Source organism: Dehalogenimonas sp. NIT-SK1 (assembly GCF_055384165.1).
Window position 1 is genome coordinate 1,023,252 of sequence record NZ_AP042352.1, and the last position, 57,671, is coordinate 1,080,922.

The 57,671-nt window shown below is 45.1% G+C and carries 57 protein-coding genes, 1 tRNA gene and 1 riboswitch (2 of these 59 cut by a window edge); of the genes, 12 read left to right on the forward strand and 46 right to left on the reverse strand.

Features of this window, described 5'->3' with window-relative positions:
• From trpD to ACZ48S_RS05380, 11 genes are all read right to left on the reverse strand, one after another.
• Positions 1-913: the 5' portion of an anthranilate phosphoribosyltransferase gene (trpD, locus tag ACZ48S_RS05330; protein ID WP_464211593.1), read on the reverse strand. Its footprint begins 191 nt before the window's first position; the window shows 913 of its 1,104 coding nt (coding positions 1-913); its start codon is at positions 911-913; its stop codon lies beyond the left edge, outside the window.
• Between the two features lie 26 nt (positions 914-939).
• Positions 940-1,980, reverse strand: coding sequence for an alcohol dehydrogenase catalytic domain-containing protein (locus tag ACZ48S_RS05335; protein WP_464211594.1), 1,041 nt, complete (start codon positions 1,978-1,980; stop codon positions 940-942).
• Positions 1,981-2,086: 106 nt separating this feature from the next.
• Positions 2,087-2,277: riboswitch (cobalamin riboswitch) on the reverse strand.
• A 33-nt stretch (positions 2,278-2,310) separates the two neighbouring features.
• Positions 2,311-3,384, reverse strand: a complete 1,074-nt coding sequence (locus ACZ48S_RS05340; protein WP_464211595.1) for a pyridoxal phosphate-dependent aminotransferase — start codon at positions 3,382-3,384, stop codon at positions 2,311-2,313.
• Complete coding sequence (locus tag ACZ48S_RS05345) at positions 3,371-4,303, reverse strand: cobalamin biosynthesis protein (RefSeq protein WP_464211596.1); 933 nt, start codon at positions 4,301-4,303, stop codon at positions 3,371-3,373. The genes ACZ48S_RS05340 and ACZ48S_RS05345 overlap by 14 nt, the downstream gene beginning before the upstream one ends.
• Positions 4,304-4,311: 8 nt before the next feature.
• Positions 4,312-5,085 carry an adenosylcobinamide amidohydrolase gene (locus ACZ48S_RS05350; RefSeq protein ID WP_464211597.1) on the reverse strand — a complete coding sequence of 258 codons (774 nt, stop codon included), beginning with the start codon at positions 5,083-5,085 and terminating at the stop codon, positions 4,312-4,314.
• The gene (locus tag ACZ48S_RS05355) at positions 5,066-5,872 is read right to left on the reverse strand and encodes an ABC transporter ATP-binding protein (RefSeq protein WP_464211598.1); all 807 of its coding nucleotides are present in this window, start codon (positions 5,870-5,872) and stop codon (positions 5,066-5,068) included. Before ACZ48S_RS05355 ends, ACZ48S_RS05350 begins: the two co-directional genes overlap by 20 nt.
• A gap of 2 nt (positions 5,873-5,874) precedes the next feature.
• The gene (locus ACZ48S_RS05360) at positions 5,875-6,948 is read right to left on the reverse strand and encodes a FecCD family ABC transporter permease (protein WP_464211599.1); all 1,074 of its coding nucleotides are present in this window, start codon (positions 6,946-6,948) and stop codon (positions 5,875-5,877) included.
• A 76-nt stretch (positions 6,949-7,024) separates the two neighbouring features.
• Positions 7,025-7,966 carry an ABC transporter substrate-binding protein gene (locus ACZ48S_RS05365; RefSeq protein ID WP_464211600.1) on the reverse strand — a complete coding sequence of 314 codons (942 nt, stop codon included), beginning with the start codon at positions 7,964-7,966 and terminating at the stop codon, positions 7,025-7,027.
• A gap of 281 nt (positions 7,967-8,247) precedes the next feature.
• Complete coding sequence (locus ACZ48S_RS05370; protein WP_464211601.1) at positions 8,248-9,237, reverse strand: ABC transporter substrate-binding protein; 990 nt, start codon at positions 9,235-9,237, stop codon at positions 8,248-8,250.
• Between the two features lie 116 nt (positions 9,238-9,353).
• Positions 9,354-11,135, reverse strand: a complete 1,782-nt coding sequence (locus ACZ48S_RS05375) for an adenosylcobalamin-dependent ribonucleoside-diphosphate reductase (protein ID WP_464211602.1) — start codon at positions 11,133-11,135, stop codon at positions 9,354-9,356.
• Entirely contained in the window at positions 11,135-11,878 is a 744-nt protein-coding gene (locus tag ACZ48S_RS05380; RefSeq protein ID WP_464211603.1) for a radical SAM protein, read from the reverse strand. The genes ACZ48S_RS05375 and ACZ48S_RS05380 overlap by 1 nt, the downstream gene beginning before the upstream one ends.
• 190 nt (positions 11,879-12,068) lie before the next feature.
• Here ACZ48S_RS05380 and ACZ48S_RS05385 point away from each other — a divergent pair, with 190 nt between their 5' ends.
• The 3 genes from ACZ48S_RS05385 (at position 12,069) to ACZ48S_RS05395 (ending at position 13,685) form a co-directional block, all read left to right on the forward strand.
• Positions 12,069-12,758, forward strand: coding sequence for a cytochrome c biogenesis CcdA family protein (locus tag ACZ48S_RS05385; protein WP_464211604.1), 690 nt, complete (start codon positions 12,069-12,071; stop codon positions 12,756-12,758).
• A 21-nt stretch (positions 12,759-12,779) separates the two neighbouring features.
• Complete coding sequence (locus tag ACZ48S_RS05390; protein WP_464211605.1) at positions 12,780-13,259, forward strand: TlpA family protein disulfide reductase; 480 nt, start codon at positions 12,780-12,782, stop codon at positions 13,257-13,259.
• 114 nt (positions 13,260-13,373) lie between these two features.
• Positions 13,374-13,685, forward strand: a complete 312-nt coding sequence (locus ACZ48S_RS05395) for a hypothetical protein (protein ID WP_464211606.1) — start codon at positions 13,374-13,376, stop codon at positions 13,683-13,685.
• Here the strand turns inward: ACZ48S_RS05395 and ACZ48S_RS05400 are convergent.
• The 9 genes from ACZ48S_RS05400 to ACZ48S_RS05440 form a co-directional block, all read right to left on the reverse strand.
• Positions 13,682-14,182 (reverse strand): hydrogenase maturation protease, encoded by a 501-nt coding sequence (locus ACZ48S_RS05400; RefSeq protein WP_464211607.1) that lies wholly within the window; start codon positions 14,180-14,182, stop codon positions 13,682-13,684. The two genes, ACZ48S_RS05395 and ACZ48S_RS05400, sit on opposite strands and share 4 nt — an antisense overlap.
• The gene (locus tag ACZ48S_RS05405) at positions 14,182-15,624 is read right to left on the reverse strand and encodes a Ni/Fe hydrogenase subunit alpha (RefSeq protein ID WP_464211608.1); all 1,443 of its coding nucleotides are present in this window, start codon (positions 15,622-15,624) and stop codon (positions 14,182-14,184) included. The genes ACZ48S_RS05400 and ACZ48S_RS05405 overlap by 1 nt, the downstream gene beginning before the upstream one ends.
• A 15-nt stretch (positions 15,625-15,639) precedes the next feature.
• Positions 15,640-16,560 (reverse strand): NADH-quinone oxidoreductase subunit B family protein, encoded by a 921-nt coding sequence (locus tag ACZ48S_RS05410; protein WP_464211609.1) that lies wholly within the window; start codon positions 16,558-16,560, stop codon positions 15,640-15,642.
• Between the two features lie 69 nt (positions 16,561-16,629).
• Positions 16,630-16,815 (reverse strand): hypothetical protein, encoded by a 186-nt coding sequence (locus ACZ48S_RS05415; RefSeq protein ID WP_464211610.1) that lies wholly within the window; start codon positions 16,813-16,815, stop codon positions 16,630-16,632.
• A gap of 8 nt (positions 16,816-16,823) precedes the next feature.
• The gene (locus ACZ48S_RS05420; RefSeq protein WP_464211611.1) at positions 16,824-17,273 is read right to left on the reverse strand and encodes a hydrogenase iron-sulfur subunit; all 450 of its coding nucleotides are present in this window, start codon (positions 17,271-17,273) and stop codon (positions 16,824-16,826) included.
• A 15-nt stretch (positions 17,274-17,288) separates the two neighbouring features.
• On the reverse strand, positions 17,289-20,321 hold the full coding sequence (locus ACZ48S_RS05425) for an FAD-dependent oxidoreductase (RefSeq protein WP_464211612.1): 3,033 nt from the start codon (positions 20,319-20,321) through the stop codon (positions 17,289-17,291).
• 3 nt (positions 20,322-20,324) lie between these two features.
• Positions 20,325-21,191 carry a CoB--CoM heterodisulfide reductase iron-sulfur subunit B family protein gene (locus tag ACZ48S_RS05430; RefSeq protein WP_464211613.1) on the reverse strand — a complete coding sequence of 289 codons (867 nt, stop codon included), beginning with the start codon at positions 21,189-21,191 and terminating at the stop codon, positions 20,325-20,327.
• Entirely contained in the window at positions 21,188-21,778 is a 591-nt protein-coding gene (locus ACZ48S_RS05435; RefSeq protein WP_464211614.1) for a 4Fe-4S dicluster domain-containing protein, read from the reverse strand. The genes ACZ48S_RS05430 and ACZ48S_RS05435 overlap by 4 nt, the downstream gene beginning before the upstream one ends.
• A 179-nt stretch (positions 21,779-21,957) precedes the next feature.
• Positions 21,958-23,352 (reverse strand): elongator complex protein 3, encoded by a 1,395-nt coding sequence (locus tag ACZ48S_RS05440; protein WP_464211615.1) that lies wholly within the window; start codon positions 23,350-23,352, stop codon positions 21,958-21,960.
• Positions 23,353-23,385: 33 nt separating this feature from the next.
• On the opposite strand from ACZ48S_RS05440, the gene ACZ48S_RS05445 reads away from it, so the two are divergent.
• The 3 genes from ACZ48S_RS05445 to ACZ48S_RS05455 all read left to right on the forward strand — a co-directional run bounded on the left by ACZ48S_RS05445 (position 23,386) and on the right by ACZ48S_RS05455 (position 24,611).
• Entirely contained in the window at positions 23,386-24,057 is a 672-nt protein-coding gene (locus ACZ48S_RS05445) for a class I SAM-dependent methyltransferase (protein WP_464211616.1), read from the forward strand.
• A 72-nt stretch (positions 24,058-24,129) separates the two neighbouring features.
• Entirely contained in the window at positions 24,130-24,351 is a 222-nt protein-coding gene (locus tag ACZ48S_RS05450; RefSeq protein ID WP_464211617.1) for a hypothetical protein, read from the forward strand.
• A gap of 62 nt (positions 24,352-24,413) precedes the next feature.
• Positions 24,414-24,611, forward strand: coding sequence for a tautomerase family protein (locus ACZ48S_RS05455; RefSeq protein WP_464211618.1), 198 nt, complete (start codon positions 24,414-24,416; stop codon positions 24,609-24,611).
• 1 nt (position 24,612) lies between these two features.
• On the opposite strand, the gene rimI is transcribed toward ACZ48S_RS05455, so the two are convergent.
• From rimI to rpoB, 5 genes are all read right to left on the reverse strand, one after another.
• A complete protein-coding gene (gene rimI, locus ACZ48S_RS05460) occupies positions 24,613-25,209 on the reverse strand; it encodes a ribosomal protein S18-alanine N-acetyltransferase (RefSeq protein WP_464211619.1) in 597 nt (198 codons plus the stop codon).
• Between the two features lie 52 nt (positions 25,210-25,261).
• Complete coding sequence (locus ACZ48S_RS05465; RefSeq protein ID WP_464211620.1) at positions 25,262-25,810, reverse strand: epoxyqueuosine reductase QueH; 549 nt, start codon at positions 25,808-25,810, stop codon at positions 25,262-25,264.
• A 33-nt stretch (positions 25,811-25,843) separates the two neighbouring features.
• Positions 25,844-26,887: a Holliday junction branch migration DNA helicase RuvB gene (gene ruvB, locus ACZ48S_RS05470; protein WP_464211621.1), complete on the reverse strand. Its 1,044-nt coding sequence runs from the start codon at positions 26,885-26,887 to the stop codon at positions 25,844-25,846.
• 80 nt (positions 26,888-26,967) lie between these two features.
• The gene (rpoC, locus tag ACZ48S_RS05475; protein ID WP_464211622.1) at positions 26,968-30,876 is read right to left on the reverse strand and encodes a DNA-directed RNA polymerase subunit beta'; all 3,909 of its coding nucleotides are present in this window, start codon (positions 30,874-30,876) and stop codon (positions 26,968-26,970) included.
• Positions 30,869-34,627 carry a DNA-directed RNA polymerase subunit beta gene (gene rpoB / locus ACZ48S_RS05480; RefSeq protein WP_464211623.1) on the reverse strand — a complete coding sequence of 1,253 codons (3,759 nt, stop codon included), beginning with the start codon at positions 34,625-34,627 and terminating at the stop codon, positions 30,869-30,871. The genes rpoC and rpoB overlap by 8 nt, the downstream gene beginning before the upstream one ends.
• Positions 34,628-34,972: 345 nt before the next feature.
• On the opposite strand from rpoB, the gene ACZ48S_RS05485 reads away from it, so the two are divergent.
• Positions 34,973-35,059 (forward strand) — tRNA-Ser (locus tag ACZ48S_RS05485).
• Positions 35,060-35,125: 66 nt separating this feature from the next.
• Here the strand turns inward: ACZ48S_RS05485 and ACZ48S_RS05490 are convergent.
• From ACZ48S_RS05490 to nfi, 4 genes are all read right to left on the reverse strand, one after another.
• Positions 35,126-36,751, reverse strand: coding sequence for a peptide ABC transporter substrate-binding protein (locus ACZ48S_RS05490; protein ID WP_464211624.1), 1,626 nt, complete (start codon positions 36,749-36,751; stop codon positions 35,126-35,128).
• A complete protein-coding gene (locus ACZ48S_RS05495) occupies positions 36,751-37,989 on the reverse strand; it encodes a peptidase MA family metallohydrolase (RefSeq protein ID WP_464211625.1) in 1,239 nt (412 codons plus the stop codon). Before ACZ48S_RS05495 ends, ACZ48S_RS05490 begins: the two co-directional genes overlap by 1 nt.
• Positions 37,982-39,080, reverse strand: a protein-coding gene (gene prfB, locus ACZ48S_RS05500; RefSeq protein ID WP_464211626.1) for a peptide chain release factor 2 whose coding sequence is annotated in 2 segments (ribosomal slippage) — positions 37,982-39,013 and positions 39,015-39,080 — 1,098 coding nt in all. Because the reading frame shifts where the segments join, the coding sequence is not laid out codon by codon here. The genes ACZ48S_RS05495 and prfB overlap by 8 nt, the downstream gene beginning before the upstream one ends.
• 18 nt (positions 39,081-39,098) lie before the next feature.
• Complete coding sequence (nfi, locus tag ACZ48S_RS05505) at positions 39,099-39,803, reverse strand: deoxyribonuclease V (RefSeq protein ID WP_464211627.1); 705 nt, start codon at positions 39,801-39,803, stop codon at positions 39,099-39,101.
• Between the two features lie 135 nt (positions 39,804-39,938).
• Between nfi and rpsP the strand changes: the two genes are divergently transcribed.
• Positions 39,939-40,178: a 30S ribosomal protein S16 gene (rpsP, locus tag ACZ48S_RS05510; RefSeq protein ID WP_464211628.1), complete on the forward strand. Its 240-nt coding sequence runs from the start codon at positions 39,939-39,941 to the stop codon at positions 40,176-40,178.
• Between the two features lie 26 nt (positions 40,179-40,204).
• The gene (locus ACZ48S_RS05515; protein WP_464211629.1) at positions 40,205-40,432 is read left to right on the forward strand and encodes a KH domain-containing protein; all 228 of its coding nucleotides are present in this window, start codon (positions 40,205-40,207) and stop codon (positions 40,430-40,432) included.
• Between the two features lie 152 nt (positions 40,433-40,584).
• Here the strand turns inward: ACZ48S_RS05515 and ACZ48S_RS05520 are convergent, their stop codons facing one another.
• The 9 genes from ACZ48S_RS05520 to ACZ48S_RS05560 are packed head-to-tail and all read right to left on the reverse strand — an operon-like array spanning position 40,585 to position 47,455.
• Entirely contained in the window at positions 40,585-41,034 is a 450-nt protein-coding gene (locus ACZ48S_RS05520; RefSeq protein WP_464211630.1) for a F0F1 ATP synthase subunit epsilon, read from the reverse strand.
• 42 nt (positions 41,035-41,076) lie between these two features.
• Positions 41,077-42,477: a F0F1 ATP synthase subunit beta gene (gene atpD / locus ACZ48S_RS05525; RefSeq protein ID WP_464211631.1), complete on the reverse strand. Its 1,401-nt coding sequence runs from the start codon at positions 42,475-42,477 to the stop codon at positions 41,077-41,079.
• A 17-nt stretch (positions 42,478-42,494) separates the two neighbouring features.
• Positions 42,495-43,352 carry an ATP synthase F1 subunit gamma gene (gene atpG, locus ACZ48S_RS05530; RefSeq protein ID WP_464211632.1) on the reverse strand — a complete coding sequence of 286 codons (858 nt, stop codon included), beginning with the start codon at positions 43,350-43,352 and terminating at the stop codon, positions 42,495-42,497.
• Positions 43,353-43,373: 21 nt separating this feature from the next.
• Positions 43,374-44,885: a F0F1 ATP synthase subunit alpha gene (gene atpA, locus ACZ48S_RS05535; RefSeq protein WP_464211633.1), complete on the reverse strand. Its 1,512-nt coding sequence runs from the start codon at positions 44,883-44,885 to the stop codon at positions 43,374-43,376.
• 33 nt (positions 44,886-44,918) lie between these two features.
• On the reverse strand, positions 44,919-45,464 hold the full coding sequence (locus tag ACZ48S_RS05540) for a F0F1 ATP synthase subunit delta (protein WP_464211634.1): 546 nt from the start codon (positions 45,462-45,464) through the stop codon (positions 44,919-44,921).
• Between the two features lie 9 nt (positions 45,465-45,473).
• The gene (gene atpF / locus ACZ48S_RS05545; protein WP_464211635.1) at positions 45,474-45,974 is read right to left on the reverse strand and encodes a F0F1 ATP synthase subunit B; all 501 of its coding nucleotides are present in this window, start codon (positions 45,972-45,974) and stop codon (positions 45,474-45,476) included.
• A gap of 24 nt (positions 45,975-45,998) precedes the next feature.
• Positions 45,999-46,229: an ATP synthase F0 subunit C gene (gene atpE, locus ACZ48S_RS05550; RefSeq protein WP_013218006.1), complete on the reverse strand. Its 231-nt coding sequence runs from the start codon at positions 46,227-46,229 to the stop codon at positions 45,999-46,001.
• 43 nt (positions 46,230-46,272) lie between these two features.
• Positions 46,273-47,229 carry a F0F1 ATP synthase subunit A gene (locus tag ACZ48S_RS05555; protein WP_464211636.1) on the reverse strand — a complete coding sequence of 319 codons (957 nt, stop codon included), beginning with the start codon at positions 47,227-47,229 and terminating at the stop codon, positions 46,273-46,275.
• A gap of 19 nt (positions 47,230-47,248) precedes the next feature.
• The gene (locus tag ACZ48S_RS05560) at positions 47,249-47,455 is read right to left on the reverse strand and encodes an AtpZ/AtpI family protein (RefSeq protein ID WP_464214568.1); all 207 of its coding nucleotides are present in this window, start codon (positions 47,453-47,455) and stop codon (positions 47,249-47,251) included.
• A gap of 219 nt (positions 47,456-47,674) precedes the next feature.
• On the opposite strand from ACZ48S_RS05560, the gene ACZ48S_RS05565 reads away from it, so the two are divergent.
• Both ACZ48S_RS05565 and ACZ48S_RS05570 read left to right on the forward strand, forming a co-directional pair.
• Entirely contained in the window at positions 47,675-48,376 is a 702-nt protein-coding gene (locus ACZ48S_RS05565) for an HAD family hydrolase (protein WP_464211637.1), read from the forward strand.
• A 17-nt stretch (positions 48,377-48,393) separates the two neighbouring features.
• Positions 48,394-48,849 carry a YbhB/YbcL family Raf kinase inhibitor-like protein gene (locus tag ACZ48S_RS05570; protein WP_464211638.1) on the forward strand — a complete coding sequence of 152 codons (456 nt, stop codon included), beginning with the start codon at positions 48,394-48,396 and terminating at the stop codon, positions 48,847-48,849.
• On the opposite strand, the gene ACZ48S_RS05575 is transcribed toward ACZ48S_RS05570, so the two are convergent.
• From ACZ48S_RS05575 to glmU (ACZ48S_RS05590), 4 genes are read right to left on the reverse strand one after another with little or no spacing between them, the layout of a single operon-like run.
• Positions 48,846-49,298 carry a universal stress protein gene (locus ACZ48S_RS05575; protein WP_464211639.1) on the reverse strand — a complete coding sequence of 151 codons (453 nt, stop codon included), beginning with the start codon at positions 49,296-49,298 and terminating at the stop codon, positions 48,846-48,848. The genes ACZ48S_RS05570 and ACZ48S_RS05575 overlap by 4 nt on opposite strands.
• A gap of 22 nt (positions 49,299-49,320) precedes the next feature.
• Positions 49,321-51,111, reverse strand: coding sequence for a glutamine--fructose-6-phosphate transaminase (isomerizing) (glmS, locus tag ACZ48S_RS05580; RefSeq protein WP_464211641.1), 1,791 nt, complete (start codon positions 51,109-51,111; stop codon positions 49,321-49,323).
• Complete coding sequence (gene glmU, locus ACZ48S_RS05585) at positions 51,112-52,293, reverse strand: bifunctional sugar-1-phosphate nucleotidylyltransferase/acetyltransferase (RefSeq protein ID WP_464211642.1); 1,182 nt, start codon at positions 52,291-52,293, stop codon at positions 51,112-51,114.
• 33 nt (positions 52,294-52,326) lie between these two features.
• Entirely contained in the window at positions 52,327-53,541 is a 1,215-nt protein-coding gene (gene glmU, locus ACZ48S_RS05590) for a bifunctional sugar-1-phosphate nucleotidylyltransferase/acetyltransferase (protein ID WP_464211643.1), read from the reverse strand.
• Between the two features lie 153 nt (positions 53,542-53,694).
• Between glmU (ACZ48S_RS05590) and ACZ48S_RS05595 the strand changes: the two genes are divergently transcribed.
• Positions 53,695-54,273: a glycosyltransferase gene (locus ACZ48S_RS05595; RefSeq protein ID WP_464211644.1), complete on the forward strand. Its 579-nt coding sequence runs from the start codon at positions 53,695-53,697 to the stop codon at positions 54,271-54,273.
• A gap of 20 nt (positions 54,274-54,293) precedes the next feature.
• Here ACZ48S_RS05595 and ACZ48S_RS05600 read toward each other — a convergent pair whose 3' ends face one another.
• From ACZ48S_RS05600 to lepA, 4 genes are all read right to left on the reverse strand, one after another.
• Positions 54,294-54,920, reverse strand: coding sequence for an inorganic diphosphatase (locus ACZ48S_RS05600; RefSeq protein WP_464211645.1), 627 nt, complete (start codon positions 54,918-54,920; stop codon positions 54,294-54,296).
• Between the two features lie 133 nt (positions 54,921-55,053).
• Positions 55,054-55,575 (reverse strand): cob(I)yrinic acid a,c-diamide adenosyltransferase, encoded by a 522-nt coding sequence (locus ACZ48S_RS05605; RefSeq protein ID WP_464211646.1) that lies wholly within the window; start codon positions 55,573-55,575, stop codon positions 55,054-55,056.
• Between the two features lie 68 nt (positions 55,576-55,643).
• Positions 55,644-56,345: a precorrin-6y C5,15-methyltransferase (decarboxylating) subunit CbiE gene (gene cbiE / locus ACZ48S_RS05610; RefSeq protein WP_464211647.1), complete on the reverse strand. Its 702-nt coding sequence runs from the start codon at positions 56,343-56,345 to the stop codon at positions 55,644-55,646.
• Between the two features lie 87 nt (positions 56,346-56,432).
• Positions 56,433-57,671, reverse strand: partial view of a translation elongation factor 4 gene (gene lepA / locus ACZ48S_RS05615; RefSeq protein WP_464211648.1) — the 3' portion only. 585 nt of this gene lie beyond the right edge of the window; 1,239 of the gene's 1,824 nt are visible here — the last part of the coding sequence; the start codon falls outside the window, past its right edge; the stop codon is at positions 56,433-56,435.

Here is a 57,671-nt window from a genome sequence, read left to right on the forward strand (position 1 = left end):
ATACCATTTGATAATCCGCCCCGTCACGACGACCGGATAATATTTCTAGCAAACGGACAGCCTCAGCACGAGAGGTACCAAAAGGATGGATTTTCGTCTCGTCAGCATCCAGTACCCCGAAATTGTCCGGCATAATACTGTATGTGCGAATTTCTGAAGAGTCTAACTCAGCGAAATATGTTTCACCAAATATGGATATCTCATCCATCCCTTTGCCGCAACCATTTGAACCATGAAATACCAGTGCTCTACCGTAGCCGATTTCCCGCATAACTTCAGCAACCGGCAATACCAGTTCACGCGCATAAACGCCCCTGACTCCAAGGCACGGCAATGCCGGATTAGCCAATGAAGCGGAAATGTTCAGTGTTGTGCCGAAACGAATCTGAGATAAAATGCGGAATAAAGCCTGCGGATGTGTTTTCGCACTCATACCATTGAAAATCCCTATTCCGGCTCGCTCAATTGATCGGTTTACGATTTCAACATCACATTCAACGTCAACACCCAGAGCTTCAATAACATCAATAGTGCCACAGCTGGAAGTCAGTGCGCGGGCGCCATGCCGCGCCATAAAATTACCTCCGGCAGCCCCTATAACAGCCGCAGCGGTACTGACATTGAATGTGTTCAAGCTGTCCATACCGGTACCGCAATTATCAATAAGAGGTCTGGGCGTTTTAGGAGTTACCTTTACCGTGTCACCTTCGTAAATAGCTTCCCATGCGCCGGCTATTTCTGCTGCCGTTTCACCCTTGGCAGTCAACGCAGCCAAAAAGGCACCCTGTTGCAGTTCCGGCTGGGCATTTTTCATAAGCTGATCAAACATTCCCTTGGTTTCTTCTCGGCTGAGGTTCTTCTTACTTAGCAATCTAGCAATACCAGTCCCGAATTCTTTCAAATCATTGTCCAAATGGTCCTCCTTTATTTTTTAATCAATTAATAACAGATTAACGCTTTTAAACCCAGGCAGTCCGCTGTATATTTGAGACTATTATCAATAGATTCTAAGGGAAAGCGCTTCGTAATCAAGTCATTTACCGGAAAACCGACTGCAATTAAATTTAATGCTTCGCTATTTTGCGCCGGAGTGGAGCCATAGGCACCGCACACGGTTAATTCTCGATAATGAATCTCATTTATATCTTTTAAAGCTAAACCGGTGTTGTTCCTACACCCAGAAAAAAGCGATAAGCGCCCTCCATGATTCAGCAGTGGCAATAATAATGCGGTAGGATAATGACTGGTGGCCATAATTATTATATCTGCTCCATATGCGTAGGTATCTGCCATCATTGTCTGATAAATATCGTTATCAGCAGTATTAATAACCATATTTGCTATACCAGACCTCAGCGCCCAACTTAGTCTGAATTCGGAGCAATCAGCTATAATAATTTTTCCGGCCCCACGGTGGCGCCCCAGCCGGGCATGAAGCAAACCTAATGGACCAGCACCGATGATAAGTAGCGTTTCACCTTGATTCAACCCGACTTTTTCCTGAGCATTAATACAACTGGCCAGCGGTTCGGTCAGCACGGCTTCAGTATCGCCTACAAAGTCAGGGATACTATTTATACCACCAGCTGTAATCGCTGGGTAAGGAACAGAAAGATACTCGGCAAAACCGCCGTCTATACTAAAACCGACAATCCTTAGTGAATTGCAGCGGCGGCTTTCACCACTGATACAAAAATCACATCCACCGCATCCCAGGCCAGGATATACTTGAACACGTTGACCGGTTTTGAAATGTTCATTTTGACTTTGAACGATAATTCCAACAATTTCATGACCCAAAATTCGCGGATACACAAGATCTCGATGACCGGACTCAAACACCTTAACATCAGTGGAACAAACGCCGCAGGCGATCACCCTAAGTAGCAACCCCCCAGCTGGACAAGATGGCTTCTCAACCCTCTTGAAAACTATCTTGCCGGCAGATTCAAGTACCGCGGCCTGCATTGTTTCTTTCAATACAAAAATCCCCAAACCGTTATTTCGGTCCAGGGACTATTATTAAACGCAATAATCCCCGAACCTTTTTTGGTTCAGGGATTTACCATTTCCCGAACCCTTCCTCGAGGGCTATAACACTACGGCAGGTCTTCTGGCTTCTGGTTCAAACCTAATTTCAGCGCCTTCCCGTTTTATCATTAAAACAAAACAGTGGCTCAATGCTGATTTCGTACCATCTACAGCGGCGGGACCGCATCCGATTTACACGGATTTCCCAATTAAGCTCCTATGAGCGCCGTAAGCCCGATATTAAATTGTTTTTTATTCTAATCCGTACACAATTAGCTGTCAATTATTTTTTATCGCCTGTACCAATTTTCGGCATTCCGGTAAAGTACGAGGGGCTATACGTACATATTCGGGAAGGCCAAAGGATGCACAGTCACGGACAATAATGCCGTGGCTCATTAAAGCTTCCCGAAAACTATGTGCGTCACCTACTTTCAACAGGAAAAAATTAGTTCTTGTGTTTATCGGATGATAGCCAATACTATTTAGTTCGAACAACAAATAATCTCGGTTGTGTCGTATCTGCGCTTCGCTTCGCCTGATATAAACCCGATCTTCTAGCGCCTGTTTGCCGGCACTCTGAGCTACCACATTAACATTCCACGGAGGCTTAACCTTCATTAGCTGGCTAATAATTCCTGCGCATCCAATCCCATATCCCAACCGCAGTCCGGCGAGAGCGAAATCCTTTGTCATGCTGCGAATGATAATCAGATTCCCTTGTGACACCAAATCAGTAGCTGCCCAATGCATTTCAGTGAATGCTATATAAGCCTCATCAAGAACAACCAACGTTTCATCACCGGCAGTATCTAATATCAGCTCTATATCTGACTTTGACAGGTATTGTCCAGTCGGATTATTAGGATTACATACAAATACCAATTTGGGTTTTAGTTGGGATATTAAATCAGCACATCTTTTTACATCGAAACAAAAATCATTCTTTTCTTCCGCCCAGAGTTCAACAACCTCTGCCCCTGCTATACGACAACCGAGTTCATATTCTCCAAAAGTCGGCTTTAATACAAGGGTCTTGTCCCCTTCCCCTAAATAGGACTGTGTTATCAACCGGATGATTTCCATACTACCGGCACCGACAATTACTTCATCTACCGCAATACGATTTTGACCCGCGATAAGCCGGCGTAATTCAGTCGAATCTGAATCCGGGTAGTGATCGATAACAACATCATCGAGGGTAAAACTCAGTTTAAATGGATATGGGTTGGAGTTCGAGCTAAAGTCCAAGACATCATCAGGTCGCAGACCCAGCTTGTCTAATTCAGCATAGTCAGGTCCGCCATGATAACAGCGATTTATTCTAACAATATTTCGTTTAGGTGACGGCAAATACAATACCTCCAGCCGTGAAACAAATAACGAACCAAACCAGTGTAGCCTTGTTAATGAGTCGAAGGGAATCATCAATTATACCCGGCGTCATCGGTCGGTCAGGTCTGCCTAGTCGATAACAACCGATTTTTTCGAGCTCAACACCAAGCGCACCCGCCGCTGCCGCCATAGGCCATCCGGCATTGGGGCTTTCAGTTTTATTGTGGTCTTCCCTCGCAATTCTCCAAGCCCGATTCGCTTTCCTTCCATTAAAATAAGCTGCAATCACTATAACTAAAGCTGATATTCTGGCTGGGATATAGTTCAATACGTCATCCAAGTAGGCTGAAAATTTTCCAAAATATTCATATTTACCCCTGTAACCGATCATGCTGTCAAAGGTACTTATAACTCGAAAGAATAAAGCTCCCGGCAAACCAAATAATAAAAAATAAAATATCGGAGATACCAGGCTGTCACACAGGCTTTCAGAAACCGATTCTACCGTGGCTGATACTAGATACGGCTTGGGAAGCTTGGAGGTATCACGGCTGACCAGCGATCTCAATTCAAAACGGCCCTGATCAATTGTCCTTTCGCTTTCAATCAAATTCTTGATATGCAGAGCTGTCTTCCGAAGGTACACAAAGCTAAAACTTGCTTTTAGTAATACGCCGGCAAAAACAATATATAATGCGTAATTATAATCCCTCAGCCATACAACAATAACCCATGTGATTGCCGCTACCCCCAGTGCCAGAACGAGGGTTAACAAAAGGCCATATATAAATTGAAAATATTTACCGCCTTTCAATCCTAAGCGCTGAAAAAATGAAATCACCCGGCCAAGCCAGGCTACCGGATGAACAATATTAGGCGGATCACCGATAGTAAATTCTATCAGTAGCGCAACCATTAAAATAAGGATAATATCCAATACTGCTCCTAAGAATAAAGCGCCTTGCGTCTTTTGATAATCGCTTCTTTAGTAGCCGCTGTTATCGCCTTTGCTATTAATTCCCCTATTTTAGTATGCCCGCTTACATAAGCGCATCTTTCTTGTTTGCCGGAGACTATTACGATTTGATCGGTACCAGTACCAGTAGCCTGATACGCTGGAGTATAACTGCTTTTAACGCCCAAGTCCTCCAAAGCAATTACTTTGGCCTCAGTCGCTGTAATAAAAGAGGACGCCATAGCCGCTTGGGTCAGTTCAGTCGAAGTAACAACAATTGTATTTATTGTGCCGATAGGATAATGATGTTGTCCGACGTCTACCCCTATGCGTAGGGCATTACTTTCAACCCCGGCTGTCACTAAAGCTAAAGCCCACAAATTACCGTGTTTCATCTCCTTTATCGCCAGATGTTCCATAGTAACGCCTGTTGTAAGTACAGTAGCATTATCCAACGATAAATGGGGTTCAAATTCGCTGGATCTTATTACATTTCGGTAATATGCCCGCCAATCAGATTTCGGGTCAAGGAGTTTCTTCCACAATGCCTGGGGAATGTAACAGTTAACTACTACCTTTACATTCCGATATCCCTGCATCCCGGAAAGGGTTCGACTTTTATCAGGAAGATGCACCAGAAGTGCATTAGCCGGTTCATTCCATATCCGGTGATGTATCACTTCTATAATAATGCCATTAATAGTGGCGATAATTTCCGAACAGCACCCCATTAAATTTTTTCCTTTAGCAATATGAATCTCCATTTTTTGTGTTACCTACACGTGGCAACACCGCCGGAAGCCCTGTTAAAGGATGTGAATGAACGTAACTGCCCGGACCATACACCTCGCAGATATTTTCGGTGGTTATAACTTCATCGGGCATACCGAAAGCATAAAGCTCCCCATTCTTTATAAGAACTAATTTTTCACAATAATGGGCTGCTAAATTAAGGTCATGAATTGCAGCAATAACCGTTAAGTTTCGTCTGTGGCATTCTTCTTTTATTAAATCCAGGACTTCAATCTGTCTGCCTATGTCAAGATTGGCGGTGGGCTCATCCAGTAGTACACCTTCAGTTTCCTGGGCTAAAGACCGTGCAATTAAAACGCTCTGAATTTCACCACCTGATAATTCAGAAATTCTTCGTTCGGCAAACTGTTGCACTCCGGCTCGCTCCATCGCGTCCCAAGCAACAGCAAGGTCCTTCTCACTTTCATATTGAAATGTTCCCAGGTGAGGATTTCTACCCATGAGCACAATTTCAAAAGCGGTATATGCGCTGGGCAGCCATGGAGTTTGCGGTACAACACTGATAAGACAGGCTAGCTCTCGTCTGCTTAGCCTAGAAATATTACGCCCATTAGCCATAATATTGCCTCTGACAGGCAGCAATATTCGGCTTAAAGATTTTATCAGGGTAGATTTCCCTGATCCGTTCGGGCCCACCAAACCAACCATTTCACCGGGAACCATGCGGAAACTCACGTCACGCACAACTTCTTTTTCCCCATAAGCCAGTGATACTCTGTTTAATTCCACAGTAAGCATGATTAGAACAACACCTTGGTACGTTTTCTAAGCAGATAAAGAAAGAACGGTGCCCCGCACAATGCTGTAATAATACCAATCGGAATCTCGGTCGGAGCAAGCAGTGTCCTGGCTACAATGTCAGCCAGTATCATGAATATTGCCCCAACTAAAGCCGAAAGAGGCAATAGAAACCGATGGTCAGGTCCCCATATCAATCGAACAGCGTGAGGTACGATAATACCAACAAAACCTATTATGCCTACAAAGGAGACAGCGGCCGCAGTAATTAATGTGGAAACAGCCAGCAAAATTATTTTTACTTTTTCAACATCAATTCCAAGTTGCTTAGCCTGCTCTTCCCCCAGCTGCATAATGTTTAAAGCCCTTGCAAACAAAAATATAACCGCGATACCAATCAAAATTATTGGCCAAGTTATCTTGACTTCATCCCACTGGCTGGAAGAAAAGCTGCCCATCATCCAGAAAATAATTCCGTGGATTTTATCGCCGCTGATGGTGATTAAATAGGACACCATGGCAGAAAACAGAGATCCCATGGCTACGCCTGCCAGGATAAGAGTTGTGACTGGTATCATACCGCCTACTCGAGCCAGCATATACACCAAAGCAACACTGAATAAAGCACCCAAAAAAGCAAAGATTGGGATTATGCCGGTTACCCCACCGAAAATAACAATCGGGAATAAAAAGCCGATTACCGCGCCGAGTGCTGCCCCTTGTGCCACACCAATTAAGTACGGGTCGGCCAATGGATTACGAAACAAACCCTGGTATGTAGCTCCGGCTACGGCTAAAGCAGCGCCAACAATGCATGCCAGCAATACACGTGGCATCCGAATATTCTCAATAATTATTTCAAATGATGCCGGCCAATCCGGTGTAATCTCGATAAAAGGAAGTTTGGATAACAATATGCCGAAAGTGGTACCAAGCGGGATGCTTACGCTTCCCAGAGTAGTAGCAAACAAACCAACAAATACCAGTACACCCAGTAATATGGAAATAGCAATTAGCCGCGCTGTCCATGACCTGGAAATTGCGGCAGCTCGCTCCTGGATGTCGGATATGGTCAATACACTATTTCCTTTAATTACCTTATTTTACCGGGCAACTGGGGCGGGCATTATGACCCGCCCCAGTATATATATTCTACCCGAAAAGCTCTGGATGAAGCATCTCGGCAAGTTCTTCCAAAGCGTCAGCAATCCTTGGGCCGGGGCGGCCGACTACATCAGATATTACTCCAAATACTTTTTCATTTTCCCGGGCACTCACCTCAGCTAACAAAGGTTCAGTCTGAGCATAGACCAATGGCGCGTCCAGGCCGGACCCCATACCTATCTGCGCGATTATAACCTGCGGATTCTCTCCGATAACCGTTTCTAAGCTCATTTTAGGATATTTTTCTTCGATTTCAGCCGCGATATTAACCCCTCCGGCTGCTTTAATTAAACTGTTTATGAAAGTGTTTCCACCTATGCTCTGCAAAGGGTCGTGCCATACAATATAAAAGACACTGGTCAATTGTTCATCACTTAAAGATGATGTCTTGTTCAAAACCGCGTCTATGCGGTTACTAAGGTCGTCAACTAAATCTTGGGTCCGCTGGTTAACATTTGCTGCCTCTCCCGTCATGGCAATGGCTTCGAGGACCTCATCCAGATTGTCAGGACTAAGCGCAAGGACTGTGTATCCTAATTCCTCGAGCTGAGGAATGACTTTACTGGCATGTATGTTGCCTGCGATAATAAGGTCAGGTTCCGCATCAGCTACCAATTCAACATCAGCCGTAGAAAAACCGCCAACTTTGGGTTTATCCAATGCTACCTCAGGATAGTTGCAATAATCGGTAACCCCCACCAGTCTATCTTGCAGGCCCAAAGCATAAACAATCTCAGTGTTGCTTGGTGAAAGGGATATTATTCGCTGCGGTTCAGACTCTATAGTAACAGTTCTTCCTAATTGGTCGACAATATTTAAGGGATATGTGGTTTCCGCTATGGGATTTGTCGTAGTAGGTACTATTGCATCATCTCTATCCCCGTCACAAGCTACGGACAAGCTAAAACCGCAGATTAGGGTTAATGTCATCAATAATGCAAATCCTGTTTTTCTTATATTCATGCGATATCCTTAACTTGATAAATTTTTATGATTGTTTTCTGTTAAGTAATTCTTCTGTATCAATATTTCGAATTTATCATTATTGCCTCCTCAACCGCGGAGTTTTCTAGCCTGAGCCGGGGTTCTGACTCCCGATAGTTTTTATCGGTTACAGCAGGCGGTACTGTGCCGGACTTGCACCGGACTTGCACCCGTGCACCTGAAATCCAGGTTACTCTGTATGTAAATAGTGTCTCGCTTTATCTTATTTAATCGAACAATTCGGGATGCAATAACTTGGCCATTGCCTCAAGTCCTTCAACCAGCCTTGGCCCGGGACGCCCGGTCAAATCATCATCCATTCCATAAATTGCATCATTAACTCGAGCTTCAGTATTTTCCAAATTCGGGTCGTTAAGGGCAAACTGGTAAGCCAAATCACCCATACTCTCACTGGCTGAAGCCAAAATCACCTGAGGATCGCGATCAACCAGTTCTTCCAGCTGTACTGCATCGCCTTCGTTATCAACAAAGATATTTGTTCCGCCGGCTGCCTCAATTAATGCTGAGCCGAGAGCATCTCCCCCATGAACATACAAAGGCTCATGCCAAATTATGTAAACCGTTTTTACCTTTTGCGCTTCAGTCAATACATCGGTTTTATCTGTCACTGCCTGAACACGATTTTTCATATCGCTCACTATTTTCTCGGCTTCATCACTGCTATCCGTAATCATACCGATCAATTCTATAGTTTCATATACTTCCTGGAATGAATTAATCTTGGTCCCTTTCACAACAACTGTATTACTTTCGGGTAACAAAGTGGTCAATTGATCCACAACACCAAGGTCCACGGCAGAAATATCGACCAGTATAATATCTGGATTAGCAGCGACTATTTCTTCATAATTTACAGCATACAGATTACCAACATTTTTTTTATTCAATGCAGCATTTGGATAATTGCTGTATTCATCTACACCCACAACCTTATCACCCAAACCCAGGGCAAAAACTATTTCAGTATGACTGGGTAAGAGACTGATAATTGTAGCCGGCTCGGCATCTAGAGTTATATTGCGGCCGGCATGGTCAGTAATAGTCATTGGATAAGTAGCCTGATCGGTAGTCTGCGGAGGTGCTTCCACTTCTTCATCACAGCCGGTCAACACTCCGGATAAGACAGGCATCACAATAGCTAAAACCATTATTCCTAAAAAGCGCTTTGCATACTCGGCTGTGTTTCGTAAAATCATATTTTCTTTCTCCTTTAGGCCTCTTTTAAATCAAGTGTACTTGTATTTATTAAGTTACATTTGTCTATAATATAACGCAATAAACTCTCGCTGTCAACAATTAAAGTGATGAAAGACTACCTTCTAGTAAAATACGAGGTGACTAATTCAACTCCAGTATCACCAGTACATAGAGGCTGCAACATCCTGCTGTCATCCCGGTAAACAGTTATCCCCTTGAGACCTGACTCATAGGCCATCATAAAAACACTGCTCAGGTCTTCACGGGTGGCGTATCGGGAAAAATTAACGGTTTTAGAAACAGCGTTATCGGTAAACTCCTGAAAAGCAGCCTGTATCTTTACATGCCACTCGGGACTCACTTGATGCGCAGTAACAAATGTCCGTCTAATTTCCTCGGGAACATCCAGTTGCTCATGCAGGTGATTACAGCGAACCAGCCTTTGCATTAAGTCCATAGTGCAGACGCCGGCGGCACGTGCTGCTTTTTCAAAATGTGAGTTAACTTCAAGAAGATTTTCGCCGTCCAATATATTTCTAACAAAAACCGTGGAAAAAACTGGTTCAATACCGCTTGAACAACCGGCAATAATGGAGAGAGTTCCAGTTGGAGCTACTGTGGTGCAGGCGGCATTACGCATTGGGGTTTTACCTGTAGCGTCATAAACACTACCCTTGAAAGCTGGAAAAGAACCTCGCTCTTTACCTAATTGGCGGGAAGCGTCATGAGCTTTATCACGAATAAACTCCATGATCTGCCTAGCTGTCTCAACAGCCCCGGTAGAATTATATGGTATTCCCATCTGATACAACATATCAGCAAAACCCATTACACCCAAGCCGATTTTTCTGGTTCTCTTGGTCATTTCCTCAATTTGAGGTATGGGGAATTGGTTAATATCGATCACATTATCAAGAAATCTTACGGCTAAAGGTATGATATCTCCAAGCTTCTCATAATCAACTTCTACGACACCACCATTGATTCTTAGTATGCGGGATAGATTTATTGATCCAAGATTGCATGATTCATAAGGCAGTAAAGTCTGTTCCCCGCAACCACTTATAATTTCAATACGACCAAGTTTAGGTGTTGGATTGTCTCGATTTATTCGGTCAATAAACACAAATCCCGGATCACCTGTATTCCATGCTTGGTCAACAATTCTTTCGAATACCATTTTGGCATTAAGCTTACCGGTTACTCCACCATTACGGGGATTAATAAGTTCATAATCTTCGGCTTGCTTGACCTTTTCCATAAAATCATCGGTCACAGCCACGGAAATATAGAAATTGGTTAGAGACAGAGGGTCCGCTTTAGCTTTGATAAAATCCATGATATCAGGATGATTGACAGGCAACACCACCGAATTACACCCTCGGCGAATGCCGCCCTGCCGTACATAATCAGCAGCCTTTGAAAATACATCAATTAGAGCAACTGGCCCAGTCGCCGAGCCATAACGCTCTTCCACCATATCTCCCGAAGGCCTGATATGAGCGAAGGAAAAACCGGTCCCTCCACCACTTTTATGTATCAGAGCGGTGTATTTTACAGCGTCAAAAATAGCATCTATTGAATCATCAACCGGTAAAACGAAACAGGCAGCCAACTGTCCGCTTGTAGTGCCGGCGTTAAGTAAAGTGGGTGAATTGGGTAGGAAATATAGGCCTGCCATCAGGTCATAAAATTGTTCTGTTAAACTATCTACATCAATATTTGAGTCGTAATTATTCTCAGCTTCAGCAACCGCAACAGCAACACGACGAAACATCTCCGCAGGAGTCTCTATAATATTTCCCTGTTGGTCACGCCTGAGATATCTCTTTTCCAATACCCTCGAGGCGTTAGGTGTCAATTCAAGAAGACCGTGTTTTGACACGTTGGTCGTCATTAGTAAACCTTTACCGCCTTGTCTCCAATACGTTTCATATCCAGCGTAAGAATAGTAACATTTTCCATATATTTTCTCGCGCGATCAGCGGCTTCTTCAACTTCAGCATTTGTTGCTGCCCGCCAGGGACATTCGGGCACCGGGAAATACGCGTCAATGCGGAATGGTATCTTCGGATCTACGCTTGAAACGAATTGGGCTACCTTTTCTATCTCGTCCGCTTCAATAAGCTCCGGAATGAAAACTACTTCAGCATGTAAATTTTTTCCGGTTTTAGCTATATTGGCGAAGTTCTCGAGTGCTGTCTTGTTGGACCTGCCAGTGTAGGCATTGAAAACTTCCTCAGTATATGCTTTCAGACTAAATATAACCTGGTCAATATCATCCAGATTAGGCATAACTACGCCATTGGTTAGCAATATGTTGTAAGAATTCCAGTTCTCGTGCAGTTCTTTTGCCAGTTTAGGCAACTCTGGATCGAGAGCCGCTTCAGTACCCATAAACACAGCGTATTTTATTTTAAGAGGTTTTAGGTAATTGATAACTTCATCGTATGAAAGAAACTTGTCCGGGGCGACGGTACGCGTGCGGTTCTTGATATCCTCTAGAGCATCATCATACAGTCCAAAATCATAAAGCTCCCAGTTGGTATAACACGCTCGACAGTTCAACGTGCATTTTGTCCAAATGTGAATATCAACTGAGCCATACGAGGGCTCATAAGCAATATGATAGACTTTCAATACCCAGACTCCTAATAAAGATTAACGAACATCTCAGTCCGTCAAATATACATTAAATGGCCATATGGTAAACCCATAATATCATAGATTATATCATAAGTTACGTATTTTAACATCATCAAGAGATTACACCATCGAAAGTATGATATTTTTGATTATCCGATAACAGCCGTTATAATTAGTCTGTTTTATGGAAAATCCAAATCTGGTACTGGCATTCAGTGGTGGGCTTGCTGCCTTTATATCTCCTTGTGTTCTACCAATGATTCCAGTGTATTTTGCAGCTTTAGTCGGCCCCGAATTTCTTGACCACTCCAAAATAGCTACAGTCAAACGTTCAGTGTTTTTTTTGCATTCTGTCGCATTTATAACCGGGTTTGGTTTGGTTTTTACCCTGCTAGGAATTATCGCCGGCTTTACCGGCAGTTTCATTAGCCCTGATGAACCGGTGGTACGCAACATAACCGGGTCGATATTGTTGATATTCGGATTATACATGTTAGCTGCTGCCCGTTTTCCAAGTCTAAATTTCGAAAAAAGGCTGAATATTACTTTGGGTTCCGAGGGTTATGTTCGTTCTTTCCTCACCGGTGCTGTATTTACGTTCGCCTGGACCCCCTGTGTAGGCCCCATTCTTGGCAGTATTTTGACACTGGCCATAGCAGGAGAAAATACCGCTCAGGCTGGTGGTCTGTTGTTTGCTTTTTCTCTTGGTATGGGTATACCCTTTATAGTTATCGGTCTGTTCATAGGCTCTGCCCTACCGTTAATTCGCCGCATAAACCGATATACGTTCCTTTTCTATATCGCCGGCGGTTTCGCCTTGGCTATGGTGGGGGTTCTAATATTGACCGGAACAATAAATATAATGGTATCATAAGACACCAAAGAGGATTCCATCATGAAACGCAGATTAATATCATTATTTTTGACTGTTGCCATTTTTACAATGGCTGGTTGTTCCAGCGATTCATCCGACGCTTCCGCATCGGATTTCACTCTTAATGAGTTAAACGGCGAACAAATCTCGCTGAATCAATTTTCCGGACAGCCTGTGTTGATTAATTTTTGGGCATTAAGTTGCCCGGATTGCATTAAAGAAATGCCCTATATCCAAGCTGCTTATGATAATGAACACTCAGTCGCAATGCTCACAATAGCTATCCAGGATTCAAAAGAGGACCTGCAGGCATTTATGTTTGATAATGGATACACTTTCCCGGTGCTCTTGGATTCAAACGCCAGTGTTGCGATTGAATACGATGTCAGATTCACTCCAACCACCTATTTTATTAACAGCGACGGAAAAATCACTGATATTAAACTTGGTCCGTTCTTAAACCAGTCGGAATTAGAATTTGCTTTAAAGAAATTAGGCTGAACCCTACTGGGTATCCGCTCTTTCAACATAAATGCAACTACGCCATATGTGAGTCAACCAATATGTTTATAGTATAATGTAAAGCGCAGTTAAACATGTTAATGAGGTGCTTTTATGACAGACGATATACTTAATGAAGCCAGCAATATAGCTCAATGCCGAGATTGTCCATGGTATAAATCATGCGTTATGCCAATGCGTTTCTCACCGGAAGATATCCAGCGTCAACTGGAATCACAGCAGGGGACTGGAATCAACATCCCTGATGACACCGTGATGCAGGGCATGATGGCCAACATGGCTCAAGCTGTTCAAAATTCCATGGTCGAAGCCTGCCCGGTATTTATCCAGCGCTTGCGTAACTCACCAAAACTGGCTGAACGCATTAAACGCATCATGCAGAACTGGTCCGACGAAAACGCTTAATCTGTTATTTTGAAGTAGTTGCTTTCTATATAGTGCGCGGCTTCGTGCACCGCTGTCTGTATCCCTTCGGATAAACCGCCAGTGACAATTTCTGGTATCGTTTCGGGTTGGCAGGCTAATATGGTGACCTTAACGCCGGAATTTTCCTCTAGTTCTTTCAGCAGATTAAGGGAAGGAGCCAGATGTAACGAAAAATCATGCCGTTTGATTGATGGAACTTCATCAATTTTTACCTTGAAAATTTCACCTGGTTCCCGGCTGCACTCCAACGCATCAACTATCACTACTTCCTCAGGTCTTTGCTGACTGATTATCAAGTCAAACAGAATTTCCCGAACCCCGGTTCCAACATCCAGGACAGCCGCAAAAGACGGAACCCGGCCGCGACGTTCCAATTCTTCCGCCACGGCCGGGCCAAAACCATCATCTCCGAATAACGGATTACCCACTCCCATTATCAATATTTGTTTTTTGTAGTAATCCGGTACGTATTCCATTATTGATTTGTCAGCGTTTCGATGAGTTCACCGTCCGCAGCTACAATATCCAGCTTACAAGCCATCTGACCATTCAAATCATGACTGGCACATGAAAGACAGGGATCATAAGCCCTGATAGTCATTTCCACTGTATTCAGAATACCTTGGTCGTACTTTCCGTCTTTTATCAACATTTTGGCTGCCTGTTTAACCGACATATTAATCGGCGCGTTATTCATACATGTCGCCACAATGAGATTGGCGGAAGTCACCAAGCCTTTTTCATCGGTGGTATAGTCATGAATGAGAGTGCCACGTGGTGCTTCAGTACATCCCACTCCCCTAGCGGCTCTGGGAGTAACCGCAACCCTGGTTTCCGTGGATGTGATTTCAGGGTCATTAAGTAGTTCCAATGCCTTCTCAGCGTTGTACAAAAGCTCAATAAGACGCGCCCAATGATAGAGCATGGTTTGCTGAGCTGGTCGACCGAAAGTGTTCCTGAATTCTTCGAGTTCAGCCTGGGCTAAAGGAGTGCTGAGCTTATCAGCCACATTCATGCGAGCCAATGTATTAACTCTGAATATGCCATTTGGATTTTCTGGGTCCATGGAGAATTCGCCCCACTTTTTGTTATAGGGGAATTTTACGTAAGACCATGGCTCAATATGTTCTGAAATGTATTCAAGGTAATCCTTAGGTTCAAACTCCTCGTAATTACCTTCAGTGTCCATCATCCGCAGCTTCCCGTTGTAAAGGTCCATGGCACCGTCATCCTTAACTGTCCCTAAAAAGCCGGTTTTGATAACCCCTACCGTTTTTACCACATCAAGATAAGCCGGGAAAATATTCTTTTTTGCGTAATCAATGGAAAATTTTGCCAGTTCGAAGGCTTTCTCAGCCATGGGAATAAGTTGTTTCCGTTCATCCTCGGTCAAGGGCTTGGAGAACCCACCGGGGACAGCGGCTGTCGGATGAATAGCTTTACCAGCAATAATCTCCAACATATGGGCGCACATGTGTCTAACCTTAACAACATTCCGAGCTACGTCCGGTAATTTTTGCGCTATTCCAAAGACGTTCCTTAAAGCATAGTCTGAGTCAGGGCCCATAACAAAATCACCGCCGCCCAAGAAATAGAAATGAAGTATATGTTCTTCCATGTAGGCAATACTGTTGCATAGCTCCCGTAGCTTACGTCCAGCCGGGGCCGGCTCTACTCCGAAAACCGCGTCGCATGCCTTAGCTGAAGCTAAATGATGGGACCAGGGGCAAACACCGCAAATTCGTGTAGTGATACGAGGCATCTCTTCGACCGGGCGGCCAACACAGAATCTTTCAAACCCGCGCAATTCAAGTACATTAACCTGGGTGTCGGCTACATTTCCGTTGTCATCTAGCTTGATCGTTATTTTTGCGCCGCCTTCAATACGTGAAACAGGTTGAATAACTATCTCTTTCATATTTAACTCCTTATATTATTTGCGTGTCGGCATGGGCCGTAATCGCCCTGCCCCGATGAACCGGTTAAAAGTGGCCATCCGGTCTTCAATCTGCTTCGGATCCAGTCCTACTGAAGAAAGAGCACCCATCATATCTACCATCGGATTAGCTCCAGCGCGAATTGGACCGTAACATCCGCGGCAGGGCATATAAGCTTTTATACAACGAGGTGTTTTTTCCGAACCACCACATCCGGTTCGTGTGGCTGGCCCCAAGCATAAAATACCCTGTTCATTCATGCAGCGCATATTATCGTATCGGCCGGGTGTAAATTCCGCTGATTGCAATGGTCGGCGGATATCAACCTTAGCCTTTTTTTCCCTGACTACGGGGCAGTCATCGCAAACACTGCGCTCAGGCAAACTAAATGTCTTGCCTTCCAACAAAGCTACTAAGGCATTAGCAATCCATTCTGGCGTGGGGGGGCAGCCGGGAATCGAAATATCTACTTTGATTACTTCATTCACAGAATAAACCCGGTCAGTAAAGGCCGGCAAGTCCTGAGTCGGATTCTCTCCAGGTTCAGTACTGGAACTCTGGCGATAGCTATTATCAAATATTTCTTCATTGGAATACATGTTACCCAAGGCGGGAATACCGCCAAAATTAGCGCAAGAACCCAAAGATATAATAATTTTACATTTGCGGCGCATTTCCTCAGCCAGTTCTTTATTTTCCTGGTTGCGGATACTTCCGCTGATAATCCCAACATCAGCATCGGGAATTTCCATCTCTGATTTTTCACCGGTTTGACCAAACAATTTATGGTCCATCAACACCGGCATGTGTACAAATTCCAGACTAGGCAACAGGTCCAGGAGTGGTTCTCCAATATCTAAAATTGATACCTCACATCCTCCGCATACCGCAAACCATTCCTCTGCGACACGTACCATATTCTTATCCTCCTTGTTTTTTGGTTGAGCACTTTATAAACCGGTTATCCGGGAGCCGGCGTAGTTGGTCTATACCGCTATGTCAGTAACAACGCGGCGCGTAAATATATAATATTTACCATCCTCGTGGGCTGTTTGCACCTCAAACCCATCGGCAGTATATTTCTGAGCTTGCCCCTTAACTCCAGCTTCATCATCATAAACCTGCCCGTCCCACATAAATTTTTTACCATCGAACTTTCGAGCTAATTCCATACTTCTCCTTACATCTTATATGGGCTTGGGCCCAAAGCCTTCAGTTGATCCACCATTTCGGTTACTACTTCGGCAAATTTAGCCCCTTCGGAAGCGGATACCCATTCTAAACGGTATCTTTCTTCTTCTAAACCAAAATCCTGCAGCATCAACTGGATTGCCTCAGCCCTGGATTCAGCCCTCAGATTACCTTCACGATAATGGCAGTCCCCCGGATGACAACCGCACATCAGAACACCATCAGCGCCCTTGGTCAGTGCGTCAATAACCAAGTTAGGGTGAACCATCCCGGAACACATCACCCGGATAATACGTACATTGGGTGGATACTGTATACGTGATACTCCAGCTAAATCGGCAGCTGCATAGGAACACCAGTTACAGGCAAAGCATATTATCAGCGGTTGATACCCAGCTTCCTGGGCGGATTCTTGTTCAATTGAGGTAGATGTATTCATACTCATTATATCCTTTTATACCGGAGTCAATAAGGAGGCTACCATATCGGATAATTCATCTAAATAGAAATTTTTTACCATAATACCTTTCTTGGGACAGGTAGCCATACAAACCCCGCAACCCTGGCATTTTGCGGGGTCAGATTCCACGGTCTTTTTAGTATTTCCATTAGACACATACTCAATTAAGGTAATTGCGTCATAAGGACAGGGGTCAACACAGTAAGCGCAGCCATCGCAATTCTCGTCAATAACATCGGAAACACATGCTTCAAGCTGTTTTTCATCTTTAGACAATATCGCGGCGGCTTTAGCCGCTGCGGCTCCCGCCTGCATGATAGATTCATCAGCCAACTTGGGGCCATGAACTAACCCTGCCAGAAAAACACCTTCAACTGGTGAATCTACCGGTCGTAGTTTGATATGAGCTTCCATTAAAAACCCGTCTTCCGATTGAGGTAATTTCATCATTTTGGCTAAACCCTGTTCCGTATTTGGGGTTACCCCGGCTGACAATACCACTAAATCGGAAACAATATTTAATCTGGCGTTCAACATGGGGTCGATAACTGTGACTTTTAAACTCTCATCTTCTTCGGAAACAACAGGTTTCTCTGTTTCATCATAGCGAATAAAACGTACTCCGAGTTTACGGGCACGGCTATATTCGGCTTCATGCAGGCTATAAGCCCGGATATCCCGATAGAGTACAAATACATCCGTTTCCGGACGGCGGGTCTTAACTGCAATAGCGTTCTTAATAGCTTGGATACAGCATAAGCGGCTGCAATACGGATGTTCTTCATCACGAGAACCCACACATTGAATCATAACCAAAGTACGAGCAGCAATCTGGTCGTTAACCAGTTGTTTTTCCAATTCCAGTTGGGTCAACACCCTTTGATTATGACCATACAAATATTCATGCGGACTATATTCAGTTGCGCCGGTAGCCACGACCACCGCCCCTGCCTTAATATGGTTTGGGTTCCCTTCTTGGTCAAAATCGACAATGAAATTCCCCGCAGAACCTTCAAATTTTGTTACTTCAGTATTAAAATGCAGTTCAATTTTCGGATGGCGTTTTACTAGTTCCGTTAGCTCTTCTAGTTTAGTTTGCGGTTCCTCCCCCGGTTCGCCGAATTGAACCCGTTTCAGATTGCCACCCAAGCTGGATGTTTTTTCCAGTAGATAAGTTTTATAACCGGAATCAGCCAATCTTAAAGCGGCGGTCATCCCAGCTAGTCCTCCGCCAATTACTAATCCGTCATGAGAAACACTCACCTGTCCGGGGTAAAGTGGTTTCAGATGATTTACTTTAGCAACTGATAATGTAATTATATCCTTTGCTTTAGTCGTAGCTTCAGAAGGTTCATTCATGTGAACCCAGGAGCACTGATTCCTGATATTGGCAATCTCTAATAGATAAGGATTCAAGCCCGCCTCACGCAATGTGTCCTGGAATAAACCCTCATGAGTTCTTGGAGTACAAGCTGCTATTACTACCCGTGAAAGCTTATGCTCCAGTATAGCCTGCTTAATGGTTTCACCCGCATCGGAAGCGCAGGCAAATAATGTGTCAGTTACGTATGTGACATTAGGTAGTCTGTTGACATGTTCCACTACTTCAGCTATATCAACAACAGAAGATATATTCTTCCCGCAGTGGCAGACAAATACACCGATTTTCTGCTCTTCATCACCTAGTTCCCGCTCTTCCGGATATGTACGTTCTTCCAGCAGTTCTCCCTTTTGTTCTGCAAGCATCCCAAGCACTCTGGAGGCGGCAGCGCCTGCTTGTATTACTGTTTCGGGTATATCCTTAGGTCCGGTAAAGACACCTACTGCGAATATCCCTTCTTTATTTGTAGCTACAGGGTCCAAACCATCAGTGACGCAAAAACCATCAGAATTAAGAGTAATACCCAACTGTTCAGCCAATTCTTTACCGGCTTGAGCCGGTCTCAAACCGCAGGAAAGCATAACCATTTCAAATTTTTCTTCGTTTAACCGCCCTTGTTCATCCTGATAGCGAACAAGAATCTCATTATTATCTGGTATTTGCTTCAGTGAGGATGGCTGGCACCGGACATATCTGACTCCGGCTTTTTGTGCGCGTTCGTAATAAGATTCGAATCCCTTGCCATAGGCTCGGATATCAATATAAAAAACTGTTACTTCCATTTCCGGATGATGTTCTTTTAAAATAAGAGCTTCTTTTGTGGCATACATGCAACAAACCGCTGAACAATAATCGGCCGATGTTTCTCTTGAGCCAACACATTGAATAAATGCCACTTTTTTTGGCAGGCTATTATCCGAAGGCCGCATTACTTTACCGGCGGAAGGTCCGGATGCTGAAAGCATGCGCTCAAATTGCAGACTGGTTAATACATTTGGAAACCTGCCAAAACCCAGCTGCGGCTTCTCCTCTGCGTTATAAAGATCGTATCCCGGAGCAAGAACTATGGCTCCTACTTCCAATTCAATTTCTTCATCCTGCTGCTCAAAAAGAATAGCTCCGGCTTCACAAAATTTTTCGCAAGCGCGGCAGCCTTTTCCTTTTTTGAAGAATATACAATTAGCCTGGTCAATGATGGGCACATTCGGCACCGCTTGTGCGTAAGGCGTGTATATCGCTTTGCGCTCAGAAAGCCCATTATCAAATTCACTTTTAGTTTTAGCCGGACATTTTTCAATGCAGACATTGCATCCGGTACACTTTGCCTCATCCACAAACCGGGCTTTTTTTAATATTTTCACCCGGAAATTTCCTGCCGAGCCTTCATAACTAATAACTTTTGAATTGGTCAGTAATTCAATATTTAAGTGCCTGTCAATGGTTACCAATCTGGGTGAGACGGTGCACATAGCACAATCATTTGTTGGAAATGTTTTATCCAGCTGCACCATTTTTCCGCCAATAGCCGGAGCTTCATCCAGTAAATATACTTTTATGCCGGCTTCAGCCAGGTCCAGAGCAGTCTGCATCCCGCCGACACCGCCACCGATTACCAGTGCGGCACCTATTTTTCTATCCCCTGTCATCAATTAAGATTTCCTCATTAATACTTTTTCTGATTCAACAAAATGCTTGTTCAGCATCAAGTCTTTCTCGGCTACGCCGATAGCAAGCGCTATTAGCTCGGTAAAATAATAAATCGGCAAATCATATTTTTTACCCCGCTGAACTAAATCCTTTTGCCTGATATCCAGGTTCAACTGGCAAAAAGTACACGGAACTGAAACTGCGTTAGCCCCTACTGACTTAGCATCGTCAAGAATACGCGATGTCAGGCTGATAACCGCCTCAGGTTTTGTTATTGCCAGAGATCCGCCACAACATTCTACTTTATGTGACCAGTCAACCGTTTGGATACCAACCGCATTGAGAATTTTGTCCATGGTGACCGGATATTCAGGATTATCTCTGAAGCCGGTTTCTCTGTGCGGTCGAACCAGCAAGCAGCCATAATAACTGGCAATCTTTAAATATGAAAGATCACGTTTAACCAGCTTCCTTAATTTCTCCAGATTTTCTTCAGTCGCAATTATTTCCAGCGGATGTAACACCGTAATATCTTTTTCGAACTTATGCTCAATAATATCTTCGATTTCACGTTTTAACCTTAAATCATCCTCATCTTCATATTGAGCGATTTTGAAACGATTATAACAGGCGGTACATGGTACCATTACCTCGCTGTGCCCCGCTTTCTCAATTTCAGCCAGGTTTTTCAGAGGTAAGGTATCAGCCAGAAGCACTGAAGCATTATGAGCCAGGGTTGAACCGCAGCAGGTCCAATTCTTTAGTTCTTCGAGTTCAATATCCAGGGCTTTGAATACATATTGCAAAGAATTATGATATTCTTTTCCAGTTGAACGTAAGGAACAACTATTATAATATGCGTACTTCATGAACCAGCCAACTCCCGTTCTTTCTTAGCCACCCTTTCGAATATTTTTTTAACTTTATCCGCATCCTGTGAATGTGGCAACACCGCGAGTTTGCCCTTTTTAAGCATTCGTATTCCCATACCCATATCACGCTTCAGTGTCCCGGTTTTAAGCGTCAATAAACCGGCAACACCGGCCTCATACATAGTGCCGTATTTTTTGATAATGCTCAAACCAGTTCGGTAAAACTCAGCAATAGCTGGTTCCTTGGGAATTATGCCCTCTTTGATAGCGATATTCGCTAAAGCGTCCATCACTTTTAGCAGTCCCGTTTCCTGCGGGCATCTCCCTGTACATGTACCGCAGGCCACACATAGCCAGTAAGTATTAGTATTCAATACCAAATCCTTTAACCCAAGTCTTACTGCATGTACCACCTGGGCCGGATTCATATCCATAAATTCAGCTAGAGGGCAGCCACTGGTGCATTTACCGCATTGGTAACACATATTGGCGTCGACGCCATGAATTGATTTAATATGAGAGGTAAACTCACTAATGTGGCCGGGGATTAGTTCTAATTCGGGAATGTTTGTTGTTTCATTCATTATCTATTTACTTCTATTTCATTTTCATTATTCGATGAAATACTGTCTTTTATATATCTAGTCCTGACTAGGACAGCCCAAGCGCTCACCAACCTAAAGGCGGGAGAAAATAATAATAAATGCTGGTACTATATCTAAAGTACCATGTTTGGAAATATTATCTCAAATTTAATTCATTGTCAATTCAAAATACGCCCAGTAAGCTCTTTTACCATATAACCCGATACCATCTTAAAGCCCAAAGATCGATAATAAGCCCTCGCCCCGACACCGGAGAGTACACCAACCCTGGATAAATGATATTCTCTGAAAACTATACGTTCGGCTTCTTTTAATAAACCTCTCCCTAAACCTTTATGCTGGACGCTATTTTCATCACCCTGGGTACCTATCAACAATTCTGACCCGAATACGTGCAGTTCTCTTATTAAAGCCAATTTATTTTCCCCATTCGATAAAACCTTTGGGCCACCATGTTGCATCCTCAACCTTAGTAACCCGAATAAGGTTCCATAATCATCTTCAAAGGAAAGAAAAATCTCAGTTCCACCTGAGGCTTCATATTCTCGTCGTTTGAGAAATGGCTTACCAATATCAAGTTTACGACGCGCTCGATGCCCATACTCACGACACCTGATGCATTGGCAAGATAAACCGGCATATTTCAGCTGCTCTTGAACATTGTCTCGCAGAGAATTCTTTAGCCCTCCCGTGATGTATTCAGCCGGTATGTCCCGCAGTACTCGAGAAATGCGAACATAAGGGGGGACAGTACTTTTTATTCTAGCTAATAGATTGGTCATATCTGCATTGGAATATGGTTTATATTTTCCGTCACGGTACCAGTCTTCCAGTTCAGTCCCTTCTACAACCATTGTAGGATATATTTTCAGTCCATCAGGACGGAATTTGGGATTTTTAAATAATTCTTCTGTCATTGCCAGGTCATGTTCGGGAGTCGAACCTGGCAGACCAGGCATCCAATGATAATGAACTTTAAGACCTGCCTGCCTTAACATTTTGGTTGATTCAACCACCGCTTCAATGTTATGTCCGCGTCTTATTGTTTGGTAAATACTGTCATCAATAGTTTGGACACCTAATTCCACCCGTGTTACTCCCCAGGAAACCATGCGTTCAATTTCTTCTCTGCCGCAAACATCCGGCCGCGTTTCTATACACAATCCCACAGCTCGATATGACGCTGATTCATTAATCTGTTGAGCGAAATTCAAGCTTTCAGCGGCTGTTCCATTCAGCGCATCAAAACATGCCTTTATGAATTCGTTTTGATAATCAATTGGGGTTGAGAGAAAAGTACCCCCCATTACTATAAGTTCCACCTTATCGGTAGGATGTCCCATATCCTGAAGAATACGTAATCTTAGTTTAACTTGTTCAGCGGCATCGTAACCCCGCGTTGCGGCGCGCATTACCGCCGGAGAATGAGGGGTATAGCTCCGCGGCACGTCTTCAAATTGCGGACAATAAACACAATTACCCGGACAACCTGATGGTTTGCTCATAACAGCTATCGGTGTAACCCCGGAAATTGTGCGGGTGTTCTTTTTCATTTATACTCCATTATAACTCATTGAAAACAAACCATGAAAAATACTGAGTTCGTAAATAAAACGCCTGATTTTGACCCGATCGCCGCAGGATGGTATAACTTTCGGCATTACACTATATTCAAAGATGAGCTTGACCGTCTTTCCATGCGTTGGGGTGAAGGAAAACTGCTCAATGCAGGCTGTGGACATGGAGCTGATTTTTTACCATTCAAAGAGGCTTTTCAGCTATATGGCATCGATATTTCGTTGGAAATGCTTAAACAGGCCGAGCGATATTTTAAAAAGCACAATTTCCATGCTGAACTTAAACAGGCTGATATTCGCTTGATTCCTTACCAGGATGATGACTTTGATAATGCAATCGCAGTAGCCAGCCTGCATCATATTAAAGATTACCGAGAACAACTAAAAGCTGTATTAGAGTTAAAACGAGTCGTTAAACCTGGTGGTGAGATATTTATAACTGTATGGAATGCCCTTCAACCTCGGTTCTGGCTTACGAGACGAGATACCTTTATCCCTTGGAAGAATGGCGATCAAACAGTATATCGTTATTACCATCTTTTTACTTACCGAGAAATAGAAAAACTGGTCCTATCTGCTGGATTAAAAATCGTTAGTATAAATCCAGAATCGAAATATAAAGGTTGTCTGAAGCATCTCTCCCGCAATATTTGCCTTCTGCTGAGGGTGCCCCATTCTTAATTTGTTTGACCTATTATAAACTGCTAACATTTAAGACAACATATAGCTATACTTGAAAAAGGAGTAATATTTATGCTTATTAATATCACCTGCCCCAGCTGTAACACCAGCGGTGGATTTTCTATCGCAGATGAGCGGTATATTGGCCCTTATCGCTGCTGGAAATGCCGCGCCGCCATGAAAATACATCTGGAGCAAAACAACCTTGAAAGCTGCGAATTAATGAGTGAAGAAGAATTTGAGCGCTTTGAACAGGAAATGGAGATAAAGCGTCGTGCCCGAGGTGGTCGTTAATACCGTATAACAGCTTCTGACATCACATTACAGTTCGTCAGTTAATAAGCTTGGGGGGGAATATGCCTGTTGTTATCATAAAAATGCATGAGGGTCGAACCATCAGCCAAAAAAAACAACTGGCCGCGGGTATTACCGGCGAGTTCGAAAAAATTGGAACACCAGCAGAAAAAGTTACCATTATTTTTGAAGATACCCCTAAACATAACTGGGCTGTTGATGGGCAATTGGCAGCCGAGACCTCAAAACAGCAACTCTAACTCATGGATTAACCTTCGCCCGAGCTTTATTCAGCTTATCCCGCCAAGCGACTGATTCAATATTCTCAATAGTCATTATCAGTGCGTCCTCACGATTGTCGGTATAATAAGCTTTTCTTATACCTTTTTCAGAAAAACCGTTTTTTATATATAAACGCTGTGCCTCATAATTCGAAACTCTGACTTCCAGGGTCAGAGTAACGGCGTGCCTTTTAAATGATTCCTCCATAAGTTCCAACAATAGAAATTCACCAAACCCTCGCCGACGATATTCTTTTCGTACGGCTAGACTGATAATATGAGCTTCATCAGCCATCATCCAAAAACCGGCAAAGCCTATAATTTTTTCCTTGGGTTTTCCCCCGTTAGGAGTAATCCAGGTTTTTACTTTCTCCACCAGACCAGGGTTCTTCTCTGTTTCAATCCCACCCTGGCTGATTCCAGAGACTTGCGATAAAACCAAATAGCAAGCGAGTTGATTTTCCATCTCTCGATGATAATTCATTGGAGGCCACATGGTGGAAAATGCTTCCCGGTCTATTGCCGTTACGGGGTTAATATCACTACGGCGCATTGATCGTATAATATAATTCATCATTAAATCAATTAAACATTTATGTTAAGTATTACTTCAACTCTTACCCAAAAAATCAAATGACATCAGAATTACGATACCTCTCGTATTCACTAAAAAGGCAACCGCAGTATTGCTGCCGGTAAAGATCCAAAGGTTTTGTGATTTTTCGGCTCTCTGAATACATCTTTCGCAGGTCATCGTATAGAAATCTGACTCCAGATAATGCCTCGGATTCATTACCCGCCGCGATTATACTCTTGTGATTCTGCTGGGGACTGATAGTCAGGCTGCTGGAAAATGCTTGGAAACCATTAGCGGCAGCGAACAATGCTGTTCTTTTCATCCGGAACAAATAACAGGAATAGCAACGTTCACTCGTTGATGAATTTCCCACCGTAGCCTTTAAATAAGCATCAATCGGGTATTCATTTTCTTCAATAAACTCAAAACCTTCCTCCAACATGAACTGACGCATGGACTTTAAACGTTTCTGATGTTCAGTGTAAGGATGAATGTTGGCGTTGCACCAATATGCGCTAACATCGTACCCCTGGTTCTGCCAGTACTTAAGCGTATATGCCGCGCAGTGCGCGCAACAACAGTGAACTAATAGCTTAATCATTATTCAACATCATAAATACTTCGTAACTGAGAATTAAAGAAAGCTGTTCTGTTGCGTACTCCGTCCGTGTTTTCTCCTGGCTTGCGGATATTCCAGGTTCAAATGATCATAAGCGCGGCGGGTCACCATGCGGCCTCGAGGTGTACGCTCTAAGAAACCAAGCTGCATAAGGTACGGCTCGTAAATATCCATAATAGTATCTGTATCTTCACTGATGGCTGCAGCAAGCGTCTCTAAACCAACCGGACCCCCAGCAAATTTTTCCACAATAACCCTGAGTAACCGATGATCAGTGTTATCTAGCCCAACACCGTCAACTTCTAATTGACCCAACGCTGTTAGAGCAATTTCTCTATTAATAACCCCGTCCCCTCGCACCTGAGCGTAATCTCTGACCCTTTTGAGCAACCGATTGGCCACCCTGGGTGTCCCTCTGGCTCTGCAGGCTATCTCTTTTAAACCATCGGCGGCGGATTCTACTTGCAGTATCTTAGTTGACCGGTTGATAATAGTTTCTAAGTCTGTTTCGGTATAATACTCCAGGCGATGAATTGAGCCGAACCGATCACGCAGTGGCGAAGAAAGCATGGCGTAACGGGTAGTAGCTCCGATCAACGTAAACGGGGGCAACTTAATCCGTAGACTTTTAGCACCGGGACCTTTGCCGATAACTATATCCAGCGCGAAGTCTTCCATGGCGGGATATAGAATTTCTTCAACAGTCCTGCCTAATCGGTGTATCTCATCAATAAATAGAATATCATGAGGTTGGAGGCCAGTAATAATCGCGGCGAGATCACCCGGTCTTTCGATAGCCGGCCCGGCGGTAATGCGAATGTTTACTTCCATGCTGCGGGCTATTATATGTGCCAGTGTCGTCTTGCCCAATCCTGGCGGACCGTATAATAATACATGGTCTAAGGACTCACCACGTTCCTTCGCCGCGGACATAGTGACTGATAAGTTATCTTTAATCCTTTTCTGCCCAACAAAATCAGAGAGGGATTTAGGGCGTAAACTTTTGTCCAGCCCCGAGTCTTCCCCCCCTGAATCCTCGGAAATAACGCGTTCAGTCATAATTAAATGGCATTATATCATATCAATTAGTGCAACGGGGGCTTGAAGCCCCCGTTGCACTAAAACTTAAAGCGCGAATATTATTGGAGTTCAACAACCGGTTCTTCCAATTTTTCGAGTTGTATCGTCTTTGCGGCCTCAATTTCAGCAGCCCTCTCATCGGTCGCGTCCCGACATGATTTGCACTGCGCCGGAATTAGTTTACCGATAATAACATTTTCTTTCAGGCCGGCTAGATTATCCTTCTTACCGTAAATTGCGGCATCAGTAAGAACCCGTGTTGTTTCTTGGAATGAGGCCGCTGCCAACCAGCTTTCAGTAGAAAGGCTGGACCTGGTGATGCCCATCAATACCGTATGTGCCGTAGCCGGCTCGCCACCTTCAGCAAGTATTTTATTATTTATATCCTCAAAACGGAATTTATCGACCAATTCTCCGGGTACCAAATCCGTATCACCGGAGGTATCTATACGAACCTTATTCATCATCTGCCTGACAATCACTTCCACATGCTTATCATTAATATGAACGCCCTGAGAATAATAAACTTTTTGCACTTCTTCAACCAGATAACGCTGTACTGCTTCTCTACCGAGAACAGATAGAATGTCCTGGGGATTAACAGACCCATCAGTTAATTTCTGGCCCGCTCTCACTTTATCCCCATCCTTAACCTGGATATGGACTGAAGCGGGGACCATGTATTCCCTCTCTTCAATATCTTCGGAATTGATAAAAATACGCTGACCTTCCATCTTAATATTCCCGCCTACCCTGGCAATCAACGCCGCCTCGCCATCAACAAGATGGACTGACTGGTCATCAACTTCCGGCGCGGTAGCCAGAACTGAACCCATATCTACTATTTGGCCTTCTTTGACTTCCACTTTCCAATCTTCTGGTAAAGTATATTCATCTTGGTACACCTCTCGAGCCGTAACATGGATACTACGACCTTCATCACTTTCTTTTATCTCGGCAATACCATCAATTTCAGAAATAATCGCCTGCGCTTTTGGAGGCCGGGCTTCAAAAAGCTCCTCGACTCTGGGCAGACCGGTAGTAATATCGGTGCCAACCACACCACCGGTATGGAAGGTGCGCAATGTTAACTGAGTTCCCGGCTCACCAATACTCTGTGCCGCCAGAATACCTACAGCTGTATAATGTTCAACCGGTTTGCCGCGACCGAGGTCACGCCAATAGCATTTTTGGCAAATACCACGTCTCGAACCGCAGGTCATCGGAGACCTGACATAGACCTCGGTCACTCCGGCTCGGCTTACTTCTCTTGCTTTTTCCTCGTCTATTTCCCCATTTCGGTCAACAATGACTTCACCGGTCTCGGGATCTGCAATAGGCATAGCCGCCAATCTGCCGGCAATTCTTTCCGCGAGAGGAGGCAAGATCCCTTTTTCTTTTGGTTCTTCAATCCACAAACCATCCATGGTGCCGCAATCATCTTCATAAATAATCAAATCTTGCGTAACATCAATAAGACGTCGGGTCAGATAACCAGACCCTGAAGTGCGCAGAGCTGTATCGGCCAGACCTTTTCTGGCGCCATGAGTAGAGATAAAATATTCTATGGTTGAAAGTCCTTCACGTAAACTGGATTTGATCGGAAAATCTATGATTTTACCCGAAGGATTGGTCATCAAACCTCTCATGCCCGCCATCTGCCGTATCTGGGAAACATTACCTTTAGCCCCGGAATTGGCCATCATATAAATATTACCGACATTATCCATGCCTTTTGAGATTGCATCACCAATCAGCTCCGATGCCTTCATCCATATCTCAATAACACCGGAATAACGTTCATCATCGGTGATAAGCCCTTGAGCGTACTGCTGTTCAATCTGGGTTGTTTCATTTTCTGCATCAGCAATAATTTTCTTTTTAGGAGCTGGAATAGCGATATCACTCATCGCAATGGTAATGCCCGATCGTGTCGCGTATTTAAATCCGAGTTGTTTGATCTTATCAAGCGACTCGGCCATAACCTCATCACTCGCATTGCGCTTGCATTCCGTGATTATCTTCCTCAAAGTTGACTTGTCGACGGGACGATTAAAAAACGCCACACCATCCGGCAGAGCCTCATTGAACACAACCCTGCCAGCGGTCGTCTTCACCATCTTGTCGGTAGCATCAGCATCCGCCATAAATACTTCTATTTCAGCCCGGAGGTCGATAAGTTCCAGTTCATAATAGCGTTTAACCTCTTCTACGTCCCGGAATCGTTTCCCTTCACCTTTAAGGCCCGGCCGGCTGGTGGTTAAATAGTAACATCCAAAAACCATGTCCAGGCTGGGAGTCACCCCAGGGTCGCCACTTGAAGGCAGCAGCATATTGTGAACGGACAACATTGCTTCTCTGGCTTCCTTTACCGCCGCCCGCGATAGCGGTAGATGAACCGCCATCTGATCACCGTCAAAGTCCGCATTAAAGGCGGCACACACCAACGGATGAATCCTTATTGCTGATCCCTCAATAAGTACCGGTTCAAATGCTTGTATAGAAAGACGATGCAAGGTGGGAGCGCGATTGAGCATGACCGGTCGTTCTTTAACCACATCTTCTAGGATGTCATAGACTTCGGGCCTGGCTCGCTCAACCAGGCGGCGCGCGCTTTTAATATTCGGCGCCAACCCATCCGTTACCAAACGATGCATTACAAAAGGCTTAAAAAGCTCCAGCGCCATTTTGCGTGGCAGGCCACACTGATGGAGTTTAAGTTCGGGCCCAACAACAATAACACTTCGGCCGGAATAGTCTACCCGTTTTCCGAGCAGGTTTTGACGAAAACGGCCCTGTTTACCTCTGAGCAAATCGGAGATTGACTTAGCTTTATGGTCACCGGATACGGCGACACTTCGTCCCCGTCGACCGTTATCAATCAATGAGTCAACAGCTTCCTGCAGCATCCGCTTTTCATTACGGATAATAATCTCAGGCGCGCCTATTTCCAGCAGGTGGTTCAAACGGTTATTCCGATTTATTACTCGCCTGTAAAGGTCGTTCAAATCAGATGTGGCAAACCGACCTCCGTCAAGCTGCACCATGGGTCTTAAATCAGGCGGCAATACTGGCAAAACAGTTAATATCATCCACTCCGGTTTATTGCCGCTGCGGCGGAAAGCTTCAACAAGCTGCAGCTGTTTGCTCGCCTTTTTCCGCTTTTGACCTGAAGGGGAACGGGTATCCTGAACAAGCCGGTTACGCATTTCACCGAGGTCAAGTGTACGCAACAGGTCCAGGATTGCCTCAGCGCCCATCTTGGCTTCAAAAACTTCCGGATACCTGACATTCAATTCAAAATACTGGCTCTCGCTAAGCAGACTGCCGCGGCGCAATTCACGCAATTGGTCTATTATCCCTGTCGTCTGCTCTTCAAGCTCGCCCCGGTCTGTTTCAAATTCTCGACGCAGATTATTGATACTCTCAACACCTGCTCCGTCAGCTTCTAGCTTTTCTATTTTAGAATTCAGTTCAGCTTCTTTATCGTCGGTTTCCTGCCTTCGTCCCTGCTCTAACATTTCTATAGCTAATTTCCGGGCATCATCATCCACTTTCGTGATCACGAAATGAGAGAAATAAATTATTCTGTCTAGATTGCGGGTAGATAAATCCAGTAAAAGCCCTACTCGGCTGGGGATACCCCTGGTGAACCATATATGACCAACGGGACAAGCTAACTCAATATGCCCCATACGCTCACGACGCACCTTTGAACGAGCGACTTCAACACCGCATTTATCACAGATTATTCCTTTGTATCGAATACGCTTGTATTTTCCGCACTGACACTCAAAATCTTTCGTAGGTCCGAAAATACGCTCGCAAAACAGACCATCACGTTCGGGCTTAAGCGTACGGTAATTGATAGTCTCCGGTTTGGTGACTTCACCGTATGACCAGCCTCTTACCTGTTCTGGCGAAGCTAGGGAGATTCGAATAGCATCAAAATCAATTACTTCATTCATCTTGTTGTTTTGTTTCCTCTTCCGTGTTTTCTGCACTGCCATCGAGTAGTCGCGCGGTTAGCTCACCGGCTAAAGCTAGCTCAGAAGTATCCTCGGCAACCGATGACTCATTAAGATGTTCCGCGGGTAGCAAACGTTCCTCTTCATTAATAACTTCAACTGCCAAACCCAGGCTTTGCAGCTCTTTAACCAGCACTTTAAATGACTCCGGTACGCCTGGTTGAGAAACATCCTCACCTTTAACAATAGACTCATAAGCTTTAGCACGCCCGGTAACATCATCACTCTTAATCGTCAGCATCTCCTGGAGATTATAAGCTGCTCCGTAGGCCTCCATAGCCCAGACTTCCATCTCGCCGAATCTTTGTCCGCCAAACTGGGCTTTACCACCAAGCGGCTGCTGACTAATTAAAGAATAAGGACCGGTAGCACGAGCATGAACTTTATCTTCAACCAAGTGAATAAGTTTGAGAATATACATATTTCCAACAGTTACGGGCTGGTCAAAATAATCCCCGGTCTTGCCGTCCCTCAGTCGCATTTTGCCGTCGAAAGGCAATGGTATATTCAACTCTCTACCGAGTTTGAAAGCCTGGTCAAAAAGCTCATCGGTGGAAATATCCTTAACTCCGGCTACTCCGTGGGCTTCCAGCCACAACCGCAGGCAGACTTCTTTAGCGAACCCGGGTGAAGTCGCATCAAATACCTTCGGCCCGTCATAACCACGGGCCTTAAGCCATTCGGTAACAGCTTCGATTATGGCTTGGGTGTTTTTTGCTTCATAATCAAGTCGAATAAGACCGGCCATTTGGGCAATCGTTGCCCGTGCCAGGTCATCCTCTATGGCTGAATCCGAGGCCCCATCAAAAACTGGAGTCTTAACTCTAAAGCCCAGCAGATGTCCTGCCCAACCCAAGTGGAGCTCGAGAATCTGACCAAGGTTCATGCGGGAAGGCGCCCCTATCGGATTTAAAATTACATCAACAGGAGTACCGTCAGGCAAATATGGCATATCTTCAGATGGAGCTATGATGGATACGATCCCTTTGTTGCCATGGCGACCGGCTAGTTTATCGCCAACAGAGATTTTGCGTTTCTGGGCTACCCATACCTGTACCCATTTGTTTACTCTGGCCGGAAGATCATCACCATCATCGCGGGAAAATACCTTTACTGCAATAACCTTGCCCCATTCGCCATGGGGCATTCGCAAAGAAGTGTCTTTAACCTCACGCGCTTTCTCACCGAATATGGCACGTAAGAGCTTTTCTTCAGCTGAGAGTTCCGTTTCACCTTTCGGAGTAATTTTACCCACCAGAATATCATCCGGGCCAACCTCGGCTCCAACCCTTATAATACCCTGTTCATCCAATTCACGAAGTGATTCCTCACCGACATTGGGAATATCTCTTGTAATCTCCTCGACTCCAAGCTTGGTATCCCTCGCTTCAAGTTCATGTTTAGTTACATGAAGTGAGGTCAGCCGATCATCTTTTACCAATCTCTCATTCAGAATAATTGCGTCTTCATAGTTATAACCATGCCAGCTCATGAAAGCACATATCAAATTCTGGCCCAACGCCAATTCCCCGTTTTCAGTAGCTGAAGAGTCAGCTAACACCTGTCCTGGAAGAACGTTATCCCCTTGATTAACCACCGGTCGTTGATTGATGCAAGTGCCTTGATTTGTGCGCATGAATTTTGCAAGTTTGTATTCATCATGCTGGCCGGTACTATCCTTTAGGATTATTCTTTCACTGGTAACGGATTCAACCTTGCCTGCCCTCTTGGCGAAAACAACATGGGTACTATAACGAACGGCTTCTTTTTCCATTCCGGTTGCCACTAACGGAGCTTCAGGCCTCAATAATGGAACCGCCTGGCGTTGCATATTCGCTCCCATCAGAGCGCGGTTAGCATCATCATGCTCAAGAAATGGTATGAGCGAAGCCGCTACGCTGAATATCTGCTTTGGTGAGACATCCATAAACTCGATCTTTTCCGGAGGCTCGTAAAAATAATTCTCACCAAAACGGGATTCAATGCGCCCGTCAAGGAAGCGTCCTCTGGCATCCAATCTGGCGTTAGCCTGCGCAATCACATATTTATCTTCCTCGTCAGCTGCCAGGTAGTAAATTTCATCGGAAACAAAAGGTTCTACTTTAATTGTTCGCTCCGGTAATTTGGCAATCGTCTTAAACGTCTTTGCATCAACAACCGAACCGGCCGGCAGTATCTTTTTGGACCCGTCGAGCAGTTCTTCCTGTAAAGACAGCCCTATCAGACGATCATCATAATTATTAAGTTCGCTAACCACTTTTCGATAAGGTGTTTCTATAAAACCGTAACGATTAACTCGACCGTAGGCGGCTAAAGAACCTATGAGACCAATATTGGGGCCTTCCGGAGTTTCAATTGGGCAAATACGGCCGTAATGAGAAAAATGAACATCGCGCACATCAAATCCGGCCCGGTCACGGGAAAGCCCTCCCGGGCCCATGGCGGAAAGTCTTCTCTTATGAGTCAATTCAGAGAGTGGATTGGTCTGGTCCATGAATTGCGACAATTGCGAACCGCCGAAGAACTCTCGAATCGCCGCGATAACCGGACGGATGTTGACCAATCCACCCGGGGTAACCTGGTCAAGTGGTACAATGCTCATGCGTTCTCTGGCTACACGTTCCAAACGCAACAAACCGATACGGAACTGATTCTGAATCAATTCACCAACGGTTCTAATACGCCTGTTTCCCAGGTGATCAATATCGTCGGCAAAATCCACACTATTATTGATCTTAATAATCTGTTTTATAATAGCGACTATATCTTCTCTGGTTAGGGCCCTGTTCTCTTCACTGACTTTCTGTTCCAAGTTCAGACGGCGATTAACCTTATATCTTCCCACCGCACCCAGGTCATAGTGGTCAGGGCTGAAAAACATTTCATTAATCAATTTGGTGGCATTATCAACATTGGCCGGGTCACCGGGGCGCAAACGCCCGTATAGGTCTATAAGGGCAGCCTCGGTATCTCTGATAAGCGAGTCTTTCTCAATGGAAGACTGAATATAGAGATGCTCCATCGAGTTGTCAACATCAGAAAAAAGGTTTACCAGTTCCTGGTCGCTGCCATAGCCTATAGCTCTTAAAAAACTGGTAACGGGAATTTTCCGACGGCCATCTATTTTTACCGATATAACATCTTTATTAGAAGTTTCAAATTCCAGCCAAGCACCTCTGGTGGGAATCAGGCTGGTATGGCAAAGTGGACGCCCGGTAGCCGAATCTTCCTGGACAGTAAAATAAACACCGGGTGACCTCAGCAACTGGCTGACTACCACTCGCTCGGTACCGCTGGTGATGAAAGTGCCATTGGCCGTCATCAACGGTAAATCACCAAAAAATATCTCGAATGGTTCCTTTATTTCACCAGTAGCTTTGATAATGAGTCGCGCTTTCACATAGAGCGGAACAGAGTAATCTTTATCGCGATGCTGGCATTCTTCTTCGGACAGCCTGGGCTCCCGGAATTCATAACCGATAAACTCCAGTTCCATTCGATTGCCGTTGAAATCCTTGATCGGCGAAAGTTCTGCTATAAGATCTCGGAGGCCTTCTTCCATGAACCACCGGAAGGATGACAATTGAAGGTCAATAAGGTTGGGAACCCCGATCACCTCAGGTATTTTGGAATAAGATTTGCGGGTGGCTGCCACTGAAGCTGCGTCAGCAGTCGGTAAAATTGAAGCCATGTCTACTCCTTAAAAAGTCAGATTATTACTTAAGGAAAAGGACAGATTACTGCCAAAAAGGTAAAATACCGGAAAGAACTTCTATAAAATAAATTTGGTTAAGAGGCATAATTAACAACCATTTAGTGTACAGTAAAATTTTTAATATGTCAACTTAAACAGGTCGGTTTATTGATGAACCACCGCTTTTTGGTTTCTTGGTTTATTTCAGGCTGGATCGTATACATTTATCCTTTCACAAAAACAGACGGTGATTATTTAAAAAATGTGTCGTAATCTGTGCAATGAATATCCGTCCGTGTTAAAATAACCGCCGTATATTCGTCCTATTCATTGATCAAACATGGAGGGTTGTCCGAGTGGTTTAAGGTGACGGTCTTGAAAACCGTTGTTCCTGCAAGGGAACCGTGGGTTCGAATCCCACACCCTCCGCCGCTTGTTTCTATTTACAGCCAATTAGATTGCTGCTTGGCTATCCCGAATTTGATTGATACTCGGCTAACTTACAGTTAAATTAGTCGGCACATCAACAGACCGGTCGATGCTAACATCTTTCAGCAATGGTACTCCCAATGGATTGAGCTCGTAGCCTTTGATGTAGGGTTTAACTAGGATATAGCTGCGTCCGAAATAGTAAGGCCATAAAGCCGCCTCTGAAATCAGTATTTGCTCCGCTTGCTGGTAGATAAGCTCACTCTCACTTTCCTCGGTCATCGTAGCAGCCTGTTCAAGTAATTCATCGACCTGTGGATTGGAATATTCTCCCCAGTTATTATCGGCTCCGGTTTCAAAAAGTATTTCCAGGAAATTTTGTTGATGAGGATAATCCGCTATCCACCCCTGGTAGAATATCTGGTCTCTTTCTTCTTTGAGGCTGTATAAAAATACTTCCGGTTCAAGCTGCCGCACGCTTACCTCAACACCCAAATTATTAGACCATTGATAAACCATTGCTTCCAACTCAGCTGAAATCAAACCTCCGTAACCCAGGGTTGTTAATGTTATATCAGGCAAATTTTCCGCACTGCCGTAAGAAGAAGCCTCTAATAATTCCAGGGCTTTTCCAGGGTCATACCCCAACCCGGCAATACTCGGGTTATAGCCTGGAATTCCAGGCGGCACTATACCTTCCGCTGCTTGATGCATATCATTAAAAACCAACTCAACCAGTTTGTCTCGGTCTAACGCCATTGAAAAAGCCTTCCTGACTAGAGGATCATCAAAAGGCGGCTCGGCACTGTTAAAGCCTAGAAAATACAAGCTTAACTGAGAAATTATTTGCGCCTGGCCAGAGAAAGCACCGTCTGTATCTAAAGCCCGGTCTATATACGCCGAGTCAACTGAGGCAATATCAATGTTGCCCATTTCATACAAGTCGATTGGCCGACCGGCCAGGAAATTAAATACAACACTATCAAGCTTGGGTTCACCATCATAGAAACCAGTGTTTTGTTTCAGTCTAATGTAAGCATCATTCGTCCACTGGTCCAGTATAAAAGGTCCGGTTCCGTTGGGGTTACGCCACCATTCATTACCCTCAGCTACATTTTCTCTATCCACGACATACGCGGTTGCGTAAGTCATTTTTGACAAAAAATATGACTTGGGGCTATCAATAGTGACCTCAAGAGTATAATCATCAATCACCCTAACTCCCGATAAGGTGGCCATTTCACCGGACCTTACGGCTGCTGAACCGGCTATATCACCAAGATACGTACGGGCGGTACTGCTCCCTGTTGCCGGGGCCAATGCCCTCTCCCAGGAGTATTTAAAATCATCGGCTTTCACTTGGCGGCCGTCATGAAAAGTAACATCAGGCCGTAAGTGGAAAGTATAAACAGTTCCGTCCTCACTTACTGTCCAAGATTCAGCTATATCAGGTACAATACCTTCATCAGCTACCTTAACCAATCCGCTGAAAATCTGCGCGATAAAGGTCAATCCACCGGCATCTCCAATAATAGCGGGATCCAGAGTATAAGGCTCCGTTGCCGTCAGGTTCAACTGTCCGCCGGCAGTACCAGGAAGAACCGAATCATTTTCATTTTCTGGTGCACAACCAGAAACTATGGGAAGAAGCAACAATACTAAGCTAGTAAGAGAAAACAACAATCGTTTCATTAATTATCAACCTCTTCATTCCGGGCAACTGCCTGGGGATAAAAGAGCCAAACCCCAATTACCATTGATGCCCCGGCCACTAATACGATTAAAGCCACCAGCCATGGTGTCCAAATCACCGTTTGCGGCGACTGACCCGGTACGGCACTGTATGCGTATTCCCTCCACTCCTTATCCAATCTGTCCATTTCAAAACCATAAACTTCCATCAAAGCGCCGTCGGCACTGGCTCCTTCAGCAAAGGTCTGCAGCAATTGGCTCATTTTATCCTGTCCATATTGGTCTATCAGGTACTTGACGATATGATAGCTTTCAGCATATGAAAGGTATGCTAATTCAGGTGACGCCGAAAAAGGACTTGCCAGACTGCGAACGGAAATAAGATTCTGCTGGTCAATGGCCTGTTTGTAAAAAACAGCATATATAGCCCCAAGATTACCTTCAGCATACATAGACAGACCTTCATTTAACCAAGTCGGAATGGAATTATATGGATTGCCAGTCATCTGATTGGTTACCAGATGCGCCAATTCGTGAACTATCGCTCTTTTACCCCATGCCAATTCAGATGTCTCAATACCGATAGCTATGGTATTGAAATTGGTAAAAGCAACTCCTCCAGTCCACTCTTGGGGGAAAACCATTGAACCCTGAAGAGCTTGAGAGCTGTCATAGATATATAGCGAAACAGGTTCCATCAGTTTGGCTCCGGTATCAGTTTCCAGCTTTTCCAGGGCCTGCCGCGCCGTATTCATTAGTTCATCGGCAAAGGAATCATCCCCTGAGTACCAATAAAGGCTGATTAGGCCTTCGTCCATTTCTCGCCACTGATAACGTTCGTCGTCAACAATCAGGGTATTTTCCGCAGTGACATATTCACGCCCCTTATCATTATAAAGTGTCCACCAATAACTTACTTTGGTTCCTGGTGGCAGCCCACCGACCCTTCTAAGATTCAAGGAATAGCTTAAGTTCACTTCCTGTGCCGGTGAAATACCAACAATGACTTCATTGAAAATTTCCGCGAAGCTTTGGCGGTCCACCTTATAGTTTAATCTTGCGTCAACTATATCGGCATCGGTGGTGGCGTCCAGTTGAAAACTTATGGAACCGGGGAAACTAACCGTGTGATTGAGGTCGTTGATAGTGAACCCATCTTCCGCAGCAATACTTGACACCGGAATAATTGACCCTGCCGCAAATACACCGATAATAAAAAACTGCAATCTTCTAATCACTGGAAATTTGCCCCTTCAAATACGCATTTATAAACGAATCTATCTGGCCGTCTTCCAACACCGCCTGGGTGTTGCCGGTTTCTATTCCGGTTCTATGATCCTTAACCATTTTATACGGGTGAAGCACATAGCTTCTAATCTGACTGCCCCATTCCGCGGAAATATGGGCGCCTTTTATCCTGGCTCTCTCAGCCTCATTTTCATTGATTTTCTGCTGCAGCAATTTCGCTTTAAGCAAACCTAGAGCTACTTCCCGGTTTTGATGCTGGGAACGTTCCGTCTGCGCGGTCACCACCATTCCGCTGGGCACATGCGTAATGCGGACTGCGCTGGAAACTTTCTGTACATTTTGACCACCGGCGCCGCTCGCTCGGAAAGCTTCAAGTTTCAGTTCATCGGGATTAATCTCAATATCAGTGTCCTCTTCCGCTTCAGGCATAACCTCTACCAAAGCAAATGACGTGTGACGGGAATGGTCAGAATCAAAGGGCGACAATCTTATCAAACGATGAACACCATGTTCACTCCTCAGATTTCCATAAGCATAACGACCGCGAAAAATAAGAGTCACGCTCTTGATCCCGGCTTCATCGCCTACTGAGGTTTCCAGAATTTCGATATCGTAACCACGCCGTTCTCCCCATTTCACAAACATATTTAACAGCATTTGAGCCCAATCTTGACTTTCAACACCACCGGCTCCGGCATGAATACTCAATATGGCGTTCCGTTCATCATATTCTCCGCTGTACGCCAACTCAAATTCTAGTTGATTCAGTTTTTCTTTTAATTCCTCTTTGTCGGCATCAATATCGGCGGATAAATCAGGGTCATCTTTAACCAGAGCATCCAATTCGGCCAACTCAAATACACGATGCTCAAGTGCCCTCCATTGTTCAACCGTTTTCTTCAACTCAGTAATCCGACGCATAACTTTTTGCGACTGTTTGCTGTCTTCCCAAAAACCATCTTCGGTGATAAGGTTTTCAAGGCTAATCACTTCTTTTTCTTTTTCCTCTATGTCAAAGACACACCATATCGTGATTAATCCGCTCAGAAAGCTCTTTAAATTCTCCAGTCATTTCCATCATAATTACTCCGTATAACGTTTATTTCACTGCGAAGTTAGGTTGCTCAATAGCATTCCGGCCGGCTGATAAATGGGCTTGCCTTATCGGTTCCGGTAATCGATACCGCCCTGTGAGTTTCAGAATCCAATCAACAGCGGTTCCCAGACTTATATTATTCCCCGCGGAAATAAAAACCGGCTTGCATCCTTCTTTGGTACGCACTACCCGGCCTATAAGTTCATTATTATCAGTTAGATCCGCCGTACTACCCCTGGATTCACCGAGAACTCCGTAATGACCACAGAGTCTGTTTTTAGCGCAACCAATAGTCGGGGTATTGGTAAATAACCCAAAATGGGACGCTAAACCCAAGCGTCGGGGATGGGCGATGCCCTGACCGTCAACAATGAATAAATCTGGTTCAACCTCCAGTTTCCTAAATGCTCCAAGAATTAAAGGCAGTTCTCGGAAAGACAGTAACCCAGGAACATAAGGCATTACAATCGGTCCTTCATAGCACTCATCCGTCACGACACTGAGCGAAGGGAATTCTACTACCGAAACAGCGGCTCTTCCAAATTTGCTATTCCTACCCATTGATACATCGATCCCGCCAACCAAAGAAATATCTTTGTCGCATGGCCTATCTTCAAGAGAGATCTTTCTAGCCAAGCTCTTCTGTAGCTCCACCGCATTTACCGTAGAGATATTAAAACCATCGTACTGACGGTTGATATTCCGCATACAAACTGATTATACTTGCTATAGGTTTCAACTGCCAAACTTGATTGCATTTTTCCTTATTAGCACTTATAGTTGACACCATAGCTGTCATATTGGATAATACCCTAAAAATACAAGTGAGTTTTCCTGAACACAATGCTTAAAATCAAACTTAGACGAATGGGTGCCCTTAAGAAACCAAGCTACCGACTGGTAGTCGCTGATGCGCGTGATGCCCGAAACGGTGGATTTCTGGAAATCATCGGTCAATATGATCCGATGACAGATCCGGAAACAGTCAATATCGAAACTGACAAAGCCAAGGATTGGATTAAAAAAGGTGCTCAGCCTACTGAGACAGTAAGTAGACTTCTCAAAAAGGCCGGAGTTATTTAATATAGTCTAGTCACAAAGGAGCCACCATGAAAGAATTAGTCGAGTACATTGCTAAATCACTGGCGGACAATCCTGAGGCAGTGGTGGTAACAGAGGAGCAGGAAGAAGAAGGGCTCAAGATAACGTTGCAGGTTGACGATGCCGACAAAGGCCGCATTATCGGTAAACAAGGTCGTATCGCACAGGCAATGCGCACTTTGATCCGGGTAAAAGCCGCCAAAGCTGGAATCAAGGCACGGCTTGAAATTTTATAAGTTGTGTAATTAATCCAATTTAATATTTGTTAAAAAGGGCGCTGAGATAGCGCCCTTTTGTTATTCCTTTTATTGAGATCATATATATTTGGTGATAGTAGTCATAAAAAAAGCCCCCGCATACAATCGGGGGCTTTTTGTTTAGTTTATTATCAGCCGACTTTTGGTGGTCCGCCGGTAGACCTTTTACCGCGTCTTTTTGCTTTCTCAGCTATAGCCAGCCTAGCCATAGCGCGATGTAAAGCTGCTTCGGATTCAGCAGCATCAACACCAGGTTCATACTTCTCAGCCATTCTTTGCTCGGCTTTCTTTCGAGCTTCTTCAGCTCGTGAGAGATCGATTTCCTCGGCTCTTTCACAAACATCCGCCAAAACAATAACTCGATTGGGTCTAACTTCCAAAAACCCGCCGGAGACTAGCAACAGGAATTCTTCCGACCCTTTACGGGCACGGAGCTCCCCTGTCTTTAGAGCGGTCATTAAAGGAGTATGGTTAGGCAATATTCCTAATTCACCTTCAATTCCGGGAACGACAACGATATCAACATCATCTGAGAATACCTGACGTTCCGGTGTTACTATTTCTAATCTTATAGTCGCCAAAGCAGCACTCCGTTAGCTATCTGACTTATCTTTCACGCCTGGTTAACTACCTTTTTCGGCCATTTTTTCCGCAGCAGCAACCGCTTCATCAATGGTACCCACCATATAGAAAGCCTGCTCCGGTAAACTATCATGTTTGCCTTCAAGAATCTCTTTAAAACCACGTACGGTTTCGGCGATGCTGACATACTTGCCGGGACGACCGGTGAATATTTCACCGACAAAGAACGGCTGAGTCAGAAAACGCTGAATCTTGCGCGCCCGAGCTACGGTCGCCTTGTCTTCTTCGGAAAGTTCTTCCATACCGAGAATGGCAATAACGTCCTGCAAATCCTTGTAACGCTGGAGTACCCTCTGAACTTCACGGGCAACGTTATAGTGCTCTTCCCCTACCACGATAGGATCAAGAATGCGTGAGTTGGAAGATAATGGGTCCACCGCCGGGAAGAGCGCCTGGGCTGCCAGGGAACGCTCAAGCGCGATAACCGCATCAAGATGACCGAAAGTAGCCACCACACCGGGGTCAGTATAATCATCCGCTGGCACATAAATAGCCTGAAAAGAAGTAATAGACCCATTTTTAGTAGTAGTAATGCGCTCCTGCAACTGGCCCATTTCGGTGGCCAAGGTGGGCTGATAACCTACAGCTGAGGGCATGCGTCCCAGCAAAGCTGATACTTCCATGCCGGCCAGGGTATAACGATAAATATTGTCAATAAACAGCAGCACGTCGCGGTGTTCCATATCCCGGAAGTACTCAGCCATAGTCAGGCCGGTTAACGCAATCCTAAGGCGCACCGCCGGCAATTCATTCATCTGACCGAAAACCAGAGCGGTCTTTTCAATAACGCCGGAGTCTTTCATTTCATGCCAGAGGTCATTGCCTTCACGGGAACGTTCACCGACACCGGCGAAAACTGAAAAACCACCGTGTTCAGTAGCAATGTTGCGGATAAGTTCCTGAATTACAACTGTTTTTCCCACGCCGGCACCACCGTAAGCCCCAATTTTACCGCCGCGGGCAAAGGGGGTAATCAGGTCAATAACTTTGATACCGGTTTCTAATACCTGGGCGCTGGTTTCCTGCTCTTCAAAAGGAGGAGCATTACGGTGAATAGGCCAGCGTTCGTCGGTTTTAACCTCGCCTTCATTATCCAATGGTTGACCTAAAACATTAAAAATACGACCCAGGGAACCCTGACCAACCGGAACACTGATCGGTGCTCCGGTATCGGTCACCTCAGCTCCCCTCGCCAGGCCATCGGTAGGCATAAAGGATAGGGCTTTTACCCAATTGTTGCCGACGTGTGCTTGAACTTCGAGAACGATTTTCTCACCATTGTTGTCGATCTCAAGCGCGTTAAAAATCCCTGGCAGCTCCGATGGCGGAAATTCGACATCAACAACTGACCCGATAATTTGTACAACTTTGCCTTTGGACATTCAATCCTCCTATTGAGTTAAGCCAGCGCAGCCACACCACCGACTATATCAAGTAAATCGCCGGTGATGGATTCTTGTCGGGCTTTATTATATTCAAGTGTTAGTTCATCAGTAAGCTCGTTAGCATTCTGTGTGGCATTACGCATCGCCACCATCCTGGCTGATTGCTCACTGGCAATTGATTCCAATAATAACTGGTAAATTTTCATTTCAACATAGCTGGGTAACAATGACCCCAATACAGTGGCCGCATCTGGTTCATAAAGATATTCAACATTATGCTGCGGTTCAATCTCTGCGGGTTCCACAGGAAGTAATTTTTCCAAAACGGGCTTTTGCACCATGGTTGAAACAAATTGACTGTACGCCACATATACCTCATCAACCAACCCGGCTTTAAAGTCATCTATTACAATACGTGATATAGGAAGTGTTTCTTGAAGAGTAGGTTTATCTCCCATTCCCATGAATTCAGCAGCGATATCACGTTGAGCTCGCCGCATAAAGTCCAGGCCCTTCTTCCCAATTACGATAAAACTCATTGGGGTGTTTTTGTTGTCCTGCACAAACGACAGGGTTGCCCGGTTGATATTGCCGACCAATCCCCCGGATAGCCCGCGGTCAGGAGTTACATGAACCACCATAATCTTCTTAACCGGACGTTTTTCCAGTAAAGGATGAGCTGCCTCACCGCCCGAAACGGCGGATAAAGCCGCGATGACTTCAGTTATTTTTTCACGATACGGCCGCCCTGCTAAACCTCTTTCCTGCGCCCGGCGCATTTTAGAGGCGGCGATCATTTCCATGGCACGCGTAATCTTGGCGATATTTTTAACGCCCCGTATGCGTAACCGTATGGCCCTCAGATTTGCCATTAAGCTCCTTCCCTTCTCCGGTTAAGCGATAAAGCTCTTTTTGAATTCCTTAAGAGCCGCTTCTAAAGCTTTTTCTGTTTCTTCGCTGAATACTTTTTCATCAGCAATTTTCTTAGTTATGTCAGCGTAATTAGCCTGTAAAAATTGATATAAGTCATCTTCAAACTTGGATACTTTGTCAACTTCAACATCATCAAGAAATCCGTTAAGCAACGCATAAAAGATAACCACCTGATTCTCCATTGCTACCGGCTTATACTGCAATTGCTTTAGAACCTCGGTGATGCGCTGCCCCCGGTCTATTTGGGCACGAGTAGCCTTATCAAGTTCGGATGTACCAAACTGGGCAAACGCGGCTAAAGCCTGGTACTGGCTCATTTCCAGTTTAAGTTTACCCGCTACCTTCTTGATCGCTTTTGTCTGGGCGGCGGAGCCAACGCGGGATACAGAAATACCTACGTTAAGGGCGGGCCGGACACCCGCGTTAAATAAATCGGGCTCCAGATAAATTTGCCCGTCGGTAATAGAAATAACATTAGTGGGGACATAAGCGCTAACGTCCTGAGCCTGGGTTTCAATAATTGGCAAGGCTGTCAGAGAACCGCCCCCGTGTTCCTTGTTGAGTTTGGCGGCACGTTCCAGCAACCGGCTATGCAAATAAAAAACATCCCCGGGGTAAGCTTCGCGTCCCGGAGGCCGACGCAGCAGTAACGACAACTGCCGGTAAGCCCATGCATGTTTTGTTAAGTCATCATATACGATCAACGCTTCTTTGCCGTTGTCCATGAATTCTTCACCCATGGCACAGCCGGCAAATGGGGCGATATACTGGAAAGCTGCCGGATCAGAAGCTGAAGCTGCTACCACAATGGTGTGTTCCAAGGCACCGTATTTTTCCAAAGTACTGACCAATTGGGCAATCTTGGAAGTTTTCTGTCCAATAGCAACATAAATACAAATCAGGTCGCCACCCTTTTGGTTAATAATGGTGTCAATGGCAACCGCTGTTTTACCGGTAGAACGGTCTCCAATAATTAACTCACGCTGTCCCCGGCCGACCGGTATCATGGAGTCGACGGCTTTGATACCAGTCTGTACGGGAGTATCAACACTTTGACGAGCAACAACATTTGGAGCCACCCGTTCCACGGCACGTTTTTTATTTGTTTTCAGGGGACCCTTTCCGTCAATGGGTTGGCCGAGCGGGTTGACAACACGACCGATCATTTCTTCACCGACCGGCACCTCAATAATACGGTTGGTACGCCTGACTTCGTCGCCTTCTTTAATATAAGTATCTTCCCCAAGAAGTACCGCCGCGACTGAATCCTCTTCAAGGTTCAGGGCAATGCCCATTACTCCGCCTGGAAACTCCAGGAGCTCGTTATACTCCGCGGAGGCGAGGCCGTGAATGCGGGCAATGCCGTCGCCAACCTCAATAACTGTTCCCACATCGGCTACTGCAACATCAGAGCCAAAATGCTCTATCTGTTCCTTAAGTACAGCTACAATATCAAGTCCTCTTTGTGACACTTTTACAAGCCTCCTTCCAGGAGCAAAACAAGTTTACAGCCTGGCCTGATTGATTTCCTGTTTTAAATTATTGAGACGGCGAACTAAACTGCCGTCAATTACTTTATCCCCCACCCGTGCGATCATGCCGCCCAATAGCGATTCGTCCACCTTTGTAGACACTTCCACATCTTTGATGAACATCTCACTGAGTTTCTTCCGAATATCCGCCACGTCTTTTTCGCTCAGTTCTATAGCTGAAGTAATTTGCGCGTGAGCGATACCACGCTTATCGTCCAAGCGTCTTTTAAAGTCATTAAGAATATCCGAAAGGATACCCAGGCGTCCCCGATTAGCCAACGACAGCACCAAATTAACCGCCGCTGGTTTGACCTCAGTCACTTTGTCCGCCAAAATATCCTTTTTGCTTCCCATGGATACCTTGGGGCTCTCCAGAAAAAATGATATCTCTTGGTCACTGACAACCTGATTAAGTAACTCCAGGTCATTCAGCCACGGTTCAAATTCATTTTTCGCTTCGGCAATCTCATAGACCGCCTGTCCGTAACGCAAAGCTAATGCAAAGGCTCGTTTCGCCAATAGTCTCCCCTAATTCTTTCTTAAGCTATCGCTTTCTTCGAGTACCTGATTAATTAAATCCCGATGTGCGGCTTTATCCAGCGTTTTACCGATAACCTTGCCGGCCGCCAGGACAGTCAGGTCCGCGAATTCTCTGCGCAGTTCATCAATAACTTCATCTCGTTCTCGATTGATCTCAGCTCTTGCCCGATTGACCAACGCTTCGGCGTCAGTTTTGGCCTCGTCTTGCGCGCGTTGCCGAATTTCATCAGCTGTTTTGGATGCCCGTTCAATAACCGCTTGCCCCTGCTTCGAGGCTTCGGCAATCTGTTGCTTGAATTCTACCTCAGCTTCCTCAGCCTGTTTTTTCATTTGTTCAGCCTGTTCCAGGCTTTCTTTAATACGGGCGGCACGTCCGTCCATCATTTTCAAAACAGGCTTATAGGCCACCAGGTACAACACAACCAGCAATATGCCGAAGTTTACCAATTGGGCTATAAAACTGGCAAGATCTATCCCCAGTTTTTCCACTAGTAGAACCTCCCTCTAGGACAACTAGGCTACAAATATTAAAAGAATCGAAACAACCAGAGCGTAAATAGCCACAGCTTCGGCCAACGCTACGGCGAACAGCAGGTTGGTAAAGATGGGACCACGTGCTTCCGGATTACGGCTTACCGCGTTTACCGCGCCGCTGCCCAGAATACCGATACCGATACCGGGGCCAATAGCGCCGAGGCCCATAGCCAGGCCGGCCGCTAAAAGTCTTGCTGCATCCAATTCCATGTCATTTCTCCTTTTCTTTATATAAGCTTAATTTGGTAACTGTCTAATGTTGTTCCGAAGCTTCCTCGGAATGCGGTGTAACGGCAATATGAGCAAACACCAGTGTCAGGCCAGCGAATATCAATGCCTGAATAAAGCCCACCAGCAATTCAAGCCCATAGAAAGGCAGTGCCAGCAGGAACGGCATTAAAAACAGCATGGAAACCAATAATATTTCGCCGCCGGTCATGTTGCCGAAGAGACGAAAAGTGAAAGAGATAATCCTTATAAATTCAGCCATAAGCTCAATCAATCCGATGAAAATGGCAATAAGCCCATTGAAGACCCCCATAGGACCTTCCTTCCGGAAATGTCTAATGCTCTTGATAAAAGGGCCAAAATTGAAAAACTTACCCATATAATGAAGAACCCCTATGGTTTTCAAACCCCAATATTCAACCATCACAAAAGATATTACCGCCAGAGCCAGGGGGAAATTCACATCCGTATTGGCGCCTCGCAGTAAATGGGTCGCGTGAGAACCTTCACCAATTAATATAGAATTGTATCCGGGTATCAAATTCATCAGCGCGTTGGTTATAACAAATAGAAATATAGTGGCTACCAGCGGAAAAAATCGTCGTCCGTTTTTCTCGCCGGCAATATCGGTGCAGAAATCGTAAAGATAACCGATAATGCTTTCAGCAATTGCCTGAAATCGCCCGGGTATGAGTTTCATTCGGCGGGTGGCCGCCCAGAAAAGCCCACCCAGTAAAATAATGGATATCCAGGCGGTGAAAATGGTATTAGTTACGGCAAAGCTGCCTATATGAAAAATCTCTGATGGCGGCAGGTGAGGTTCAGGCTGATTGACTACCAACCAATCCGGAAATTCTATGCCAAATAAAGCCCTGCCTATACCTCCGGCCAAAAAACTGACAATACTGAGGGCTAATAAACCTAACAGCACGGCAATGAAAACCGGCTTGGACATTCCCATTACTTTCTTGGCTTCAGTCACTAATTGGCTTCCTTGTAATTCAGTTTTTGCTCTTGGGTACGGCCACCAACTGATAGGTGCCATAAAACGCTACAGCAAGACCCAGAAACAAACCAATAATTAAAAACAAGGGATCGCTATCCAGACATTCATCAACCCAGCGCCCGAACAGTATGCCTCCCAAGATAGATAAGCTAATGAACCATCCGATCCCAATGTATTTTAGGGCAGTCAACCAACGGTTCATTACACTCAAAAAACCCGCCAAAGCATAACAGAACTCGGGAATATGGTCAAGTCTTAATTGCCGGTGATTAAAACTTGATAATCAATGTCCCACCATTTTATCGTCTTCATGAAATAACAGCCCAAACAACTTGCCTCTGTTTCATTTAAAGCCTATTTTTGTTAAGCTTATCCTTAATAACCGGTATATCTGAAATTATCGTCCCATAAGGAGCCTAATTTGATTAGAACAGTTTTCTTTGACCTTTACCAAACACTCATTAGTTATGATCCCCCGCGTGAAGAATGGGAAGCCCGGGTTTTGGATGAACTGGGGGTTAAAGCTTCTCCCGAGTCATTCAAACGTTCTTTCATTCTTGCTGATGAATATTTTTACACCGAAAACGCTAAAAAAGCTATAAGTCAGCGTACGCCGGAAGAAATTAGCGCCGTTTATGCCCGTCATCAATCAATCGTTCTGAAAGAAGCCGGCATTGAACCCGACCCTAATTTACTAAGGTCAGTTCTACTGCGCTTCCGCGACACCAAATTCGGACACAAGCTTTTTGATGACGTTGTACCAGCCTTAACTGAATTACAACGTCACGGGCTGGTATTGGGTTTAATTTCCAATATAGATAAGGATATCATTCCATTATTGGAAAAACTGGGCCTGGATACATTTCTCAACATCGTAGTTACATCACAGGAAACGGGTTTTACTAAACCCCACCCGGAAATTTTCAAGGAAGCGCTCAGGCGTTCCGGTAATAATGCGGAAAACACTATGTTCATTGGTGACCAGTACCAGATAGATTTTCTGGGAGCAACCGCGGTAGGCATGAAAGGTGCTCTGATTGACCGAGACGGACTAATTGAAGCACCCCAGGAATGCCCTAAGATTACTGATCTGGTACAAATAACCAATTTACTTGAGCAATAATCTGGAGGTCTCAGTATATGAAAGTTTTAAGCTATGGAATTGAAGAAAACACAACAATTCCCGCTAGATACACATGTGACGGACCGGGTATGTCCCCGGAGATTACTTGGCAGCAAATACCCGAAGGTACGCAAACCATCGCTCTGATAATGGATGACCCTGATGCACCCGGCGGTACCTTCACCCACTGGCTGGTATGGAATATCCCTGCAGACACCAGCCGTCTTCAATCTAATCTACCACGCAAAGCTGAACTACCCAATGGCATCAGGCAGGGAGTGAATTCCGGTGGAACTTACGGTTATTATCCTCCATGTCCACCACGTGGTCCGACTCACCGCTATATTTTCCGCCTGATGGCTTTAGACAATATTCCTGATATTACCGGCGGAGCAAGTCGTGAGCAGTTTGAACAGGCTCTGTCCGGTCACATCTTGAAAGAAGCTTCGATAACCGGTCTATACAGCCGCTAGCCTCGAGGTGTTCCCGGTACCGGGCCTATAAGTACCGGCACCGGCGACTGATGCAGTACCTTGTCGGTAACACTACCGAAAGCCCATCGTGATAACCCGCTGCGGCCGTGGGTTGCCATGGCGATCATATCAACTTTGTTGGTCCCAGCATATTCAATTATTGATTCAGCTGGTTTACCCCGTCGAGCAACTGTTTCTACGTGGGAACCTTGCTGTTTCAACTCTGCAGCTTTTTTATCAAGATAATCTTTAACTTCATCTTGATTGACAGCGTCTAGTTTACGGGCTAAATCGTCCCCCATTGCGTCCCGGACACCCTTATCCATTTCTTCCAAAACTCTGAATAATACTACAACTGCCCCGACAGGTTCGGCTATCTCGGTCGCTTGAGGAATAATTGACTGTGATAATTCAGACCCATCCAAAGGCACCAATATCCTTTTAATCATTCTTCCTTCCTCCAATTAATTATTATTGAACCGTAACGCTTTTAGCTAAATGACGGGGTGTATCGATAGGGCAGCCATTATGCAAAGCGGCAAAATATGAAACCAACTGCAAAGCTATGGTGTTTAACACCGGCTGCAACATGGAATTTGTCTCAGGGACAAAAATTGCTTTATCAGCCAATTGAGCGGCTCTATCATCATCTCCCGGGATAATAGCCAACACCATCGCTCCTCTAACTTTTACCTCGCGTACAGCTGTCAACATGGCCTCCCGAGTGTCATCACCTCCAAAAACGGCAATAACCGGCGTATCAGGACTCACCAGAGCCAACGGCCCATGTTTCAATTCACCGGCGGCACACGCTTCAGCGTGTATATAAGATATTTCCTTTAGTTTGAGCGCTGCCTCAAGAGCAACAGGATATTGTATTCCACGCCCTATACAAATAACATTGCGGTAATCGGCCAACCACCTTGCTTCTTCTTTTATATTATCCTGTTGGTCCAGTATCCGCTGTACCAAGGCCGGCAATTCCCTTATCTTTTCCTCCAAGAGAATACGCTGACGATAAATCAGCTCATTTGCTCCCATCATCAAACACAAGAGGCTCATTATCTGGGCAATATAGGTTTTGGTTGCAGCAACACTGATTTCCGGACCGGCTCCTAACAACAGGGTTCTGGCCGCGATTCTTGATACACTTGAACCCGGAATATTGGTAATAGCCAGTATCTGCGCACCATATTGCTGCCATTTTTTAAGACCTTTAATTGTATCAGCCGTTTCCCCGGATTGGGTCAAACCTATTATCAATCGTTTGCTATTATCTGCCGCGGAAATTTGATAATTGAACTCAGACGCCAGCTCTATCCTCGCCGACGTTCCTGTGAGATATTCCCAAAAATATTTACCCGTCAGAGCTGCGTGATATGAGCTACCGCAACCGACAATGATAGGTACCTCTTCTGTCTCCCGCCATAAGCTGGAGATTTCAGAGTCCAAACCTTCATTCAGCCAATAACCGATATTTTGACGCAACACTTGAGGCTGTTCATGAATTTCTTTAAGCATATAATGCTCGTAACCGTTCTTACCAGCTGATTCTATAGCCCAGTCAATGTAATCGATTTCCAGCTCCACTGACTGTCCATTCCGGTACACTTTAACCTGACTCCCATCCATCTCAACCAAGTCAGCATCTTCCAAGTATATAACCCTGCTGGTATATTCAAAGAATGCTGTTACATCAGAAGCTATCCAGTTTTCACCATCACCCAGCCCCACAACCAAAGAACTTTCCCGGCAGGCGGCAGCCAGACAGTTCTCGTCTTGATGCACGGCCACAATCCCGAATGACCCCTGTAGCTCTTTTACCGTGTCCTGCAAAGCCTGAATAAGGTTGTCGCGGTAATTTTGTTCAATAAGATGTGCCAGTACTTCGCTGTCAGTATCTGACTTAAAAAAATGGCCGATGCTTTCCAGCCGGTTTTTCAAATCCAGGTAATTAGTAATATTACCGTTGTGAGCGATAGCGATTCGCCCGCAGCAGTCATCATGAGGGTGGGCATTTTTGCGGTCAGGCGAGCCGCAACTCGCCCATCTGGTATGACCAATGCCGGCGGTGCCATTAACGGATAATGAGGCCGATATTAATTGAGACACCCGGCCAGTGTTTTTCTGTACCGTCAATCCGCTCTTTCCAATGACAGCAATACCGCAGGAATCATAACCCCGATATTCAAGTCTCTCTAAAGAGTTATGTAAAACGTTCTGAGCGGAACGGAAACCTGTATAACCTACTATACCGCACATCTACATCACCAACCCACAGTCAGGAATAGTTCCCCTGATCATCTTCTGAGCTTCCACACGGCATTGATTCCCGATAATACTGCCCGGCATAGCTGTCACATTACTTGAAATCCGGCAATTACCACCCATCATTACACCCGTTTTGAGTTGAAAAAATTCACCCGCCAGAAACACCTCTGCATCGCCTGCGGACGCATTGAACCCGGAATCAATCCTACAGCCGGAATCAATCACCGTATCTTGAATCAATGCGCCTGTCCCAATACTTACATCACTGCCGATAACACAGTTTTCAATAACGCTGAATGGTTTTATGATAACATTGTCACCCAAGGTAACTCCGGGGCCAATGACCGCAAACGGACCTATAATACAATTTTCACCCATTTTAACCGGACCGTGGATATAAGTACCTGAGCGTACAACACTGCCGTTTCCAATCGAAACAGCGCCTTTGATAAAGCACCCTGTTTCCACAGTGCCGCCAATATTTAAATTGACGGACTGTAGCAAATGTTCGTTTAGATTCAGAATATCCCAGGGGTATACTATGTCGAGCCATGGTCCCTGGCTTTGAATCGTTTTAAAATCGATACCTGCCCCTATCATTCGGTTGATTACGGCTGGCATGTCAATATCATCCTGAATGTAATCAAACACAGCCCTGCTAAGGGCAAATATCCCGGTACTGACCGGAGCACAGCATTGTTCTTTAGGTTTTTCAATAATTGTGTTAACCATTCCGTTTTCTTGATTTACAACACCATAACGTACCGTTTGTTTTTCCGGAACCATACAGGTGAGCAGTGCCTGCGGTTCAATTGTAGTAATACTGCTTATAGTTTCAGCATTGATAAGGTGGTCGCCCGGTAATAGTAAAAACTTTTCCGCGGCCAGTGATTCTGCCTGACGCAAAGCGTGAGCTGTACCCGCCTGACATTCCTGGACCGTATAACTTATGTTAACCCCCATTTCAGAACCATCCGCCAAACCGTCAAACACTTTCTCGCGATTATAACCCACCACAATAACTACATCTCTTATGCCAGCCTTCGCCAACGCACGTATAACATGCTTAAGCAATGGCTGGCCACCAACACTAAGCATCACCTTGGGTGTTTCGCCGGTGAAAGGTCGCAATCTCTGACCTTCACCGGCCGCAAGAATAATTGCCTGTTTCATAAATCCATTATATACCGCGTCTAAATTTCTTGGTTAAAAACTCCGGGCACCGTCAGTAATGATACCGTTTGCCACTGCTCCTGGACCGATAAAAACTCCTTCACCTATTATTGTTCCGGGGTTGATACTTGAGTTGATTCCAGTAAGCACTTTATCCCCCATGAGAACACCCAATTTATTTCTACCGCTTTTTTCTTCACCGACATCAATGGTACGGTTATCAAGTCTAAGATTTGCCACTTGAGTGCCGGCTCCTAGATTGCATCTCTCCCCTATAACGCTGTCGCCGATATAACTCTGATGAGGTACTCTGGTGCCTGCCATGATTATTGAGTTTTTAATTTCAACACCGGATCCGATGCGGCAATTATCTCCTATAACCGTATATGGGCGTATATAACAGTTGGGCCCGATATCACAATTGTCTCCGACAATCACCGGACCTACTATATAAGCACCGGACCGCACCAAAGTATCCCGCCCAACTACAACATTATTCTTTATGGTAGTGTTTTTTTCGATCACTCCTGCATTTGATGGTTCAATTCCATATAGCAATTTTGCGTTAACATCCAGCAGTTCCCAGGGAAAAGTTATATCATGCCAACCGCGGCAAAAATGGTAACCCACGGAAATACCGGAATTAATCATGTACTGCAGGGCATCAGTAATTTCATATTCACCCCGGATTGAACGAGGTATAACTTCAATTACCTCAAATACATCCCGCGTTAGGTGATAGGCTCCCGCGTTGACCAGTCGGGTCGGCGGGCTAGGTGTTTTTTCATAAATGCGAACTACCTTATTATCGGACAGTTCTACAACACCCTTTCCGGAAACGCTTTCCATTTCAGTAAGACACATCACAGGATCATTTTGATGGCGCAAAAAAGATATGTCACCCGACTGCGGAATAACATCACCATTGACCATAATAAAAGGCCCTTGAATCAAAGACCGGCATTGTCGCAGAGCGTCAGCGGTTCCCTGGGGTTTGCGTTGCACGGCATAGCGAATATTTACCGCCCAATTTGTCCCATCCCCAAAATAGTTGCGCACGACTTCTTCGTAATAACCCACAACAAATACAAAGTCAGTTATTCCGGCTTCCCTGCAGTTGCCCAACAAATGCTCCAATATTGGTTTACCGGCCAGGGGAATCATCGTTTTTGGGCGGGCATTGGTCAACGGGTACATCCGAGCACCCTGGCCAGCAGCTAAAATCACGACGGTAGAAGTTAAAGACAATTGATACCTCGGCACTCAGGAATACGTCAGCACGCCGACGCTAAGTCATTCTAACACAGCCATCATAGCTGTCAATGCCGCACAGCCCGTTAAACTTGTCGAACAACCACCGCGCTGATTTACCTTCCGCATCAATTCGGTTATATTAAGTATATGCCGGTTGATAAACAAAAGACAGTACTTCATTTGGGAGAAGGTGTTCCTGGGAACAGCATGGAACTGCTGTCAGGACTTGCTGATTTGGGCTGGCAAGTCCATCTTATCTCCCATAAAACCCTTAAGCCCGGTAATCATAGGGGAATCATCCTGCATTCATTACCTTTGAGCCCCTGTTACCCTTTATCATATGCCGCAATTGCTTTCGCGACTCCAAAGATTATTTCTATCAAACCCGATATTATCCATGCTCATCACCTGACGAGTTACGGCATCATGGCAGCAGTTTATCGCCGTTTTCTGCGATTCAAACCCATGATTCTTTCGACATACGGGGAGGACGTTGTTTTGGATACAGCAAAAGGTATGACCCGGTGGTCAGCCGAACACGCGGTAAAGATGTTTGAAGCTGTAATCGCAGAAAACGGTACTGTTTATAAGGCATTACTACAAATGAAGCTTCCCGCTGATCAGCTTCATCAGCTTAGTATTCATCAAAAAGGAACCGCCGCCAAGGCCGCTGCTGAGGAACTTAGCACTTTATACAACGGCCTCATCAGGCACAATCGAACATGATCCGGGCTGAGCAAGCCGAACTAAATCCGGCTGTTGCCCAACTCTTTTAAGTTATCCTGGTAGCGCTTCCGTGAATCTATTACCGCCTTGATAGCGGATTCACGGTCTTCCCAACCCTCTACACCGGTCTTCTTTTTCTCAAGCTCTTTATAGATATTGAAAAAATGCTCAATTTCTTTCAATATGTGAGTCGGCACATCTGACAGTTCTTTGATGAAATTCCAGTGCGGATCACCCATGGGAACACACAGTATCTTTTCGTCAGGGCCTTTCTCATCCCTCATCCGAAACAGGCCTACCGGCTTGGCTTCTATCAAACAACCGGGAAAAGTTGGCTCTGATACCAATACCAGCGCGTCAAGAGGATCCGCATCTTCCGCCAATGTCTCCACGATAAAACCATAGTCAGAAGGATAATGCACCGCGGAAAAAAGCATCCGGTCAAATTTTATCACCTTGCGTTCTTTATCATATTCGTACTTATTGCGGCTGCCTTTAGGGATTTCAATAAGGATAGTTAAAATCATCTCCTCCCGCTTGGACAGACGAGTTCTCTTTTGTTTGGGACAAGCCTCTTCTTCGCTACATCCGGTGACTATCCTTATTTGATTGGAATCGGAACTGGAATCTTTATTGCTTAATGACATTTTTTCTCCTTAACCAAATTATTTTACCAAAAAACTGGAATTTCATCTAAAAACATAATCGGCTGAAATTCACAGCCGATTATACAGTATCTGATATTCTATCGCTGATATTGACCCGGCACAATTTTTGAAATCAGTATTCGATCCCCTTCCTTGCTGGGATACCCCGGTCATAAGGATGTTTTACCTTCCCCATATTGGTAACCAGATCAGCGGCTTCAATAATTTCCTGTGGAACCAAACGACCGGTCAGTATCAATTCGACATGTTCCGGTTTATCCTTTATCAACTGAATCACATCCGCCGTTTCAAGCCAGCCCCAGCCGGTAACGATATTGATTTCATCCATGATAATAATATCAAAATCCCCGGACAACATGGCACGACAGGCTTCAGTTAGTGCTTGGGTTGCCTTTTCCTTGACTTCAGGAGAGGGATTTTCCGGATGACGAATCAATCCGGGACCAAACGCTGCCCATTTTACTCCGGGGAGCCGGTACAACACCTCTTGTTCACCAGAGTCGTAACTGGTGTTCATGAAGTAAACAATGTAAACACGATAACCGCGGCCTGAGGCTCGCAAGGCAGTGCCAAGACCAGCGGAAGTTTTTCCCCGGCCTTCCCCGGTAAAAACCTGTACCAATCCTCGTGCCAACGGAATATAATTCACAGCCAATCCATCGCTGGTGTCCGTAGGCGGACTTGTATTCCCCTCCGATACCATTAAACGCAGCACTCGTGCGGTGAAGGGTTTTTAACGACCATGACTGACGTCAAACGATAATCAGTCTTGGCTACTTCTGACAGCGTTGTGTAATAAACATGTTCATCTTCCATGGTCAGGTATTCACAAATAAGCGCCGGTGTTTCCGCTGGTAAACCTTTTTCAAGCAGATAAGTCGCTGTTTGTTTGGGAACTTGCGTCTCATTGGTCAGCATCAGCAAGTTCCGCCCCATGTTAAAACTATCAACCAAAAACTTAAGTTTAAGCTGCTTCACTTCTTCCCGTCCGTCATGAAAAGAAACCAGCACGGATTCGTCAAGGCATATCTGTGCTTTGGCGGCGGCGAACTGAGCCGCGCCTGCTGAAGGGATAATGCGAACTTCAAAATCCTTAAATACATCGAGTACCTGTGCCAAACTGGAAGACACGCAGGGATCCCCAACGCGCAACACCGCTACGCTCTCCCCAGTTTGTATAGCCCTTTCAGCCGCGTCCTTTTCTTTCTGTAGATAATCTTTGGTGCCTTGAAAAAATATTACTTTTCCATTGACCAGATCTTTCACTGGCTTAAGAGACCAGTCCCAAGCCAGGATAATATCCGACTCTTTTATCGCCTCTTCCGCGGCGTGGGTCAGCCATTTGGCTGACCCACCGGGTCCAATACCAACTACATAACAAATGGGCTTCTTGGTTTGATTCATCAATTAAACTCCGAAAATTATTCTGTAATCCCGTTGAATTTTATCATAAATAGTCCCGGTATTAAACACCCGTTCAAATCACCGGCATCAGGTTTCTGTTTTCAAAACACTGAAAAAGGCTTCTTTCGGCACTTCCACCTGACCTATGGTTTTCATTTTTTTCTTACCTTCTTTTTGCTTTTCCAGCAATTTGCGCTTGCGTGTTATATCACCACCATAACACTTTGACAGCACGTCTTTTCTTTTAGCTGGAATATCCGCCCTGGCTACAATACGCCCGCCAACGGCAGCTTGAATTGGGATCGTAAAAAACTGACGCGGAATCACTTCTTTAAGCTTGTTAACCAGTGACTTACCGACCTCCTGCACCTGCTCAGGAGGAACAATGCGGCTGAAGGCATCTACCAATGTATTATTGACCAGGACATCTATTTTCACCAGCTTGGATTCCCTATAACCTTCAAACTCGTAATCAAGGGAAGCGAATCCGTTGGTACGACTTTTAAGCTGGTCATAAAAGGTAGTCAGCATGGATCTTAAAGGCATGTCATAGTCGAGCTGCACTCTCTGCGCTGCATCGGATCCACCCACAGAATGCCCTAAATACTCGATGTGCTGGTAAACACCACCGCATGACTGTTCGAGTTCCATCACCGGTCCGATGTAGCTAGATGGGGTTAATATTCTGACTTTCACCCATGGTTCCTCGATGCGGGCAATTTCACCCGGCTGAGGTAACTCGGATGGATTAACCACGGTAACAACCTCGCCATCAATTTTGGTAATGAAATAACTGACCGCGGGTGCTGTGACTACCAATGATAACCCAAATTCCCTCTCCAGGCGGGCATAAACTATATCCATGTGCAACAATCCCAAAAAACCACAGCGAAAACCATGTCCCAGCAGCGGACTGTTTTCCATCTCGTATGATAATGCTGCGTCATTAAGCTTGAGCCGTTCCATCGCCTCGCGCAACTCGTGGTAATCACTGGCTTGCGTAGGATATAAACCGGCAAAGACCATCGGCTTTGCCGGCCTATAGGCTGCTAAAGGCCCGGATGCCGGTTCTGTCTCTGATGTTACCGTGTCACCCACAGAACAATCACCGACCGTTTTCAATCCGGTTGCAATGTACCCCACTTCCCCGGCGGAGAGTGACTCAACGGGACATTCACGGGGATTAAAATACCCCACCTCTAAAACATCCATGACAGTTCCCTGCCCCATCAGCTTTAATCGGTCACCATTATTTATTACTCCGTCCACTACTCGGAGATAAGCAATAACTCCTTTATACTGGTCGTAGTGAGAATCAAAAATCAA

Excerpts from the sequence above, each read along its gene's own strand:
- ACZ48S_RS05420 (WP_464211611.1), bottom strand. The coding sequence starts at position 17,273 with ATGAATACATCTACCTCAATTGAACAAGAATCCGCCCAGGAAGCTGGG.
- ACZ48S_RS05405 (WP_464211608.1), bottom strand. The coding sequence starts at position 15,624 with ATGAAAGAGATAGTTATTCAACCTGTTTCACGTATTGAAGGCGGCGCA.
- ACZ48S_RS05600 (WP_464211645.1), bottom strand. The coding sequence starts at position 54,920 with ATGTCATTAAGCAATAAAGATTCCAGTTCCGATTCCAATCAAATAAGG.
- ACZ48S_RS05595 (WP_464211644.1), top strand. The coding sequence starts at position 53,695 with ATGCCGGTTGATAAACAAAAGACAGTACTTCATTTGGGAGAAGGTGTT.
- ACZ48S_RS05465 (WP_464211620.1), bottom strand. The coding sequence starts at position 25,810 with ATGATTAAGCTATTAGTTCACTGTTGTTGCGCGCACTGCGCGGCATAT.
- ACZ48S_RS05395 (WP_464211606.1), top strand. The coding sequence starts at position 13,374 with ATGACAGACGATATACTTAATGAAGCCAGCAATATAGCTCAATGCCGA.
- ACZ48S_RS05515 (WP_464211629.1), top strand. The coding sequence starts at position 40,205 with ATGAAAGAATTAGTCGAGTACATTGCTAAATCACTGGCGGACAATCCT.
- ACZ48S_RS05450 (WP_464211617.1), top strand. The coding sequence starts at position 24,130 with ATGCTTATTAATATCACCTGCCCCAGCTGTAACACCAGCGGTGGATTT.
- ACZ48S_RS05560 (WP_464214568.1), bottom strand. The coding sequence starts at position 47,455 with ATGAACCGTTGGTTGACTGCCCTAAAATACATTGGGATCGGATGGTTC.
- cbiE (WP_464211647.1), bottom strand. The coding sequence starts at position 56,345 with ATGAATCAAACCAAGAAGCCCATTTGTTATGTAGTTGGTATTGGACCC.
- ACZ48S_RS05390 (WP_464211605.1), top strand. The coding sequence starts at position 12,780 with ATGAAACGCAGATTAATATCATTATTTTTGACTGTTGCCATTTTTACA.
- ACZ48S_RS05435 (WP_464211614.1), bottom strand. The coding sequence starts at position 21,778 with ATGAATGAAACAACAAACATTCCCGAATTAGAACTAATCCCCGGCCAC.
- ACZ48S_RS05400 (WP_464211607.1), bottom strand. The coding sequence starts at position 14,182 with ATGGAATACGTACCGGATTACTACAAAAAACAAATATTGATAATGGGA.
- ACZ48S_RS05375 (WP_464211602.1), bottom strand. The coding sequence starts at position 11,135 with ATGACGACCAACGTGTCAAAACACGGTCTTCTTGAATTGACACCTAAC.
- ACZ48S_RS05370 (WP_464211601.1), bottom strand. The coding sequence starts at position 9,237 with ATGATTTTACGAAACACAGCCGAGTATGCAAAGCGCTTTTTAGGAATA.
- ACZ48S_RS05385 (WP_464211604.1), top strand. The coding sequence starts at position 12,069 with ATGGAAAATCCAAATCTGGTACTGGCATTCAGTGGTGGGCTTGCTGCC.
- ACZ48S_RS05415 (WP_464211610.1), bottom strand. The coding sequence starts at position 16,815 with ATGGAATTAGCTCGAAAGTTCGATGGTAAAAAATTTATGTGGGACGGG.
- glmU (WP_464211642.1), bottom strand. The coding sequence starts at position 52,293 with ATGAAACAGGCAATTATTCTTGCGGCCGGTGAAGGTCAGAGATTGCGA.
- ACZ48S_RS05350 (WP_464211597.1), bottom strand. The coding sequence starts at position 5,085 with ATGGAGATTCATATTGCTAAAGGAAAAAATTTAATGGGGTGCTGTTCG.
- rpsP (WP_464211628.1), top strand. The coding sequence starts at position 39,939 with ATGCTTAAAATCAAACTTAGACGAATGGGTGCCCTTAAGAAACCAAGC.
- ACZ48S_RS05445 (WP_464211616.1), top strand. The coding sequence starts at position 23,386 with ATGAAAAATACTGAGTTCGTAAATAAAACGCCTGATTTTGACCCGATC.
- ACZ48S_RS05365 (WP_464211600.1), bottom strand. The coding sequence starts at position 7,966 with ATGACATTAACCCTAATCTGCGGTTTTAGCTTGTCCGTAGCTTGTGAC.
- ACZ48S_RS05455 (WP_464211618.1), top strand. The coding sequence starts at position 24,414 with ATGCCTGTTGTTATCATAAAAATGCATGAGGGTCGAACCATCAGCCAA.
- glmS (WP_464211641.1), bottom strand. The coding sequence starts at position 51,111 with ATGTGCGGTATAGTAGGTTATACAGGTTTCCGTTCCGCTCAGAACGTT.
- ACZ48S_RS05575 (WP_464211639.1), bottom strand. The coding sequence starts at position 49,298 with ATGATTAAAAGGATATTGGTGCCTTTGGATGGGTCTGAATTATCACAG.
- ruvB (WP_464211621.1), bottom strand. The coding sequence starts at position 26,887 with ATGACTGAACGCGTTATTTCCGAGGATTCAGGGGGGGAAGACTCGGGG.
- ACZ48S_RS05430 (WP_464211613.1), bottom strand. The coding sequence starts at position 21,191 with ATGAAGTACGCATATTATAATAGTTGTTCCTTACGTTCAACTGGAAAA.
- ACZ48S_RS05425 (WP_464211612.1), bottom strand. The coding sequence starts at position 20,321 with ATGACAGGGGATAGAAAAATAGGTGCCGCACTGGTAATCGGTGGCGGT.
- ACZ48S_RS05570 (WP_464211638.1), top strand. The coding sequence starts at position 48,394 with ATGAAAGTTTTAAGCTATGGAATTGAAGAAAACACAACAATTCCCGCT.
- ACZ48S_RS05490 (WP_464211624.1), bottom strand. The coding sequence starts at position 36,751 with ATGAAACGATTGTTGTTTTCTCTTACTAGCTTAGTATTGTTGCTTCTT.
- atpD (WP_464211631.1), bottom strand. The coding sequence starts at position 42,477 with ATGTCCAAAGGCAAAGTTGTACAAATTATCGGGTCAGTTGTTGATGTC.
- rpoB (WP_464211623.1), bottom strand. The coding sequence starts at position 34,627 with ATGGCTTCAATTTTACCGACTGCTGACGCAGCTTCAGTGGCAGCCACC.
- ACZ48S_RS05410 (WP_464211609.1), bottom strand. The coding sequence starts at position 16,560 with ATGGTACGTGTCGCAGAGGAATGGTTTGCGGTATGCGGAGGATGTGAG.
- atpE (WP_013218006.1), bottom strand. The coding sequence starts at position 46,229 with ATGGAATTGGATGCAGCAAGACTTTTAGCGGCCGGCCTGGCTATGGGC.
- atpG (WP_464211632.1), bottom strand. The coding sequence starts at position 43,352 with ATGGCAAATCTGAGGGCCATACGGTTACGCATACGGGGCGTTAAAAAT.
- rimI (WP_464211619.1), bottom strand. The coding sequence starts at position 25,209 with ATGATGAATTATATTATACGATCAATGCGCCGTAGTGATATTAACCCC.
- nfi (WP_464211627.1), bottom strand. The coding sequence starts at position 39,803 with ATGCGGAATATCAACCGTCAGTACGATGGTTTTAATATCTCTACGGTA.
- ACZ48S_RS05440 (WP_464211615.1), bottom strand. The coding sequence starts at position 23,352 with ATGAAAAAGAACACCCGCACAATTTCCGGGGTTACACCGATAGCTGTT.
- ACZ48S_RS05355 (WP_464211598.1), bottom strand. The coding sequence starts at position 5,872 with ATGCTTACTGTGGAATTAAACAGAGTATCACTGGCTTATGGGGAAAAA.
- rpoC (WP_464211622.1), bottom strand. The coding sequence starts at position 30,876 with ATGAATGAAGTAATTGATTTTGATGCTATTCGAATCTCCCTAGCTTCG.